The organism is Reyranella sp. (genome assembly GCF_965249915.1).
Lineage (GTDB): Bacteria > Pseudomonadota > Alphaproteobacteria > Reyranellales > Reyranellaceae > Reyranella.
Genome location: NZ_OZ252257.1, coordinates 2955588 through 3009532, shown reverse-complemented (window position 1 = coordinate 3009532; position 53945 = coordinate 2955588). Strand labels below are relative to the sequence as shown.

The 53945-nt window shown below is 66.8% G+C and carries 57 protein-coding genes (2 of these 57 cut by a window edge); 25 read left to right on the top strand and 32 right to left on the bottom strand.

The window, feature by feature from the left end:
- The 4 genes from ACP15H_RS14860 to ACP15H_RS14845 form a co-directional block, all read left to right on the top strand.
- A protein-coding gene (locus tag ACP15H_RS14860) for an ABC transporter ATP-binding protein (RefSeq protein WP_425066955.1) crosses the window boundary here: on the top strand, positions 1 to 830 show its 3' portion. 169 nt of this gene lie to the left of the window's left edge; 830 of the gene's 999 nt are visible here — the last part of the coding sequence; its start codon lies off the left edge, out of view; the stop codon is at positions 828 to 830.
- Positions 827 to 1834, top strand: a complete 1008-nt coding sequence (locus ACP15H_RS14855; protein ID WP_425066954.1) for an ABC transporter ATP-binding protein — start codon at positions 827 to 829, stop codon at positions 1832 to 1834. Before ACP15H_RS14860 ends, ACP15H_RS14855 begins: the two co-directional genes overlap by 4 nt.
- Before the next feature lie 157 nt (positions 1835 to 1991).
- Positions 1992 to 3365 (top strand): aminotransferase, encoded by a 1374-nt coding sequence (locus ACP15H_RS14850; RefSeq protein ID WP_425066953.1) that lies wholly within the window; start codon positions 1992 to 1994, stop codon positions 3363 to 3365.
- Between the two features lie 63 nt (positions 3366 to 3428).
- The gene (locus tag ACP15H_RS14845) at positions 3429 to 3959 is read left to right on the top strand and encodes a cupin domain-containing protein (protein WP_425066952.1); all 531 of its coding nucleotides are present in this window, start codon (positions 3429 to 3431) and stop codon (positions 3957 to 3959) included.
- Here ACP15H_RS14845 and ACP15H_RS14840 read toward each other — a convergent pair whose 3' ends face one another.
- Positions 3960 to 4187, bottom strand: a complete 228-nt coding sequence (locus ACP15H_RS14840; RefSeq protein WP_425066951.1) for a hypothetical protein — start codon at positions 4185 to 4187, stop codon at positions 3960 to 3962.
- 411 nt (positions 4188 to 4598) lie between these two features.
- Here ACP15H_RS14840 and ACP15H_RS14835 point away from each other — a divergent pair, with 411 nt between their 5' ends.
- The 4 genes from ACP15H_RS14835 to ACP15H_RS14820 all read left to right on the top strand — a co-directional run bounded on the left by ACP15H_RS14835 (position 4599) and on the right by ACP15H_RS14820 (position 6172).
- The gene (locus tag ACP15H_RS14835; protein ID WP_425066950.1) at positions 4599 to 4796 is read left to right on the top strand and encodes a hypothetical protein; all 198 of its coding nucleotides are present in this window, start codon (positions 4599 to 4601) and stop codon (positions 4794 to 4796) included.
- A 102-nt stretch (positions 4797 to 4898) separates the two neighbouring features.
- The gene (locus tag ACP15H_RS14830; RefSeq protein ID WP_425066949.1) at positions 4899 to 5270 is read left to right on the top strand and encodes a hypothetical protein; all 372 of its coding nucleotides are present in this window, start codon (positions 4899 to 4901) and stop codon (positions 5268 to 5270) included.
- Positions 5267 to 5737, top strand: coding sequence for a phosphoadenosine phosphosulfate reductase family protein (locus tag ACP15H_RS14825; protein ID WP_425066948.1), 471 nt, complete (start codon positions 5267 to 5269; stop codon positions 5735 to 5737). The genes ACP15H_RS14830 and ACP15H_RS14825 overlap by 4 nt, the downstream gene beginning before the upstream one ends.
- A 153-nt stretch (positions 5738 to 5890) precedes the next feature.
- Positions 5891 to 6172, top strand: coding sequence for a hypothetical protein (locus tag ACP15H_RS14820; protein ID WP_425066947.1), 282 nt, complete (start codon positions 5891 to 5893; stop codon positions 6170 to 6172).
- Positions 6173 to 6183: 11 nt separating this feature from the next.
- Here ACP15H_RS14820 and ACP15H_RS14815 read toward each other — a convergent pair whose 3' ends face one another.
- A complete protein-coding gene (locus ACP15H_RS14815) occupies positions 6184 to 7218 on the bottom strand; it encodes a LysR family transcriptional regulator (RefSeq protein ID WP_425066946.1) in 1035 nt (344 codons plus the stop codon).
- A 113-nt stretch (positions 7219 to 7331) separates the two neighbouring features.
- Between ACP15H_RS14815 and ACP15H_RS14810 the strand changes: the two genes are divergently transcribed.
- Positions 7332 to 7787, top strand: coding sequence for a helix-turn-helix domain-containing protein (locus ACP15H_RS14810; protein WP_425066945.1), 456 nt, complete (start codon positions 7332 to 7334; stop codon positions 7785 to 7787).
- A 53-nt stretch (positions 7788 to 7840) separates the two neighbouring features.
- Here the strand turns inward: ACP15H_RS14810 and ACP15H_RS14805 are convergent, their stop codons facing one another.
- Together ACP15H_RS14805 and ACP15H_RS14800 are read right to left on the bottom strand one after the other, a co-directional pair.
- Complete coding sequence (locus ACP15H_RS14805; RefSeq protein ID WP_425066944.1) at positions 7841 to 8860, bottom strand: aspartate-semialdehyde dehydrogenase; 1020 nt, start codon at positions 8858 to 8860, stop codon at positions 7841 to 7843.
- A gap of 234 nt (positions 8861 to 9094) precedes the next feature.
- Positions 9095 to 9934 (bottom strand): TauD/TfdA dioxygenase family protein, encoded by an 840-nt coding sequence (locus ACP15H_RS14800; protein WP_425066943.1) that lies wholly within the window; start codon positions 9932 to 9934, stop codon positions 9095 to 9097.
- A gap of 66 nt (positions 9935 to 10000) precedes the next feature.
- Here ACP15H_RS14800 and ACP15H_RS14795 point away from each other — a divergent pair, with 66 nt between their 5' ends.
- A complete protein-coding gene (locus ACP15H_RS14795; RefSeq protein WP_425066942.1) occupies positions 10001 to 10876 on the top strand; it encodes a J domain-containing protein in 876 nt (291 codons plus the stop codon).
- A 19-nt stretch (positions 10877 to 10895) separates the two neighbouring features.
- Here the strand turns inward: ACP15H_RS14795 and ACP15H_RS14790 are convergent, their stop codons facing one another.
- From ACP15H_RS14790 to ACP15H_RS14765, 6 genes are read right to left on the bottom strand one after another with little or no spacing between them, the layout of a single operon-like run.
- Positions 10896 to 11702: an enoyl-CoA hydratase/isomerase family protein gene (locus ACP15H_RS14790; RefSeq protein ID WP_425066941.1), complete on the bottom strand. Its 807-nt coding sequence runs from the start codon at positions 11700 to 11702 to the stop codon at positions 10896 to 10898.
- 34 nt (positions 11703 to 11736) lie between these two features.
- Positions 11737 to 12978 (bottom strand): CinA family nicotinamide mononucleotide deamidase-related protein, encoded by a 1242-nt coding sequence (locus tag ACP15H_RS14785; RefSeq protein ID WP_425066940.1) that lies wholly within the window; start codon positions 12976 to 12978, stop codon positions 11737 to 11739.
- Positions 12979 to 13006: 28 nt separating this feature from the next.
- A complete protein-coding gene (locus ACP15H_RS14780) occupies positions 13007 to 13402 on the bottom strand; it encodes an OsmC family protein (RefSeq protein WP_425066939.1) in 396 nt (131 codons plus the stop codon).
- Between the two features lie 56 nt (positions 13403 to 13458).
- On the bottom strand, positions 13459 to 13608 hold the full coding sequence (locus ACP15H_RS14775; RefSeq protein WP_425066938.1) for a hypothetical protein: 150 nt from the start codon (positions 13606 to 13608) through the stop codon (positions 13459 to 13461).
- Positions 13609 to 13665: 57 nt separating this feature from the next.
- Positions 13666 to 15891 (bottom strand): selenide, water dikinase SelD, encoded by a 2226-nt coding sequence (gene selD / locus ACP15H_RS14770; RefSeq protein WP_425066937.1) that lies wholly within the window; start codon positions 15889 to 15891, stop codon positions 13666 to 13668.
- 42 nt (positions 15892 to 15933) lie between these two features.
- Positions 15934 to 16290, bottom strand: coding sequence for a hypothetical protein (locus ACP15H_RS14765; RefSeq protein ID WP_425066936.1), 357 nt, complete (start codon positions 16288 to 16290; stop codon positions 15934 to 15936).
- A gap of 187 nt (positions 16291 to 16477) precedes the next feature.
- On the opposite strand from ACP15H_RS14765, the gene ACP15H_RS14760 reads away from it, so the two are divergent.
- On the top strand, positions 16478 to 18010 hold the full coding sequence (locus ACP15H_RS14760) for a hypothetical protein (protein ID WP_425066935.1): 1533 nt from the start codon (positions 16478 to 16480) through the stop codon (positions 18008 to 18010).
- A gap of 5 nt (positions 18011 to 18015) precedes the next feature.
- On the opposite strand, the gene ACP15H_RS14755 is transcribed toward ACP15H_RS14760, so the two are convergent.
- Positions 18016 to 18390, bottom strand: a complete 375-nt coding sequence (locus tag ACP15H_RS14755) for a hypothetical protein (protein WP_425066934.1) — start codon at positions 18388 to 18390, stop codon at positions 18016 to 18018.
- Between the two features lie 9 nt (positions 18391 to 18399).
- The gene (locus ACP15H_RS14750) at positions 18400 to 19125 is read right to left on the bottom strand and encodes a hypothetical protein (RefSeq protein WP_425066933.1); all 726 of its coding nucleotides are present in this window, start codon (positions 19123 to 19125) and stop codon (positions 18400 to 18402) included.
- 119 nt (positions 19126 to 19244) lie between these two features.
- Between ACP15H_RS14750 and ACP15H_RS14745 the strand changes: the two genes are divergently transcribed.
- Together ACP15H_RS14745 and ACP15H_RS14740 are read left to right on the top strand one after the other, a co-directional pair.
- Entirely contained in the window at positions 19245 to 20456 is a 1212-nt protein-coding gene (locus tag ACP15H_RS14745; RefSeq protein WP_425066932.1) for an MFS transporter, read from the top strand.
- Positions 20457 to 20595: 139 nt separating this feature from the next.
- Positions 20596 to 21159, top strand: coding sequence for an HNH endonuclease (locus ACP15H_RS14740; RefSeq protein WP_425066931.1), 564 nt, complete (start codon positions 20596 to 20598; stop codon positions 21157 to 21159).
- Positions 21160 to 21216: 57 nt separating this feature from the next.
- Here the strand turns inward: ACP15H_RS14740 and ACP15H_RS14735 are convergent, their stop codons facing one another.
- The 5 genes from ACP15H_RS14735 to ACP15H_RS14715 form a co-directional block, all read right to left on the bottom strand.
- Entirely contained in the window at positions 21217 to 21783 is a 567-nt protein-coding gene (locus ACP15H_RS14735; RefSeq protein WP_425066930.1) for a demethoxyubiquinone hydroxylase family protein, read from the bottom strand.
- A gap of 7 nt (positions 21784 to 21790) precedes the next feature.
- Positions 21791 to 22297, bottom strand: coding sequence for a disulfide bond formation protein B (locus ACP15H_RS14730; RefSeq protein ID WP_425066929.1), 507 nt, complete (start codon positions 22295 to 22297; stop codon positions 21791 to 21793).
- A gap of 9 nt (positions 22298 to 22306) precedes the next feature.
- On the bottom strand, positions 22307 to 22888 hold the full coding sequence (locus ACP15H_RS14725) for a YqaA family protein (RefSeq protein WP_425066928.1): 582 nt from the start codon (positions 22886 to 22888) through the stop codon (positions 22307 to 22309).
- A 122-nt stretch (positions 22889 to 23010) separates the two neighbouring features.
- Positions 23011 to 23757, bottom strand: a complete 747-nt coding sequence (locus ACP15H_RS14720; protein ID WP_425066927.1) for a hypothetical protein — start codon at positions 23755 to 23757, stop codon at positions 23011 to 23013.
- An 82-nt stretch (positions 23758 to 23839) separates the two neighbouring features.
- Positions 23840 to 24934 (bottom strand): Crp/Fnr family transcriptional regulator, encoded by a 1095-nt coding sequence (locus ACP15H_RS14715; RefSeq protein ID WP_425066926.1) that lies wholly within the window; start codon positions 24932 to 24934, stop codon positions 23840 to 23842.
- A gap of 231 nt (positions 24935 to 25165) precedes the next feature.
- Between ACP15H_RS14715 and ACP15H_RS14710 the strand changes: the two genes are divergently transcribed.
- Positions 25166 to 25948 carry a sensor histidine kinase gene (locus ACP15H_RS14710; protein WP_425066925.1) on the top strand — a complete coding sequence of 261 codons (783 nt, stop codon included), beginning with the start codon at positions 25166 to 25168 and terminating at the stop codon, positions 25946 to 25948.
- A 178-nt stretch (positions 25949 to 26126) separates the two neighbouring features.
- Positions 26127 to 26828, top strand: a complete 702-nt coding sequence (locus tag ACP15H_RS14705; RefSeq protein WP_425066924.1) for a VIT1/CCC1 transporter family protein — start codon at positions 26127 to 26129, stop codon at positions 26826 to 26828.
- Positions 26829 to 26875: 47 nt separating this feature from the next.
- Here the strand turns inward: ACP15H_RS14705 and ACP15H_RS14700 are convergent, their stop codons facing one another.
- Positions 26876 to 27124, bottom strand: coding sequence for a hypothetical protein (locus ACP15H_RS14700; protein ID WP_425066923.1), 249 nt, complete (start codon positions 27122 to 27124; stop codon positions 26876 to 26878).
- 509 nt (positions 27125 to 27633) lie between these two features.
- Between ACP15H_RS14700 and ACP15H_RS14695 the strand changes: the two genes are divergently transcribed.
- Entirely contained in the window at positions 27634 to 32124 is a 4491-nt protein-coding gene (locus ACP15H_RS14695) for an ATP-binding protein (RefSeq protein WP_425066922.1), read from the top strand.
- A gap of 142 nt (positions 32125 to 32266) precedes the next feature.
- Here ACP15H_RS14695 and ACP15H_RS14690 read toward each other — a convergent pair whose 3' ends face one another.
- The 4 genes from ACP15H_RS14690 to ACP15H_RS14675 form a co-directional block, all read right to left on the bottom strand.
- Positions 32267 to 32536 (bottom strand): hypothetical protein, encoded by a 270-nt coding sequence (locus ACP15H_RS14690; protein ID WP_425066921.1) that lies wholly within the window; start codon positions 32534 to 32536, stop codon positions 32267 to 32269.
- Between the two features lie 15 nt (positions 32537 to 32551).
- Complete coding sequence (locus tag ACP15H_RS14685; RefSeq protein ID WP_425066920.1) at positions 32552 to 33553, bottom strand: NAD(P)H-dependent flavin oxidoreductase; 1002 nt, start codon at positions 33551 to 33553, stop codon at positions 32552 to 32554.
- Positions 33554 to 33634: 81 nt separating this feature from the next.
- The gene (locus ACP15H_RS14680) at positions 33635 to 34300 is read right to left on the bottom strand and encodes a glutathione S-transferase family protein (RefSeq protein ID WP_425066919.1); all 666 of its coding nucleotides are present in this window, start codon (positions 34298 to 34300) and stop codon (positions 33635 to 33637) included.
- A 2-nt stretch (positions 34301 to 34302) separates the two neighbouring features.
- A complete protein-coding gene (locus tag ACP15H_RS14675) occupies positions 34303 to 35736 on the bottom strand; it encodes a carotenoid oxygenase family protein (RefSeq protein WP_425066918.1) in 1434 nt (477 codons plus the stop codon).
- Between the two features lie 85 nt (positions 35737 to 35821).
- Here ACP15H_RS14675 and ACP15H_RS14670 point away from each other — a divergent pair, with 85 nt between their 5' ends.
- The 3 genes from ACP15H_RS14670 to ACP15H_RS14660 all read left to right on the top strand — a co-directional run bounded on the left by ACP15H_RS14670 (position 35822) and on the right by ACP15H_RS14660 (position 37492).
- Positions 35822 to 36142 (top strand): hypothetical protein, encoded by a 321-nt coding sequence (locus tag ACP15H_RS14670; protein WP_425066917.1) that lies wholly within the window; start codon positions 35822 to 35824, stop codon positions 36140 to 36142.
- Positions 36139 to 36795, top strand: a complete 657-nt coding sequence (locus ACP15H_RS14665; protein WP_425066916.1) for a nucleotidyl transferase AbiEii/AbiGii toxin family protein — start codon at positions 36139 to 36141, stop codon at positions 36793 to 36795. The genes ACP15H_RS14670 and ACP15H_RS14665 overlap by 4 nt, the downstream gene beginning before the upstream one ends.
- Positions 36796 to 36880: 85 nt before the next feature.
- Positions 36881 to 37492 (top strand): GNAT family N-acetyltransferase, encoded by a 612-nt coding sequence (locus tag ACP15H_RS14660; protein WP_425066915.1) that lies wholly within the window; start codon positions 36881 to 36883, stop codon positions 37490 to 37492.
- Between the two features lie 12 nt (positions 37493 to 37504).
- Here the strand turns inward: ACP15H_RS14660 and ACP15H_RS14655 are convergent, their stop codons facing one another.
- The 4 genes from ACP15H_RS14655 to ACP15H_RS14640 form a co-directional block, all read right to left on the bottom strand.
- Positions 37505 to 38803 carry an MFS transporter gene (locus ACP15H_RS14655; RefSeq protein ID WP_425066914.1) on the bottom strand — a complete coding sequence of 433 codons (1299 nt, stop codon included), beginning with the start codon at positions 38801 to 38803 and terminating at the stop codon, positions 37505 to 37507.
- Between the two features lie 155 nt (positions 38804 to 38958).
- Positions 38959 to 40179 carry a serine hydrolase domain-containing protein gene (locus tag ACP15H_RS14650; protein ID WP_425066913.1) on the bottom strand — a complete coding sequence of 407 codons (1221 nt, stop codon included), beginning with the start codon at positions 40177 to 40179 and terminating at the stop codon, positions 38959 to 38961.
- A gap of 8 nt (positions 40180 to 40187) precedes the next feature.
- Positions 40188 to 40862, bottom strand: a complete 675-nt coding sequence (locus tag ACP15H_RS14645) for an alpha/beta hydrolase (RefSeq protein ID WP_425066912.1) — start codon at positions 40860 to 40862, stop codon at positions 40188 to 40190.
- Positions 40859 to 41578, bottom strand: a complete 720-nt coding sequence (locus tag ACP15H_RS14640; RefSeq protein ID WP_425066911.1) for a DNA-3-methyladenine glycosylase family protein — start codon at positions 41576 to 41578, stop codon at positions 40859 to 40861. Before ACP15H_RS14640 ends, ACP15H_RS14645 begins: the two co-directional genes overlap by 4 nt.
- Before the next feature lie 48 nt (positions 41579 to 41626).
- On the opposite strand from ACP15H_RS14640, the gene gluQRS reads away from it, so the two are divergent.
- From gluQRS to ACP15H_RS14625, 3 genes are read left to right on the top strand one after another with little or no spacing between them, the layout of a single operon-like run.
- The gene (gene gluQRS / locus ACP15H_RS14635; RefSeq protein WP_425066910.1) at positions 41627 to 42490 is read left to right on the top strand and encodes a tRNA glutamyl-Q(34) synthetase GluQRS; all 864 of its coding nucleotides are present in this window, start codon (positions 41627 to 41629) and stop codon (positions 42488 to 42490) included.
- 10 nt (positions 42491 to 42500) lie between these two features.
- A complete protein-coding gene (locus tag ACP15H_RS14630) occupies positions 42501 to 43658 on the top strand; it encodes an aromatic ring-hydroxylating oxygenase subunit alpha (RefSeq protein ID WP_425066909.1) in 1158 nt (385 codons plus the stop codon).
- A 58-nt stretch (positions 43659 to 43716) separates the two neighbouring features.
- The gene (locus tag ACP15H_RS14625; protein WP_425066908.1) at positions 43717 to 44124 is read left to right on the top strand and encodes a hypothetical protein; all 408 of its coding nucleotides are present in this window, start codon (positions 43717 to 43719) and stop codon (positions 44122 to 44124) included.
- A 110-nt stretch (positions 44125 to 44234) separates the two neighbouring features.
- On the opposite strand, the gene ACP15H_RS14620 is transcribed toward ACP15H_RS14625, so the two are convergent.
- Positions 44235 to 44408, bottom strand: coding sequence for a hypothetical protein (locus tag ACP15H_RS14620; RefSeq protein ID WP_425066907.1), 174 nt, complete (start codon positions 44406 to 44408; stop codon positions 44235 to 44237).
- Positions 44409 to 44516: 108 nt separating this feature from the next.
- On the opposite strand from ACP15H_RS14620, the gene ACP15H_RS14615 reads away from it, so the two are divergent.
- Entirely contained in the window at positions 44517 to 45215 is a 699-nt protein-coding gene (locus ACP15H_RS14615) for a YfdX family protein (RefSeq protein ID WP_425066906.1), read from the top strand.
- A gap of 61 nt (positions 45216 to 45276) precedes the next feature.
- Here the strand turns inward: ACP15H_RS14615 and ACP15H_RS14610 are convergent, their stop codons facing one another.
- From ACP15H_RS14610 to ACP15H_RS14600, 3 genes are read right to left on the bottom strand one after another with little or no spacing between them, the layout of a single operon-like run.
- Positions 45277 to 46698, bottom strand: coding sequence for an amidase (locus ACP15H_RS14610; protein WP_425066905.1), 1422 nt, complete (start codon positions 46696 to 46698; stop codon positions 45277 to 45279).
- The gene (locus tag ACP15H_RS14605; protein WP_425066904.1) at positions 46699 to 48108 is read right to left on the bottom strand and encodes an amidase; all 1410 of its coding nucleotides are present in this window, start codon (positions 48106 to 48108) and stop codon (positions 46699 to 46701) included. It abuts the gene before it with no gap.
- On the bottom strand, positions 48105 to 49511 hold the full coding sequence (locus ACP15H_RS14600; RefSeq protein WP_425066903.1) for a tetratricopeptide repeat protein: 1407 nt from the start codon (positions 49509 to 49511) through the stop codon (positions 48105 to 48107). Before ACP15H_RS14600 ends, ACP15H_RS14605 begins: the two co-directional genes overlap by 4 nt.
- Before the next feature lie 129 nt (positions 49512 to 49640).
- On the opposite strand from ACP15H_RS14600, the gene ACP15H_RS14595 reads away from it, so the two are divergent.
- Positions 49641 to 50624: a Bug family tripartite tricarboxylate transporter substrate binding protein gene (locus ACP15H_RS14595; protein WP_425066902.1), complete on the top strand. Its 984-nt coding sequence runs from the start codon at positions 49641 to 49643 to the stop codon at positions 50622 to 50624.
- Between the two features lie 34 nt (positions 50625 to 50658).
- Here the strand turns inward: ACP15H_RS14595 and ACP15H_RS14590 are convergent, their stop codons facing one another.
- Positions 50659 to 51546, bottom strand: a complete 888-nt coding sequence (locus tag ACP15H_RS14590) for a DUF4743 domain-containing protein (RefSeq protein ID WP_425066901.1) — start codon at positions 51544 to 51546, stop codon at positions 50659 to 50661.
- Between the two features lie 30 nt (positions 51547 to 51576).
- Between ACP15H_RS14590 and ACP15H_RS14585 the strand changes: the two genes are divergently transcribed.
- Positions 51577 to 51957, top strand: coding sequence for a hypothetical protein (locus tag ACP15H_RS14585; protein ID WP_425066900.1), 381 nt, complete (start codon positions 51577 to 51579; stop codon positions 51955 to 51957).
- Here the strand turns inward: ACP15H_RS14585 and ACP15H_RS14580 are convergent.
- Positions 51935 to 53945, bottom strand: partial view of a TonB-dependent receptor gene (locus ACP15H_RS14580; RefSeq protein ID WP_425066899.1) — the 3' portion only. The gene runs 125 nt beyond the window's last position; only the last 2011 of its 2136 coding nucleotides appear in the window; its start codon lies beyond the right edge, outside the window; the stop codon is at positions 51935 to 51937. The two genes, ACP15H_RS14585 and ACP15H_RS14580, sit on opposite strands and share 23 nt — an antisense overlap.

Genomic DNA, 53945 nt, shown 5'->3' with positions numbered 1-53945 from the left:
CCATCCTGCGCCTCGTGCCCTCGCCGCCGGGCCGCATCACTGGCGGCCGGATCGTGTTCGAGGGCGAGGATCTGCTGCAGGCGCCGGAGCAGCGCCTGCGCGACGTGCGCGGCCATCGCATCGGCATGATCTTCCAGGAGCCGATGACCTCGCTTAATCCGGTGCTGACGATCGGCGACCAACTTTCCGAGACCCTGATCAAGCACCTGAAGCTCGACGCGCGCGCGGCGCGCGCCCGGTCGATCGAACTACTGAAGGCGGTCGGCATTCCCGCCCCGGAGCGCCGGGTCGACGAGTATCCGCATCAGCTGTCGGGTGGGATGCGCCAGCGGGTCATGATCGCCATGGCGATCGGCTGTGAGCCGCGGCTGCTGATTGCCGACGAGCCGACCACTGCCCTCGACGTCACGGTGCAGGCGCAGATCTTCGAGCTGTTGCGCGAGTTGCGGGCGCGCAGCGGCATGGGATTGATCCTCATCACCCATGACATGGGGGTGATCGCGGAGATGACCGATCGGGTGGCGGTCATGTATGGCGGCCGGGTGGTCGAGGAAGCGCCGACCGCGGAGATTCTGTCGGCTCCGGCCCACCCCTACACGCGCGGCCTGATAGCCTGTGTTCCGGATCTCGATGCGGAGGAAGCTCAGGGGGCCGACCTTGTGGAGATCGCGGGCATGGTGCCGTCGGTCTGGGATCTGCCGAAAGGCTGTCCCTTCGCCGACCGCTGCGCCGAGGCCCGGCCGCACTGCGCCGCCGAGATGCCGCCCACCACCGTGCTGGCTACGGGGCACAAGGTGGCCTGCTGGCTGCACGAGGGGACGGCGTCGTGAGCGCGCCCCTGGTATCGGTACAGGACCTCGAGGTCCATTTCGCACGGCCGCACTTCAATCCCCTGAAGCCTCGGGAGACGGTGCGCGCCGTGGACGGTGTCTCGTTCGATATTGGGAAGGGCACGACTCTGGGCGTCGTGGGCGAATCGGGATCGGGCAAGACGACAGTGGCGCGCGGCCTGCTTCGGCTGGTGCCCGTCACATCGGGCCGCATCGTCCTCAACGGGACGGACATTACAGCGCTGGGTGGCGAAGCGATGCGCCACATGCGTCGTCACATGCAATACGTTTTTCAGGATCCCTACTCCTCGCTCAATCCGCGGGTGCGCGCGGGCGCTATCGTACGCTCGCCACTCGATGTGCTCGGAATCGGAACGCCGGCCGAGCGCGAGGTACGGGTGGCTGAGCTGTTCGCGGCGGTGGGGCTGAGGCCCGAGAGCCGGAACCTGTTCCCGCATCAGTTCTCCGGCGGCCAGCGCCAGCGCATCAACATTGCCCGCGCCCTGGCGCCGGCGCCCGACCTGCTGGTCTGCGACGAGCCGGTGTCGGCGCTCGACGTGGCGATTCGCGCCCAGATCCTGAATCTGCTGCAGCAGCTCAAACGCCGGCTTGGCATTACCTATCTCTTCATTTCGCATGACATGGCGGTGGTGAAGCATGTCGCCGACGAGGTAGCGGTCATGTATCTCGGACAAATCGTCGAGCGCGCGCCGCGCACAGCCTTCTTCGCGCGGCCGCTTCACCCTTATAGCGTGGCGCTCATGTCGGCGGTGCCGACCGTGCGCGGCGGCCGCCAGCGCGCGGCCCGACGCATTCGCCTGACCGGCGATCCGCCCAGTCCGATCGATCCGCCGCCCGGCTGTCGCTTCGCGCCGCGCTGCCCGGCAGCGACGCCAGCTTGCCGCGGGACCAAGCCCGAGCTGCGCGAGATGGCGCCGGGCCATTGGGTGCGCTGTCACAGGGTCGAAGCCGTCGGCGGCACGATCCGGCGGCCGCTCGATTGACGGGCGCGGGAGGGGCGCGGCGATGAGCCGCGTGATGTTGAGGATTGGCCGCCTTCTTGCAGAAGGCAGGCCGGCCGGAGGACTTCTCTTCGCCCGTCCTGCATGCCAAGGACGGACCGTAGGGTTTCCCGACAGACTTTGAACCGAGAGGATGATCATGGACGGACTGCACGCCAACTCGCCGCATGCGCGCGACCAGCGCTATCTGGTGCATCAGCAGACGGAGCTGAAGACCTACCGTGAGCACGGCGGCACGTTGATGGCACGCGGCAGCGGCATCCATGTCATCGACGAGTCGGGCAAGGAGTATATCGAGGCGATGGCGGGCCTGTGGTGCGCGTCGCTGGGCTTCTCGGAGAAGCGGCTGGCCGAGGCAGGCTACAAGCAACTGCTCGACCTGCCCTACTACCATACGTTCTTCGACAAGGGGCATCTGGCCAGCGTCGATCTCGCCGAGAAGCTGCTGTCGATCGCGCCCAAGCCCATGAGCCGCGTGCTCTTCCAGTGCTCGGGCTCGGAGGCCAACGACGCTGCCATCAAGCTCGTCTGGTACTATCACAATGCGATCGGCAAGCCGGAGAAGAAGAAGATCATCGGCCGTGAGCGCGGCTATCACGGCAACACCGTCGCCTCGGTCAGCGTTTCGGGCCAGCCGCACATGCGGGCGGGCTTCGACATCCCGCTGCCGATGTTCCGCCACACCGACAATCCGCACTATTACCGCTTCCATGAAGAGGGCGAGACCGAGGAGCAGTTCTCCGACCGCATGGCCGCCAATCTCGAGGCGCTGATCCTCGCCGAGGGGCCGGATACGGTCGGCGCCTTCTTCGGCGAGCCGGTGCAGGGCGGCGGCGGCGCCATCACCCCGCCGCGCACCTACTGGGAGAAGATCCAGAAGGTGCTGAAGAAGTACGACGTGCTGTTCGTGGCCGACGAGGTCATCGCGGGTTTCGGCCGCACCGGCAACATGTGGGGCACCGAGACCTACCAGCTGCAGCCCGACATGATCTCCTGCGCCAAGGCGCTGTCCGCCGCCTACCAGCCGATCTCGGCGCTGATGATCTCCGACAAGGTCTACGACGCGGTCGAGAGCCTCAGCGCCACCAACGGCACCTTCGGCCACGGCTTCACCTATGGCGCCCATCCGGTCGCCTGCGCCGTCGCACTGGAGACGCTGAAGATCTACGAGGAGCGCGACATCGTGGGCCAGGTGCGCCGCGTCGGTCCCGTCATGCTGGCCGGGCTGGAGACGTTCCGCGACCATCCGCTGGTCGGCGACGTACGCGGGATCGGCCTGTTCGCCGGCGTCGAACTGATGAAGGACGCCAAGGCGCGCACGCCGTGGGCGCCGGAACAGAAGGTCGGCACGATGGTGCAGGACCATGCGCTGCGTCACGGACTGATCGTACGTGCTATCGGCGACCGCATCGCCTTTACGCCGCCGCTCATCATCACCGAGGAGCAGATCGGCGAGATGTGCAAGCGCTTCAAGCTCGCGCTCGACGACGCGAAGAAGGACCTCGGCCTGTAAGGACGGGTGGTTTTCGCCCGAGCGAACCGGGCATAGTGCCTCCTGGTCTCGGGAGGAAGAAACATGGTGAAGCCGGTTCGCAGGATCGTGACGGGCCACGACGAGGAGGGGCGCTCGGTGTTTCTCGAGGATGCGCCGGCGCCCCACCCTTTCTCGCCGTCGCACTCGCCCAATGTTGGGCTGACCAATCTCTGGCTGCTCGACGCGGTCCCCGCGTCGAACCGGGAAGGGGCGCCGGATCCGACGGCGAGGCCGTTCAGGCTGGAGCCTCCGGCCGCCGGTAATGTCGTGCGCATCGTCGAGTTCCCACCCGACAGGGAGCGCAACTACGGCAACCAGGCAGAGGTGTTCAGCCAGTACGGCGCGGCGCAGGCTCACGACAAGGCCGCCCGCCATCCGGGATTCCACAAGACCCACAGCCTCGACTACGCGGTCGTGATCGAGGGCGAGATCTGGGCGCTGATGGATGTCGGCGAGACGCTGATGACGGCCGGCGACGTGCTGATCCAGCGCGGTACCAACCACGCGTGGGCCAACCGCAGCGACCATATCGCCCGCGTCCTCTTCGTGTTGAACGGCGCCGTACCGGCCTGATCAGGCCGCCTTACGCCCTAGCGCGCGGCGCATCTTCATGGCGATCGGTGAGATCGGCGGATCGAACCCGCCCGACTGCAGCGCCACGATCTTCTCGGCGATCTCCAGCATCCGCGCGTTGGGCTTGGGCAGATTGGGGTGACCGATCTCGTCGAGCTGGCGCATTTCCTCGGTGGTGCGCAAGGTCGTGAGCACCAGGCCGTCCTCTGCGACCTCGATGACGCACATCCGTTGGGTTCCGATTTCGATGTCACCAGAGTTTGGGGGCGCCACCGAGGGGCAAGGAATTCTTTCGCGCACGCCTCTCCCGGCGCGGGCGGTTCCCGCCGGGTTCGAACTTTGGAAATCCCGATCATTGTCTCCTCGTGCGATCGGGCGCATTTCTGGGGCGTCGAAAGACCGCGGGATTTGAGGAGCAGCTTGCGCCGCGTCACCAAGTGCTAAAGCGTCACGATGCGTTCGTGGGCTCCGCTACGAGGGACGAGACAGCGATGACCCAGCCCCTTCTGCCGATCCTCCTCACGACCTGTCGACGCGGCATGTGCCGCGAGATCTGCCGGCTCGCCTGAGCCCGGCCCAAGTCCAAGACAGTTAATCGTGAGACCAGACCGGCTCCTCGAGGGCCGGAGGAGCGGAGCCATGTCCGAACCCTTCATCGTCGAAATCCGGGGCGAGCCTGCGGGCATCGTTTTGCGCGAAGGCAATGCCTTTCGCTTCCACGCGACCGCCCGTCCGTTCTTCGAGCTCGACGGCACGCAGTTCACCACCCCCGGCCACGCCCGCCTCGCCGCCGCCCGGTTGCAAGGCGGTCCGCGCCGCGCGTCCCTTCGCCGCTGACCCAGGAGGCAGAATCGTCATGACGACCCGACAGAGCTTCTTCCTGGCCTTGGCTATCGCCGTCACCCTCATGTCCACCATCGTCGCCGTGCGGGTGGCGCCATGAGCGTCTCGGTTGGGCGCCCCAAGGCTTCGCTGCCGTCAAAACTGGGAGATCATCTCATGAGGATGCTGCCGCTTCTGACGGCCGTGCCGGCCTCGCATCTGCCGCTGCTGGGGGAGTGGGCGAGGCAGGTCTCGAGCGAGCGGGAATCGGGCAATCGGCTCGATGCGTTGCGCCGCGCACAGCGCCGGGCCGAGACCGACATCCGGATGGCACTCGATCGGCTGGCCGATGAGTTCGATGTCCTGAGCCACGACGTGGACGATGCCATGTCGCGTGTCGGCGATTCTATACGGGACCTGACATGGGGGGTGGAGCGCGAGCTGATCCATGAACTCGACCAGCCGGCCGTATATGAGGAGCGCCCATGACGAGGCTCGCGGTGGCGACGTCACGCGCCGGCGATACCGCTCTCGGGGACACCGGAGACGCTGTCTTGCCATCGGCCGACCCTTTCGGCGATCTGCAGCGCTGCCTCGACGGCGCCGGGCCTTCCCGTATCCTGCAGACCGTTATTGGCGAGGTTTTCGCCGGTCGCATTACCGTCGTTTCCTCGTTCGCAGCGGACTCCGCGGTGCTGCTGCATTGGTGGCCGAAATCGACCGATCGACGCCGGTGCTGTTCGTCGACACAGGGCGACTTCCCGGAGGCAATCGAGCATCGAGATCGTCTCGTGCGGCATCTCGGGCTGCGTGATTTTCGCAGCGTTCGCCCGTCGCCTGAAGAGGCCTCACGCCTCGATGCCGGCCTGAGGCGGGCGGCCTTGGATTCGAACGGCTGCTGCGCTTTCCGCAAGGTTGCGCCGCTTGAACGGGCGCTGGCAGGCTTCGCTGCGTAGATCACCGTGCGCAAGTGGTTCCGGGCGACGGTTCGACATGCTCTGCCCGTGCCTTCTGCCCTCGGTCTGAAGGTCTCCGCGGCAGCGGGAAGGGGAACCAGAGCGCCCGGATTGCATTGCATGGTTTCTGCAATGCAATCGGAGGAGTCCCAGATGCGCTCGATCTTCACCGTCTCCGCCGTGTTGCTCGTGGCGGCCGTCCTCGCCCTGCCGGCCGTGGCCAAAGATCGCCCCGTCACCGATCAGGAACGGACAAAGCTCGAGGAGGCCGTAAAGGCAGCCGGCTGCACCGGCGGAAAGATGGAGTTCGACGACGACAAGGCGACGGCGCACCCGGCCGGCAAATTCGAGGTGGATGACGCCATGTGCGGCAACCAGAAGCACGATCTCGTCTTCGATACGGACTTCAAGATGCTGTCGAAGAAGGTCGACTGACGTCGTGTGCTTCAGGCTGGCAGGTCCTGCGGCCGCCAGCCTGAAGCAGCCTCGCGGGCGATTCGGGTGAAGTTGCGCACCAGGACAGAGCCATTGCCGGTGCGCCACACGGCCACCACCGGCAGCGGCGCGGGCTTCTCGGCGATCGCCAGGCAACGCAGGCCCGGCATGTTGAAGCTCGTGACCGTGGAGGGCGCCAGGGCGACGCCGAGACCCGCGCCCACGAAGCTCGCGACGGTATGGATTTGGTCGGCATATTGCGCGATGCGCGGCTCGAATCCCGCGCGGCGGCACATTTCCATCACGCGAGCGTGAATGAGAGGCGAGCCTGCGCGGGAATACATGACGAAAGGTTCGGCGATGAGTTGCTGGATGCTGGTCGCCCGGCGATGCGCGAGCGGGTGGTGCGCGGGGACTAGGGCCAGGAACGGCTCGCGAATCAGCGTTACCATCTGGAGGGCGCGACTGCTGATTGGCGGACGCAGCAGCCCGATATCGATGACGCCGTTCTCGAGACACTTCACCTGGTCCGGGTTGCGCATCTCGCGCAGTTCGAGTTCGACGTCGGGATAGGCGGCACGAAACCGGACCACGATCCCAGGGAGGATCGTGAAGGGTGTGGAGCGCACAAAGCCGATCACGAGTCGTCCGGTCTCGCCGGTCCCGAGGCGCCGCACGTCGGCCTCGGCTTGCTCGACGCCGTCCAGAAGCCGCCTGGCCCGCTCGTAGAGCAGCAGGCCGGCCTGCGTGACCTCGAATTTCTTCTGGCTGCGATGGAGAAGGACGACTCCCAGTTCGCGTTCCAGTTTCTGGATTTGGCGGGTGAGGGGAGGTTGGGCGATGCCCAGTGAAGCCGCGGCGCGACCGAAGTGTCCCTCGCGGACGACGGCACTGAAGTAGCGAAGCGTTCTCAGGTCCATGATCGATACCATAATGGTATCAAGAGCATCCGCCAACTGTATTGGACGTATTCTCTGGAAGGGAGCAACGTCGGGTTGCAGTTCGGACTGTTCGCCCGGTGCGCCGGTGTCCTGGTGAAAGGACATGGGGTGCGGCGGTCGCCCTTCGTGGTCCGGCAGGAGTCGCGAAGCGTATAGAACCGGGTTCGTCCTGGTGGCCGACCCCGCCGGGCTCCTGTGAATAGTGGAAGAGAAGATAGATGGCCAAATCACATCCCGTGGACGCGCATGTCGGAGTGCGCATGCGCCAGCGGCGCACCTTGATGGGCATGAGTCAGACCAAGCTGGGCGACGCCGTCGGTCTCACCTTCCAGCAGGTCCAGAAATACGAGCGGGGCGCAAACCGCGTGGGCTCAAGCCGGCTCTATGAATTCGCCAAGGCGCTGGACGTGCCGGTCTCCTACTTCTTCGACGAGATGCCCGGCAACGCACTGTCCGGCCGTCCGATGGCGGCCAAGGTGAAGAAGGGGACCGGCTTCGGCGAGGCAGGTACCCCGTTCGCCACCGAGAAGGATCCGCTGATCAAGCGCGAGACGCTGCAGCTGGTGCGCGGTTACTACAAGATCCGGGACGAGGCGGTGCGCAGGCGCATCTACGAGTTGGTCAAGAGCATGGGGGAGGCCAGCCACGCTGGCCGCCCGGCGAAGAAGAAGTAGCCGCTCAGCCTCACCCTCCTCTCCTCTGGCCGAGAAGAGGAGGGCGACTTCCATCATGCCGCCAGCAGATGCTCTGCAATCTGGACGGCGTTGAGCGCAGCACCCTTCAGGAGCTGGTCGCCCGCGACGAACAGTGAGATCGAATGGCCGGTCGGGTCGCCGAGATCCTGGCGAATGCGTCCGACCAGAATGTCGTCCTGCTGGGTGGCATCGCGCGGCATCGGGAAGAGATTGCGCTCGCGGTCGTCGACGATGCGCACGCCCGGGGCGCTGGCAAGCAGCGCCCGGACCCGGGCCTCGTCGATCGGCCGTTCGCATTCGAAGGTCACGGCGGCGGCATGGGCGCGCAGCACCGGCACACGCACGCAGGTCGCCGATAGCCGCAGCTCCTCGTCGCCGTAGATCTTGCGGGTCTCGCGCATGACCTTGGTCTCTTCGTCGTTGTAGCCGGTCGCGGGATCGATCGCGGTATTGTGGCTGAACAGGTTGAAGGCGTAGGGATGCGGGAGCACCCTTGGCTTGAAGGCGCGGCCCTCCAGATAGGCGCGCGTCGAATCGGAAAGCTCGTCCATCGCCGCCGCGCCGGCGCCCGAGGCGGCCTGGTAGGTGGCGATGCTCATCCGCCGGATGCGATTGTGCTGATGGATCGGCCAGAGCGGCGTGATGGCAATGATCGCCGCGCAATTGGGATTGGCGACGATACCCTTGTGGCTGGCGATTGCGCCGGCATTGATCTCGGGAATCACCAGCGGCACCTCGGGATCCATGCGGAAGGCGGAGGAATTGTCGACCACGATGGCACCGGCCGCGACGGCGATCGGGGCGTAGCGCTTCGAGATGGCGCCCCCTGCAGAGAATAGGGCGATGTCGACGCCCTCGAAGCTGTGCTCGGTCAGCTCCTGGACGACGAGGGCCTTTCCGTCGAACGACAGTTCGCGGCCCACCGAGCGGGCCGAGGCCAGCAGGCGCAGTTCCTTCACCGGGAAGCGGCGCTCGGCCAGGCAGCGCAGGAACTCCACGCCGACGGCGCCGGTCGCACCGACGATGGCTACGGTAAGGGGGCTCGAATTCATGTCTGTCTCCTTCGTTGAGGCCGGGAAACGGACGCCTGGAAAGACAAAGGCCCCGTCCGAACCGGCGGGGCCTTGAGAGGTTGTCCTATGTCACGTTCGACTTTACGCGCACGTCCTCGCCGGCCCACCGAAGGTGGTCGTTTTGGTGGTCGCGGTCGCTTTGGTCGCGGAACGCTTCATCGTAACAGGGATATACGGCGAAGGCCTGGCGCCTGTAAAGGCGTCACCGGCTGTCTAGCTCGGTCGCAGGAACGGCTTGTCGCCGCAGACCGTGACCCTGTGGCCGTACCGGCGGTGCGGGAAGTAGTCGAACATGGCGTGGTGCTGGACGCAGCGATTATCCCAGAAGGCGACGGAGTCGGGCTGCCACTTGAAGCGGCACTGGAACTCCGGCGTCTCGATGTGGCGATAGAGCATCTCGAGCAGGGCGTCGCTCTCGTGTCGCTTGAGCTGCGGGATGCGCAGGGTGAAGCCGCGATTGACGTAGAGGCTCTGCCGGCCGGTTACCGGGTGGGTTCTCACGACCGGATGCTCGGCATTGGGGAACTTGATGTCGCCGCGGTCCGTGGCCTTCACCCGGTAGTAATGCGCCTTGGAGCTGTCGTGGAGGGCGGTCAGGCCTTGCAGCATCTGCTTGATCGGCTGGGAGAGCGTGTCGTAGGCGCGGTACATGTTGGCGAACAGCGTGTCGCCGCCACCCTCGGGCGGGACCTCGGTGAGATGCAGGATCGAGCCCATCGGCGGCTCGAGATCGCACGACACGTCGCTATGCCATTCCTCGCCCGCCACGTGCTTCGAATTCTCGTCGGCTTTGATCACCAGGATTTCGGGATGCTCGGGGAAGGCGATCGGCGCATTGGGATGGACGTGCAGCGGTCCGAACCGTCGGCCGAACTCCTTGTGCTGCTCGATCGACATCTTCTGGTCGCGGAAGAAAATCACCAGGTTCTCCATCAGTGCATCGTGCACTTCCTGAAACTGCTGGTTGCCGAGCGGCTTGCCGAGGTCGACACCGAATATCTCCGCCCCGATGGAAGGCGTCAGCTTGCGGACTTCGATCGACTGATAGGCCATTGGGGTTTCCTCCAGGATTATGGCTTCGTTGAGAGGCAGGATACGCCGGTCTAGACTGCGGATGCGATGAGGATCGATGTCGATCACTATCTGGTGCTGGGCGTCCCTCGGACAGCGGACGCGGCGACGATCCGTGCTGCCTATGTGGCACTGGCCAAGCGCTATCATCCGGACGTCGCGGCGGGAAATCCAGAGCTCGCGGCCTACAATTTTCGGCAGATTGCCGCCGCCTACAAGACACTCTCCGATCCGGAGAGCCGCGCCCACTACGACGCCAGGGTGCAGGCGGCCCTCGACACGGTACGGGCCTCGATGTCTGCCCGGCCGCCGCGAGCCGCCCTGTCGCCCGCCTACCTGCCGCATGCCCACGCGGCGGCGCGACGTCGCTCGATCACGGTCGTTGCAGTCGTGGTGCTGGTCTTCCTCGGACTCGGCAGCTATCTCGCCACCCGTGCCGTGAAGGAGGCGGCATCCGGCGCGATGCTGGCCAGGACCGAGACGCCGGGCGAGGCGAGGGCGCCATTCAGGCCGCAACCCAACCCGCTTCCGCCGATCGACCAACCGAGCCAGTTCGGCCCCTCGTCCCGGCCTACTTCCACGCCGATCGGCGGTGTGGCGGCCGGTCGCTCCCTCACGCCCAGGCTTTCGCCGGCCGAGGTCACGGACGGCCAGTCGGTTTGCGTCGCCGCCGACGGCGCGAGGTTCACCCTGGTCAATCGCGGCGGCGAGCCCATGGTAACCTACAACGGCGTGCAATCGGTGCAGGCCTCGGTGCAGTTCTTCGAGCGGCATCTGGTGGTGCTGACCGACATCGTGCCGAGCGACTCGATCATGATCGTGATAAGGCGCGGTCGGGAGCGCGGCACCCTTGTGTATTATGTCGACCCCGCCGGCGCGATCGTCCAGACGATCGCGGCGAAGTGCGTGGGACAGGCTTACTGATCGACGAAGGCCGGTCGTTTTACTTCTTATTCAGGCTTTCGAGCGTCGGCAGGCGGTAGCGGTCCTCCGGGTCGTTCCAACCCTTGAAGTTGGGCTTGCGCTTCTCGGCGAAGGCCGCGCGAGATTCCATCAGGTCGCTCTTGGCGCCGTGATCGTGCAGGGCATCGGCGAGGCGCTGCATGTCGGGGCCGGGTGCGGGACGCATCTGCCGCATCATGTGCACGGTGTTGACGCGAGAGGCTGGCGGCAAGGTGAGCAGGTGCTCGGCCATCGACATCGCCGTCGGCATGAGCTCGGCGGCCTCGACGAGGCGGTTGACGAAGCCGATCTCGTAGAAGCGCTGCGCGGTGAAGCGGAAGCCGAGCGCCATCTCCATCGCCACCGGATAAGGCAGGTTGGCGATGTGGCCGTGATTGTAGCCGCCAAGCAGCCAGCGCTTCGCCTCGGAGACCTCGAATACCGCCTCACGCACGGCGACGCGCAGGTCAGTGCGTTCGACCAGCATGAAGCCGCCGCCCATGGCGAAGCCGTTGATCGCGGCGATCACGGGCTTCTCGAGCTTGCCCGACATGAACGGATCCTCGATCTCGGGCCGGCGGCCGCCCGGCGCGCCGTCCTTCAGGGATTCCTTCATGTCCTCGCCGGCGCAGAACCCGCGGCCGGCGCCGGTGAAGATCGCGACTTCCAGCTCCTTGCTGGCGCGGAATTCGTTCCATGCCGCCGACAGGTCCGTTCGCATTTCGTGATTGAGCGCGTTCAGCCGCTCGGGTCGGTTCATCCGCACGACGAAGATCTGCCCGTGCTTCTCGGTTTCGACGACAGCCATGTATTGCTCCTATCCGTTCAAGAAGTTGGCCGGGTCAGCGCCGTTCGAAGTCGATGCGCTCGTCGACCGGCAGGCCGAGCAGGTGACGGCGCAGGCAGTCGAGCCCCAGTTCGGTGGCGCCGACGCGCACCCAGTCGCGACCGCCGACCAGACGCGCCTGGCGCGTCACCGCCCCGTCGCCATCCGCGAGACCGATGCAGATCGTGCCACCCATGTCGGGGCGGTCGGTGCCTTCGTCGAGTTCGAGCAGGACGACCAGCGCGTGACTCGCGCCGCTCGAGGCGCGTAGCGACTTGGCGACGGCAGCGGCCTGGTCGGGCGTGACCGCGGTGGCGCCCAGTTCGGCAAGATCGCGCGCGATGGTGCCGCGGCGGAACGCCCTCTCCGCGCCGGGGAGCGGGGCGATGCGCGCGGCTAGATGGCCTCCGGTCAAGGTTTCGGCAATGGCGAGAGTCGATCCGCTCGCGAGCAACCGGCCCAGGATCACGCCTTCGATGGTCTCATCGTCTTCAGCCACGATGAAATTGCCGAGCCTCCGGCGCACCTCGGCCTCGGCCGGGTCGAGCAGGGCCGCCAATGCCTCCTCGTTGTCGGCGCGCAGGGCGAGCTTGGTCTCCAATTGGGGATAATGCGCCTGGAAGCCGAGCTTGATGCCGCCGTCCTCCTTGAAGACGTCCATGTCGCCAAGCATCTGGTCGGCACGCGACTCGCCGATGCCGAACGTGTGGAAGCGCTTCAGGCGGGTGACGCCCGTGATGCCGCTCATCGCCAGGATGCGCGGCAGGATCTGCTCGTCGAGCATGCGGCGCATCTCGCGCGGCACGCCGGGGGTGAAGAAGAAGCGCGCCTTGCCGATGGTGACGGCGAAGCCGCACGCGGTGCCGATCGGATTGTCGATGAACTCGGCATTGGCCGGCAGCATCGCCTGCTTCCTGTTGTTGGGCGGCATGACACGGCCGCGCCGCGCATAGGACTCTTCCATGCGCGTCATCCAATGGGCACTCAGAACCAGCTCAACACCGCAGGCCTGGGCCGCGACCTCCTGTGAAAGATCGTCGACCGTGGGGCCCAGCCCGCCGTTCACGATCACCGCATCGGCGCGCGCGCCGGCCTCGTGGAAGGCCTTCAGCAGACTCTCGCGGTCGTCGCCGACGGTTGTGCCCCAATGCACGCCCAACCCGAGCTCGACGAGGCGGCGGGCGATGTGGCTGTAGTTGGTGTTGATGGTCTTGCCGGTGAGGATCTCGTCGCCGGTACAGAGGATTTCGACTCGCATTCGCGGGAGTATCGGCGAACGTCGCCTCTCACGCCAGCGACGTTCTGATCTCCAGCCCGTTCTTCAGGGTGAGCGTAACGGGTGTCCGCTCGGCGATGTCGGCCATGCGCTTCTTCTGCTCGTCGTCGACGGCGCCCTCGATCGTGAGGATTCGGTCGATGCGTTGCTTGTCGCCGTCACGGCTGAAATGGATGTCGGCATGAACTGCCGTCACAGGCCACTGCTTGCGCTCGGCATACATGCGAAGCGTGATGACCGTACAGGCGCCCAGCGCCGAAGTAAGCAGATCATAGGGGGCGGGGCCGGCATCCTTGCCGCCCAGTTCCGGCCCTTCGTCGGCCGTGAGCTTGTGATGTCCGCCATGGCCGGTGGCGATGGCCGTCTCGTAGTTGGTCGTGCCGATGCTTGCCTTTGCGTGAGCCATGTCGCTGTCGTCGCCTCCTGATGCTGGAGGGCCCGTTGCCGGGCCCTCGCACCAGTCTAGCGACGCTTGCGGCTGGAAGCTGCCTTCTTCACGGCCTTCTTCGCAGCCTTCTTGGCGGCGGTCTTCGTCTTGGTCACGGCGGTCTTCGCCTTGGACACGGCCTTCTTCGCCGCCTTCTTCTTCGCAACCTTCTTCTTCGCAGCCATCTAACTCTCCCTGTTCAGGTCATGGAACGGCACACGACGCACCGCTCCTGATTGCATCTAGATCACGATTCTTATCTCTGTCACGCATTCTTCGCGTGATTTTATCGTGCCGATGTGAGTCATGTGGTCGCTGAGCGACGCATCGGCCGGGAGTGCCGCGAGCAAACCACCCGCAGTTTGCGGATCGAACAGCACTGGAATCATCGCATGACCGGACGCGCGGTCGAGTCCGTCGATGAGATGGCGCGCGCGCAGATTCGCAGGCTGAAGCGAGCTCGCGAAGCCTTGTGCGAACAGTTCGATCGCGCCTGGAAGCACCGGCAACGAGTCGAGATACAGATCGACGATGACGTTGTCGCTGGCACGAATCATCTCGCTCAGATGACCCGCGAGGCCGAACCCCGTCACGTCGGTGCAGGCATGCGCGCCCGCCGTCACCAGCGCACGTGCAGCATCGCCCGATGGCTTTCGCATCGAAGCAAGCGCACCTTCGATCCAGCTCGCCTTCGCCATGCCGCGCATCGCGGCGGCGAAGATCACGCCGGTGCCGAGCGGCTTCGTCAGCACGAGTTTGTCGCCCGGCTTCAGCCCGCCCTTGCGCAAGGCTTGCGAGGCGACGACGAGACCGTTCACCGAGAAGCCCAGGGCCGCCTCGGGTCCCTCGCCGGAATGGCCGCCGATCAGCGCGCAGCCCGCGCCGTCGAGGATGCGCCGCGCCCCGGACAGCATCTGGAAGAGCTCTTCCTCCATCAGTCGTTCGGCCGCCGCCGGCACGACCGCCAGCGCGAGCGCGCTGTGCGGCTTCGCACCCATCGCCCAGACGTCGCCCAGCGCATGAACGGCGGCGATTTCGCCGAAGACGAAGGGATCGTCGACGAAGGTGCGGAAGAAATCGACCGATTGCACCAGCGCCTGGCCCGAAGGCACCTCGATCATCGCCGCATCGTCGGGGACGTCGAGGCCGATCGCGACATTCGCGCCAGGCGAAGGACCGAGCCGTGCCAGCACGCGATCGAGCACGCCGGCGCCGACCTTGGCGCCGCAGCCGCCGCAGCGCATGCCGATATCGGCCAGCAGGCGCGTCCCCTCGGCATCGGCCAGTCGCGGATCGGGCGGGGCAAGGCGTGCGGCGCTGTCCATCGGCGTCGCTGGCGGCTCGCGATACATGCGCATCCACTTGCGGTCGATATGGTCCTTCCAGCGCCACACCCACGAGCCTTCGACGGCCCACGAGCCCCGCGTCGCCACCGCGTTGCCGTCGCCGGTGCCGAGGATCGAGAGGTAGCGTCGTTGCGGCGTGAAGGGCTCCAGCGTCTGTCCTACCAAGGCGCGGCGCAGGTTGGCGGCCAGCGGCGGCCCGTGACGTACCGCGAAGACGCCGGCCTTGGGACGCGGATGGGCCGTCACGCTGGCGCAGTCGCCAGCGGCGAACACGCGCGGATCGCCCCTCGAGGCGAGGGTCGGTTCGACCGAGAAGAAGCCGCGCTCGTCGAGCGGCAGGCCGGTGCCGCCGAACCAGGCCGCGGCGCTGGCCTGCGTCACCACGAACACGTCGTCGACCGGCAGGCGCTCTCCGGTTTCGAGATGGACCGCCTCGGCATCGATGCGCGTGGTCGCGGCGTTTTCGATCAACCGCACACCGCGGCGTGCGAAGACGGCGCGCATGCGCCGGCGCGCCCCGACTGCCTGACCCGACAGGATTTCGCCCTTGGTGGCCAGCGTGACCGAGACCTGCGCATTGCGGGCGACGGTACGCAGTCGATGGTCGATGGCCAGCGCCAGCTCGACACCGCCCGCGCCGCCGCCGATCACGGCGATGCGCAGCGCGCCCTGCCAGTCCTTGACCCGTTCGAGGAAGCCCAGCCAGCGGCGGCCGAGTTCGGCGATGGGCTTCACGGGCGTCGCATGCTCGGTCGCACCGGCAATCGCGCCCATGCTGGGCGAAGAGCCGACGTCGAGCGACACGAGATCGTAGGAGATGGGCGGACGGTCTTTCAGCAGCACCTGCCGGTTCATGCGATCTAGCCCGATCGCTTCGGCATGGATGAGGCGCGCGCCGGTCCAGGCGCAGAGCCGCGCGAGGTCGATGTGGCACTCGTCGAACGAATAGGCGCCGGCCACGAAGCCTGGGATCATGCCGGAATAGGGCGTCTCGATGTCCCGCCCGATCAGGGTGACCCGTACCCCGGGCATCGGCTTCATGCCGAAGCTCTTCACGACATGGACGTGCGAGTGGCCGCCGCCCACGAGCACGAGATCCTTGAGGAGAGGAGCAGCCTGCATCCCACTCCTATAGACTATGGGCCGGGAGGCGAAAGACCCCGGCTACTGACCGAGGAACGTCGGGAGTGCCGAGCCATAGGCGGTGGCGCCGCCGCTGTTGCGGTCGATCTTCAATATGCCTGGCGGTCCATACAGCGTCCCCTGTCCGTCGCCGTTGAGCACGTATGTGCCCTGCGGCGTGTAGAGGGTGCCGCCCCGCAGGTCCCCGACATACGTGGTCGTGCCCGATGGTCCGTAGAACGTGCCGCCACCCCTTCCGTCGCCCAGGAACACGGTGCTGCCCGTGGGGCCGCTGAACGTACCGCCCGACCGGTCGCCGGAATAGAGCGCGGTTTGTGCAGACGCGGTGGCCGGGCACATGCCGAGAGCGAGCAAGCTGGCGATCAAGAGACGGCGCATGGGCTGTTTCCTCCGAGGATGTCGCGCCGCTCAGAATAGATTGCATTGGTTGTTTTAAAACAAACCTTGGGTTGTTTTCTCCATTTCCGTGGCAAGTCCCTGCGATCAACAGGTGGCGTGTGCGAGAATTATAATGTATATCAATTGATTAGGGGTGCTTGTTCCCCTGGTTTCGGAGCACCTCTGCATGGCCGTCACTTCCGGCCTCTCGGTTTCCCCAGATTTTCCCGAAGACGAGTCCTCGTTCGCCGCGCACCCTCGTTCGGCGTGGTCGCTGTCCTGGCCGCTGGTGGTGGGGCTGCTCCTCTTCATCTGTCTCGCCAACGGCAGCGGTCTACCGCTGCTGGCCGATCCAGACACACACTGGCACATCGCGGTCGGGAACTGGATGTTGGCCAAGGGCGCGGTGCCGACGGTCGATCCATTCTCCTTCTCCTTCGCGGGACAGCCGTGGATCGCCAAGGAGTGGCTGTCGCAGCTCCTGATGTCGGTCGCGTTCAAGCTTGGCGGCTGGGGTGGCGTCACCGTGCTGGCTGCAGCCGCGCTTGCCGTGTCCTTCGCAATGATGCTGCGGCTCCTGCTGCGGGACCTGCGCCCCTTGCCGGCGGCGGTGTTCGTGCTGGCCGCCATTGCGATGACCTTGCCGCACTTCCTCGCGCGGCCGGCGGTGCTTGCCTTCCCGTTCATGCTGATCTGGATGGCGGGTCTCGTGCGTGCCGTCGAGGAACGCCGCGCGCCGCAGCCACTGCTGCTGCTCGTGATGCTGCTCTGGGCCAACCTGCACGGCAGCTTCATCATGGGCCTGCTGCTGAGCGTCGCCTTCGCGGTCGAGGCGGTGGTCGGCGCGCGTAGTGCGGAAGAGCGCAAGGTCCTTCTTTCGGGCTGGGCGAAGTTTGGCATCGCCTCGTTCCTCGCGGCCTGCATCACGCCCTACGGACCCGAATCGATCTGGGTGACGCTGCGCATCTTCGCCCTCGACGACACGCTGGCCTTCATCACGGAATGGAAGTCGCCCGACTTTCAGAAGGCGCCGCTGCAGGAGTTGGTGCTTCTGATTGCCCTCTATGCCGCCCTGTCGCGTGGCCTCAAGCTGCCGCTGCTGCGCCTGCTGATCGTGCTCGGCCTGCTGCATCTCTATCTCCGCTACGCCTTCAATGCCGAGCTGCTGGCCATGCTCGCGCCGCTGGCGTTGGCACCGCTGCTGGCGCGTCAGTGGCCGGCGCTGCGGCCCGATCCCGCTGCCGGTCACGACGGTTCGCTCCCCGGGCAGGCTGCCGCACTGGCATTGCCGGCCGGCCGCGCCGCCGTCGTCGTGGGTGTCGCCTGCTGTGCGCTGATCTCGCTCGGCCTCGTGCGCTACGGCGGCATCGTGCCGCCGCTCTCGACCATGCCCTCGACCGCGATGGCCTATGTGAAGCAGGCGGGGATCGGCGGTCGTGTACTCAACCACTATGTCTTCGGCGGCTATCTCATCCATGCCGGCGTGCCGACCTTCATCGACGGCCGCGGCGAACTCTACGGCCGCGACTTCATCCGGCGCTACGCCGACACGATCGGCCTGCGCGGCGGCGAGCCGTTGGAACAGCTGCTCGAGCGCAATCGCATCGACTGGACCTTCATGCCCCCCGACCAGCCGGTCAACCGCCTGCTGGCCCGCCTGCCGGGCTGGCGGCAGGCCTATGCCGACGAGGCAGCGGTGATCTTCGTGCGCGAGCGCTGAGCGCCTCAGCGCCAGTCGATCGGATTGGCATCGAGATAGACCAGAAACCCGTAGACGAAGATCGTCGGCAGGGCCGTGACCCCCGACAGGATGATCGCCGTCTTCTTCGCTCCACGATGCTTGAGCGCGAGGGCGCTGGCAGTGGCCCCGGCCAGGAGCAACATCGCAACGACACAGCTCAGGATCTCGAGGGCCATCACGCCGTCATGGATGAGCATCTCGAGCACGAACCATCCGAGGCCGAGAATCCCCGCGATGTTCACCGCGGCAAACCCGGCAACGAAGATGTCGGTCGCGTTCCGTCGTGGGTCTGGACTGAAGTTCAGCAGCAGGACGAGGGCCATGACGGCGGCGATCAGAAGGGTGAGGAGCGGGGACATTTCCCCACGCTATTCCTTCAACACGATCCAGGTGCAGTGTCCGATCGCACAGAGGCGGCCGGACTCGGTGTAGAGCGCCGTGCCGGAATAGAGCTTGCGGCCCTCGGCGCCGATGCGCCAGCCGACGACGGCGCAGCGTTCGCTGACCTTGGGGCGCTCCAACACTTTCGCGGTCATGCGGCCGGTGAGGGCGGGGCGAATGTCCTCGGGATCCTGGGCGGCCCAGGCGCCGGGGCAGTCGAGCGTGCCCCACAGGAACTCCGGCCGGATGCGGCCGTCGCCGTCGGCGTGATTGGCGTGCGGCACGTAGCAGGAGAGGGACGTCCCGCTGCCCGAATGGCTGCCGAACACTCGCAATCCGTCGCCCACGCCGCGACTGCGGCCACAGACGAGGCACCACTGGAAGTCGCTGCCCTCGCCGCAGCCGCCGACCGCGTCCTGGTGCATCACCGTATCCCAATCGGACGGCGGCTTCGGCGGATCGAGATGATCGACCCTCCCGGCGCGCGCCTCGCAGATCAGCGTGTCGCCGTCGCGCATCGTCATCACCGCATCCTCGCGCACGAGGTTCATCGGGGTCTCGATGGGAATCGGTGCGCGCAGGGTGATCTCGACGGCGCCGTCGCCGCCGAAGGCCCTGGTGTAGCGTTCGGCCAGCAGGCCGGAGACATAGCCGCCATTGCCGGAGAGGCGCGGGCCGTTGAAGCCGGCCGGGATGATGAGAGTGTCGTCCACCGTGGCCCTCGCAGCGTGGAAATCGGCCGCCGAAGCTGCCGTGCGCATGCGGAGAATGCAAGCCTGCCGGGCCGCCAACCGGCTTGCATCGCCGCTCGTGCTCGTCGAGGGTGGAAACGATGGGATCGGCTTTGCCGTGGGCGCTCGTGGCGCTGTGTTTTGCGCTCGGCGTGGCCAGTCGCTCGATCAGCGACACCTTCCTCGTCTTCGTGCCGGCGCTCCAGCACGCCTTCGACGCCAATCGCGGCTCGGTCACGCTGATCTATAGTTTCGCCCTGCTGGTCGGCGGCACCGCCGCGCCGATCACCGGGTGGATCCTCGACCGTTTCGGCCTGCGCACACTCACCGTGGTCGGCGTGATTGCGGCCGCCTCCAGCACCGCCGTCGCCTCGCAGGCCAGCCACCTCTGGCACCTCTATCTGTCGCTCGGACTCATGATGGGATTCGGTGCGGCGTCGCTGTCGGGGATCCTGTCCTCGTCGCTGATCGGCCGCTGGTTCCCGGCCAATCGCCTGGGTGTGCCACTCGCCGTCTCGTGGTCGGCGTCGGGCGTCGGCGCGATGGCGACCTTTCCGGCGGCGCAATATCTCATCGAGACCGACGGCTGGCGCCACGCCTACCTCGTCTTCTCTTGCGTAAGCGCGGTCTTCATTCCGCTGCTGCTGGTCTTGCCCTGGAAGAAGATCGAGCGCGGGGCGCCCGGCCTTGCCAAACTGCGCGAGACGGCGGCGCCCGGCCTCACGGTGCGCGAGGCGTTGCGCGACTGGCCGTTCTGGGCGCTCACATCGTCGTTCGCCCTGACCTCGATCGGCATCTTCGCGCTGATGCCGCAGACCATGGTCTATCTGCTCGAGCGCGGCATGGACGGATCGTACGCGGCGCGCGCCATGGCGGTCGCGGGCTTCCTGACGCCACTCGGCATGATCGGCTTCTCGTGGCTGGCCGATCGCGGCGGCCGCCGGCTGGCGGCGATCCTGGCCTATGCCTGCTCGATCGCCGGCGTCGGCGCCCTCGCAATGGTACGGGGACCCGGCGACGATCTCTGGCTGTGGACCTTCGTCCTGCTGTTCGGCGGCAGCATGGGGTCGCGCGGGCCGATGATCTCGACGCTCGCCACCCTGCGCTATCGCGGGGCCCATTTTGGCCGAATCTACGGGCTGATCGCCATCGGCATGGGGCTGGGCGGTTTTCTGGGCGCCTGGATCGGGGGCGTGCTGCACGACCTGACCGGCGGCTATGCCGCCGTCATGCTGCTTTCCGTGGTGGCGCTGGCCACCGCCGCCGCAACCCTGGGATCGGAGGCCGGCGCCCGGGAGCGCCTCAGCCGCTAGGACCCAGACTCCCATGACATGTTGGTGACGACGACTCCCGGATATTGTGTTTCGCCGGGAGTCCGGCCACTATGGCCGGCATGTTGGACCGCATCGATTTTCCGAGTAGTCCCATCCTGCGGCGGCGGCGGGCCTAACCGTGGCGCCCGGCCTTGAGTCCTGCCACGCGCTGGTGCTCAACGCCGATTTTCGGCCTCTGTCGTATTTTCCCCTGTCCGTCTGGTCCTGGCAGGATGCCGTCAAGGCGGTGTTCCTGGACCGTGTCAGCGTCGTTTCTGAATACGACCGCACGATCCACAGTCCGACCTTCGAGATGCGGCTGCCCAGCGTCATCGCGCTCAAGGAGTACGTCCCGGCGGCGCGCCGGCCGGCCTTCACGCGCTTCAACGTCTTCCTGCGAGACCGCTTCACCTGCCAGTATTGCAACGGTGACTTCGCGACCAACGAGCTCACCTTCGACCACGTGATCCCGAAGTCGCGTGGTGGCCGCACGAGCTGGCAGAACGTCGTGACCGCCTGCAGTCCGTGCAATCTCCTGAAGGGTAACCGGCTGCTGCACGAGAGCGGCCTGCTCCTGCGCTGTGCGCCCGCCGAGCCCTCGACGCAGCTGCTGCAGGAACACGGGCGCGCCTTCCCGCCGGGCTACCTGCACGAGAGCTGGCGCGACTTCCTGTACTGGGATTCGGAGCTGGACCAGGGCTAGGGCTTTCGTGTGCGAAAGCCCTGCTGCGTGAGCCTCAGATCGCGATGACGAGGTGAATCAAATCCGCGTCGACAGCCAGATCGCGAGCCGGGAGCCGGTTTTGATCACCGCCGACAGCGCCTCGTAGGCGGGTGCCTGTTCGGCGCCGGCGGCCAGCGCCGTGTCGCGATGCTCGATCTCCTCGGCACGGAACTTCTCGACGGTCGTGCGCAGCTCCGCCTCGTCGTCGCCGAGCTTCGCGGCCTGATGGGCGTAGTGTTCCTCGATCGTCTCCTCGACGGCGACGGTGCAGGCCATGGCGGCCTTGTCGCCCATCAGCGCCGTGGCGGCGCCCAGGGCGAAGCCCGCCACGTTCCACAGCGGCGACAGGACGGTCGGCCGCACGCGGCGCTCGACCAGCAGGCGGTCGAACACCTTGTTGTGCTCGCGCTCCTGGGCCGCCATGTGCTGGATGCGGCGGCCGGTCTCGCTGTTGGAGCGGCCGGTCCAGCGAAGCGCCGCCAGCTGGCCCTCGTAGATGCGCACGGCGCCGAACTCGCCCGCCTGGTCGACGCGGATCGTGCGTTCGACCACCTCGCGGGGCTCGGGATCGCCGGGATTGCGGTTGGCGCCGGTCTTCATCATGGGAACCTCAGCTTGTCCTGGCCGTGCGCGACAGGCCGGAGGCCAGGCCGACGGCGAGGATGGCCGAAAGGATCGCGTTCCAGCCGGCCATCGAGATGCCAAACAGCGACCACACGATCGCATCGCAGCGAACCATCTTGGCACCGAACAGGTGCTTCTTCAGCTCCTCCGGCGACAGGCCGGTCGGTATCGTACCCGTGCAGGATTGTGGCCCCGCCCACCAGCGATACTCGACGCCGGCGTGGAAGATGCCGATGGCAGAGCTGACCGCGATGGCGGCGATCGCGAGCACCATGAACCAGGTGGCCGTGCGCGGCCGGCTCGACGAGGCGAAGGCCGCGAGGCCCGCCACCATGGCCACGATATGCGGCCAGCGCTGCCAGTGGCACATCTCGCACGGCGGGAAGCCCATAACGTACTGGAAGAACAGGGCGGCCCCCAGCATCAGGCCGCTGCCGAGGAGGGCGACGAGGCCGAGCTGGCTGGGGAGGGGGAGGCGCTGCGTGGTAGCCATGGGGCAGTCCTAGAAGAGAAAGCGAACGACGACGAAGCCCCCGATCAGGGCGAACAGGAATATCCAGGTGAGCAGGGTAAGGCGCTTCTCGATGAAGGCACGGATCGGCTCCCCGAACTTCCAGAGCAAGGCTGCCACGAGGAAGAAGCGCAGGCCACGCGTCACGATGGACGCCCACACGAACGTGAACAGGTCGAAATGCGCGGCGCCGGAGGCGATGGTCACCAGCTTGTAGGGGATCGGCGTCAGGCCCTTGATGAGGATGATCCAGGTGCCGTACTGCTCGAACCCTGCACGAAAGGTCGCGAGGCCCTGCTGCAGCCCATATGTCTTCACCACCCAGGCACCCAGCGTCTCGAAGAAGTAGTAGCCGATCGCATAGCCGAGAAGGCCGCCCAGCACCGAGCAGACGGTGCACACCAGGGCGATGCGGAACGCCTTTTCCCGGTTGGCCAGGATCATCGGTACCAGCATGACGTCCGGCGGGATGGGGAAGAACGAACTCTCCATGAAGGAGACCACGCCCATCGCGGGAATTGCGTTCTTGTGCTGGGCGAGGCGAATCACCCAATCGTACAGACGGCGGATCATGCGCCCGCTCTTAGCGTGTCGCTACGGGCGAAGCGAGGGACCTTTCCCGCGTTGGACGCCGGGCGCTACCGGGCTTCTGGTCGCGCCCCATCCAGCTGGTGCAAAGGCTACTGCCGTTCCGACTACCCCGCTGGAATGAAGTCGGTTTTCCAGTATGGCTCCAGACCCGGTGCGCCCACACCGAGAGTCACGGCCAGACCGAGCGCTTCATCCTTCACTGTGGCCACAATCGAACACCCGGAATGAGCGCTGGTGGGAATCGAAATGGTATCGCCCGGCAAGGCCAGCACGGCGGGAGCGCTCACCTCGACGCCCGGAGGGAGGGTCTCTGCGGTCGCCGTCGAATCGACCATAACCCGTCTGGCCTTCCCGTCGAAGCGAGCCAACACAAGGGTCGGTTTGGTGAATCGGACCTCCACGCCGTCGGGTGTTCGGTTGGCCGACCGGACACCACAAAGATGGCCGGTCTCGCTGACCGTGTTTTGCGATGTAGCAGGATTGCTTCGAGGGAGCGGCTGTTTCGGCCCATCCGCACAGGCCGTAGCGGAGAGGCTGGCAAGAAGCGCGAGAAGGTACCTCGCACTGTGGCTCAAAGTCGGTAAGGAAATCATCTGGTCGGCGTTCCGCTGCATCGAGATATTCGATTCTTCTCGCATCGTCGCGACAAGTCGTTGCCAGGGCACGGTCGACTGCGCGGCGCTCGCTGGTCGTAAGCTGGGGCGAATCGGTCGATCCGAGACGGCAGGACCGCCGGAGTCTTTCCGATTTGGATTGAACCGCCAGAGTTCGGGCTCAATCGCGCGCGCATTCAAATGGGGAAGTGCCCCGTCATACGGGGCGATGGGGGCATGCCCATCGTCACCGCGCATCCTGCCCCCTCCGTCGTCGTGAGACGATGACACCTCCCCATTTGAACGGGAGGAAGGTCATTCTACTTCGGCCGGAAAGACTCTAGGAGGCGGCAAGTCTCTTGGGAATGCGCCTCTTGCGGGACGGGACCTCGCTCGCCTGGGCCGCGTGAGCCGGTGGATCGCCGAGCAGGCGATCGAACTCGCGCTTTGAGACTTCATAGCATTCGCACGACCGCTCGCGCAGGCCGCGCCGGTCGAGAATGTTGACGGTGCCGCGGCTATAACGGATCAGGCCAGCCTGCTGCAGTTTTCCCGCGGCCGCCGAAACGCCGGTGCGCTGGACACCCAGCATCATGGCCAGGAACTCCTGGGTCAGCAGAAACTGATCGGTCTTCATGCGATCGTGCGTCATGAGCATCCAGCGACAGCAGCGCTGCTCGAGGGAGTGGAAATGATTGCAGGCCGCCGACTGCGCGACCTGGTTGAACAGCGCATGCGCGTAACGCAGCATCACCATCCGCATCGAAGCGCTGCGCGCCAGTTCGGCACTGAACAGGGCGGCTGACATGCGTAGCCCCTCGCCAGGAACCTGGACGTAAACGCTGGTCGGTGCGCGGTCGTCGCCCAGCAAGAGTGGCAAGCCGACAATGCCCTCGTTTCCAATCGTGCCGACCTCGGCCGCCGCGCCGTTGGACATGGTGTTGACCAGAGATCCGACGCCAGTTTCGATGAAGTAGACAAAATCGAGCGGTTGGCGTGCGCGGTAGAGCGACTGGCGGTAGGTGAGGGGAATGCGCTCGAGGTGCTTCTCGAGGCGCCTGCGATCCCTTGCCGGCAGCAATGCCAGCAACCTGTTGGCAGCCGTCTTGCCCGATGGGCGCCCTGTCATCTTGTCACCTCTTGAAGCGCCTTCTCGTGGACGCAAGTGCTGGCCGCAGTTTCCGTCAATCGGCGTCCTGCGAATTCCGCTCGGCTCTTTCGCGTGTTCGGGGACAGCGACATGTCCGGCCCGACACGTGCGCGTGATCGTTCGCTTTGCTGTATCGCACTCGATCGTCTCGGGGATTTCCGCGGTGAATGAACGATTGCATTGCACCACCCAATGGCACCACGGCCACGATTCAACTTGCGCTTGCCGCCTGGCAATGTCGAGTCGTCCTGGCGGAAGCGGGCTGCAAAAGGGAATGCGTCGCATGCCGCATTCTCCCGTTTGTCCGCCGTCCGACATTGTATCTCGACTCTGCATTGCAAGAGGCGCAAGCATCGTATTGCCCATGAGCGGGATGCGCTGCCTCGCTATGGGGCCGCCGCAACAGCCAATGGCTGAATGCCGGCCTGGTTGAGGGGGATCAATCGGCACTTTGCGCAGCCCTGCTAGGTCACTTGGCTCCGGGATGTCCGGAGCACATCGGGGGAGGTCGGCCTCATGGCATTCGAACAGTCCCTGTTCTCAAAAGTCTTCACGACCAGCGTAGGTTTGGGCAAGGAAGCGCCTCGCTCAGCGGCCAGCTACGAGCGAGAACTCGCGGAACATCGGGGCACGGAAATCCGCTTGCGCGAGGAGCTTGCCAGCGAGGAGGCGCTGCTGCGCCAGAAGGATCAACTCATCCACGCCCGCGAGGTCTTGAGCATGGAAGCCGATCACCGGCTGCTGAACGGGCTGCAGATGATCGTGAGCCTGCTGTCGCTGCAGAGCCGGGCGATGCCGAATGCAGATGCCGCCGAGCATCTTTCTGCGGCGGCCAACCGCGTCGCCACCCTCGCTCGCGTCCATCGGCGCCTGCATGCGCTCGACAGCGAGAAGACCGTGGCCTTCAAGCAGTTCCTTCGCGAGCTGTGCGGTGAATACGGATCGATGCTCGCATCGGAAGACCGCTGCAAGCAGACGATCGTCGTCGAGGGCTGCGAAGCGAACTTGCCGGCCTCGATCGCCGTGCCGCTCAGCCTGATCGTAAACGAATTGATCACCAACGCCGCGAAGCATGGCGTGGGCGTGATCACCGTCCGACTGGAAGGGCTGCCGGAAGGCGGACATCTCCTGTCGGTTTGCAACGCGGGGCCGTCGCTGCCCGAGGGCTTCGATCCGGCCGCGTCGAAGGGACTCGGCATGAAGATCGTGCAGGCGCTGGTGGAACAGATCGGTGGAGCGCTTCGGGTCGGCCACTGTGCCCACTGCGGCGGACCGGAATTCGCCGTGGGCTTCGCCTAGACACGTCGCGGGCAACGCCCGGTTTGCGGGGAGCCAGCAGCATGTCGGTCAGCGCCGTTCCTGTCGTGGTGGCGATCATGTTCCCCTTGGGCCGGTTCAGCCGCCTCGGCCGCCGTGCTGATCATCGTCGGCGTCCACATGTTGACGAGCCTGCGGCGGGCGGCCGACAGTCCGGCGCATGACCAGACTGCGCCTTCATCGGGAGAACCATCTCGTCCAACGAATCGGCTGGCTGCGCGCCGCCGTTCTGGGCGCCAACGATGGCATCGTCTCGACGGCGAGCCTCATCGTTGGCGTCGCGGCGGCCGCCACCGCGCCGGGCGAGGTGTTGATTGCGGGCGTGGCAGGCCTCGTGGCGGGCGCGATGTCGATGGCGGCCGGCGAATATGTGTCGGTGAGTTCCCAAGCCGACACCGAGCATGCCGATCTGGCACGCGAGGGCGCGGAGCTGGCTGCCAACCCCGATTTCGAACGCGACGAGCTTGCGGAAATCTACATTGGCCGTGGGGTCGAACCGGTCCTGGCGCGGCAGGTGGCCGAGCAGTTGATGGCCAAGGGCGCTCTGGCGGCCCATGCGCAGGACGAACTCGGGATCTCCGCCGCTACCACGGCCCGTCCGCTCCAGGCTGCTTTGACCTCGGCCGCTACATTTTCGGTTGGTGCTGCCATGCCGCTGCTCATGGTCGTCGTGGCACCGGCCGCTTGGCTGGTGGTTGTGGTGAGCGTGGCGTCGCTGGTCTTCCTCGCCCTTCTCGGCGCCATTGGCGCGCGGGCGGGTGGCGCTGACGTCTGGCGCGCCACGGTCAGAGTGACCTTCTGGGGCGCGCTCGCCATGGCGCTGACTGCCGGCATCGGGCGCCTGTTCGGGACGGTCGTCTGAGGGTTCGATCTCGCTGCCCTGGAGGCGGCTACCCGCCGTCGGCGTGGTCAGTGAACGGCCCGGCGTTCGGTTTCGAGCGCTTCCTTCAGATCCTCCACCTCGGCCACCAGCCACTCGTGCTGACGGGCCTGTGCCACGGACACGATGGACAGATGAAGGACCGTGGCCTGGAGATAGTCGATGAGCGCGGCCTGATAGGCCGTGGAGTGGGCGGGCGTTCCATCGACGCGCGCCCGCGCCTCGATAGCCTGCCGGGCAGCAACTTCGAGTTCCTGGCTGAGCTGGACGTCATTCATGGGATTCTTGCTCCTTTCAGGTGCTCGCGCCGCGAGGCCCTTTCTGCGGGCGCGCTTTGACGTCCTCGTTCTGGCTGCCGGGGATGGCGGCACCGCCGTCGTCGCGCGTGGTCCGAGGATTGTCCTTTTGACCCCGCTCCTGTTGCTGGCCGGGAGGGCCGCCGGCGCCCGGATTGAGGCGCTCGTACTCGCGCTCCGGGGAGAGCTCGGACGGGGGTGGGGCGGGAGGTGACGCGGGACGGGCCGCCGCGGACGGGTTTGATTTTTCGACCATATCGACTCAACTCCCGCAGAGCCCGCTTCGTTGCCGAGGGGAGGGCACACTCCCAAGATTCGTTGGCGGGTCCCGCTCGCGTCGCGGCCTCCCCACGTCTCGACGCACTTCCTGACGATGCTGCCCGGCAACCAGCCGTGCGGTACGGTGTTTCTGCACGGGCTTCACATTTGTTGCAGCAAACCTCATTATCCGCCGCCTCTCACGACCCTCTCAGTCAGCACACCGCAGGACCATGCCGGATTCCGACGATCGCCCGACGACCGACGATTCCTCTCTCCTGTTTCTTGCCGGCGGCGGCGAGCTCGGAGCACTGATCCGGGGGTATGACTGGACGAACAATCCGCTCGGACCGCCGGCAAACTGGCCCCAGAGCCTGAAGACGTCCGTCCGAATCATGCTCACCTCGCGCCAGCCGATCTGGATCGGCTGGGGACCCGAGCTGATCTATCTCTACAACGACGCCTACAAGTCGATCATCGGTGGCAAGCACCCGGACGCCGTGGGCAAGCCGACGAAAGAGGTCTGGAGCGAGATCTGGACGGATATCGGCCCGCTTCTCGACACCGCGATGGGCGGCATCGAAGGGACCTATGTCGAGGAGCAGCTCCTGCTGATGGAGCGTAACGGCTATCCGGAAGAGACCTACTATACCTTCTCCTACAGTCCGATTCCTGACGATGACGGCAAGCCGGGCGGCATCATCTGCGCCAATACCGCCGATACGGCGAGGGTGATCGGTGACCGGCAGGTGGCCACGCTCCGGGAGCTCGCCGCGCGCACCGTCGATGCGCGGACCTGGGAGGATGCCAGCCGTCAGAGCGTCGCGGCGCTCTCGATCAACCCGCGCGACATCACTTTCGCGCTTCTCTATGTCGTCCAGCCCGGCGGCGAGGAGGCCGTCCTGGCCGCGCGCCACGGCCTGCCGCCCGGCCATCCCGCCGCCGTCGAAACTCTCCATCCCGCGAATGGCTCGGCCTCCTGGCCGATCGAGGGCCTGACGAAGGAAGAGCCGCCGCGGCTGGTCGATCTTGCCCGGACGTTCGGCGCCGCCGCGCCGGGCGCGGCCTGGGACCGCGCGACCCAATGGGCGGCGGTCGTGGCCGTGCCGCCGTCCCGCGAGACCGGACGCGCCGGCTTTCTCGTGGTCGGCCTCAGCCCGTACCGGCTGTTCGACGACGTCTATGCCGAGTTCGTGAACCTGATCGCGGGACAGATCGCAACGGGTATCGCCAGCGCCGATGCCTACCAGGAGGAGCGCCGCCGGGTCGAGGCGCTGGCGGAACTCGACCGTGCCAAGACCACCTTCTTCTCCAACGTGAGTCACGAATTCCGCACCCCGCTCACGCTGATGCTGGGGCCGCTGGAGGAGGTGCTCGCCGGCGGGCTGTCCGTCGAAGAGGCACTCCGGCATGTCGCGCTGGCGCATCGCAACGGCAATCGATTGTTGCGCCTCGTCAACTCGCTGCTCGACTTCTCGCGTATCGAGGCGGGACGCATGCAGGCCACCTACCGGCCGACCGACCTTGCCCGCTTCACCACCGGCATCGCCTCGAGCTTCCGCCCGACGGTCGAGAAGGCGAACCTCGCGCTGGTCATCCAGTGCCAGACGCTGCCTCAGCCGGTCTATGTAGATCGCGAGATGTGGGAGAAGGTCCTGCTGAACCTTCTTTCCAACGCCTTCAAGTTCACCTTCGCGGGCGAGATCCGGGTATCGGTCGCCGCCAGTGCCGACGGCCGGGGCGCTACAATCGAGGTCTGCGACTCCGGCATCGGCATCGCTGAAACCGAGTTGCCGCGCCTGTTCGAGCGCTTCCATCGCGTTCAGGGCGCGAAGAGCCGCAGCTTCGAGGGCAGCGGCATCGGCCTGGCGCTGGTGCAGGAGCTGGTCCGGCTGCATGGCGGAGAGATTCACGCCGACAGCGTCGTCGGCCAGGGCACGAGCTTCACGATCACCGTGCCGTTCGGCCATGCCCACCTTCCGGCCGCGCAGGTCCTCGACGAGGTCGACCTGTCGACCGATGTGGTGCGCGCCCAGGAATATGTCGAGGAGGCGATGGGCTGGCTGCCGGACGCGCGGCAGGCGGACGCCACGGGCGAACTTTCCTCTTCGATGTCGGGCATAGTTCCGGTCGGAACGGGAAAACGCATCGTGCTTGCCGACGACAATGCCGACATGCGTTCCTATGTCGGCCGGCTGCTGATTGCCCAGGGCTATCATGTCGAGCCGGTCGCCGATGGAGAGGCCGCCGTGGCTGCGGTGCGGCGGGAAGCGCCCGACCTCGTCCTTACGGACGTGATGATGCCCGGTCTCGATGGCTTCGGCGTCCTGCGCGCGCTTCGCATGGATCCGGCGACGGCAAGCATCCCGATCGTGCTCCTCTCGGCGCGCGCCGGCGAGGAGGCGAAGGTCGAGGGCCTCGAAGCCGGCGCCGATGACTATCTGGTGAAGCCGTTCGCCGCGCGCGAGCTGCTGGCGCGGGTCAATGCCAACATCCAGATGGCGGAGCTGCGCCGCGAGGCCAGCCGCGCCATCTTCGAGAGCGAGCAGCGCTTCCTGATGACGAAGGATCGCCTCGCGCTCGCGCTGTCGACAGGACGCGTGGCCGTCTTCGAGTGGACGATCGACAGCGACAAGCTGGCGATCTCGGGGCCGCTCGCGGAGGTGTTCGGCATCGCCCAGAAGGACGCGGAAAAGGGCCTGCCGCTCGGCGACTTCGTGGCCGGCATCGCACCGGAGGATCGTGACCGGGTGACGAAGGCCATCGGCCGCTCGATCGCGACAGGCGAGCCCTACCAGGAGGAATACCGCGTTATCGGCTCGGGCACCGCGCATGTGGTCGTGGCGCGCGGCCGCATCGAGACCGGCAGCGACGGCGCCCGGCGCATGGTGGGCGTCGTCATCGACATCACCGAAGCCAAGGCGGCGGAGAACGAGATCCGCGAAAGCCGTGCGGCTCTCGAGGTGATCAGCCAGGCTTCGGCCGCCGTCTCGGGCGATCTCGATCACGAACGCCTTGTCCAGACGATCACCGACGCCTGCGTGGCCGTGACGGGCGCCCAGTTCGGCGCGTTCTTCTACAACGTCGTCGACGATGCGGGTGAGGGCTACATGCTCTATTCGCTGTCCGGCGCGCCTCGCGAGGCCTTCGACAGGTTCCCGATGCCGCGCAACACCGCGATCTTCGAGCCGACCTTCACGGGCACCGCGGTCGTGCTCTCCGACGACATCACGCAGGACCCGCGCTTCGGCCGCTCGGCCCCCTATCACGGGATGCCGCCGGGACATCTGCCAGTGCGCAGCTACCTCGCGGTGCCGGTGCGGTTGCGCACCGGGAAGGTGCTGGGCGGGCTCCTGCTTGGCCATCCCGATGCCGGTGTGTTCGGGGAACTGGCGAAGGACCGCGTCGTCGGTCTCGCCAGCCAGGCGGCCGTCGCCATGGACAATGCGCGGCTGTTTCAGGAGAACGCGCGCGAGCTGGAGCAGCGGCGCCGGACGGAGGCCCTGCTCAAGACGCTGAACGAGACGCTGGAACAGCGGGTCGCCAGCGAGGTCGAGGAGCGCAGCAAGGCCGAGGCGGCGCTGCGCCAGGCGCAGAAGATGGAAGCCGTCGGCCAGCTCACCGGCGGCGTCGCGCACGACTTCAACAATCTGCTGACCGTCATCATCGGCGGCCTCGAGACGGTGCGGCGGGCCAAGCCGGGCGACACGGCGCGGGTGCAACGCGCCGTCGACATCGCCCTGCAGGGTGCCCAGCGCGCGGCCAGCCTGACGGCGCGGCTGCTGGCCTTCTCGCGCCGGCAGCCCCTGGCGCCCAAGCCGGTCGACCTCAACGTGCTGGTCCGTGACATGACCGAGCTGCTGCACCGGACGCTGGGTGAGCAGATCGAGCTCGAAGGGGTGCTGGCGCCGCGCCTCTGGACGATCGAGGTCGATCAGAACCAGCTCGAGAGTGCGCTGCTCAATCTCGCGGTGAATGCGCGCGACGCCATGCCCGCGGGCGGCAAGCTCACCATCGAGACGGTGAACACCGCGCTCGACGAATCCTATGCTGCGGTCGATTCGGAAGTGAAGCCCGGCCAGTACGTCGCCATCTGCGTCAGCGATTCAGGCCACGGCATGTCGCCGGAAACGCTCGTGCGCGTCTTCGAGCCGTTCTTCACCACCAAGGAGGTCGGCCGCGGCACCGGCCTGGGCCTCAGCATGGTGTACGGATTCGTGAAGCAGTCCGGCGGGCACGTCACGATCTATAGCGAGGAGGGCCACGGGACGTCGGTCAAGATGTACTTCCCGAGGTTCCTCGGGGCGACGGTGCTGGCCGACGAAGGCAACGCTCTCGCCGTGCCGACGAGCAGCGAAGGCGAGGTCGTGCTGGTCGTCGAGGACAACGAGGACGTGCGGACCTACAGCTCGATGGTGCTGAAGGAACTCGGCTATCGCGTCCTCGAATCGTCCGAAGCGGAATCGGCTCTGGCGATCCTGCGCGGTCCGACCCGCATCGACCTGCTGTTCACCGATGTGGTGCTCCCCGGCAAGAGCGGCCGCGTGCTGGCCGACATGGCCTCCGACCTGCGGCCGGGCCTGAAAATCCTGTTCACGACCGGCTATTCGCGCAACGCCATCGTCCACCAGGGCCGCCTCGACGCCGGCGTCCAGCTCATCACCAAGCCCTTCACCTTCGAGCAGCTGGCCGCTCGTATCCGCGACGTCCTCGACATGAAGTGACGCGTTAAGCGTCGGAGGTCTGTCAGGGAATGGCGATGCAGGCGTAGGCGCGCAACATTGTTGCGTCGGCGCCTGGATTGCGGGGGTGCGACTCCCGCTTCGTTTGTTTCGTTTATCCGCCAGGACCCGCCTTCGACGGCTGTTAGTGCCGGGAGCGGCCCGTCCTCGGCGTGGGCTTGGCGGCTGGAGTTTTCTCCAGCCGCTCGATGCGTTGCTCGAAGCTCGTCTGCATCTTCGTGAGCTGCTGCTCGAGCTGGCGGTCCTGGGCCTTGAGCTGCTCGACCTGGCTCGCGATCGCGGAGATCGATCGCTGCAGGTCGTTCAGGCGCCCGTCCATGCCGGATTGCGCCGCGGCGGCGCCAGGGGCAACCAGCAGCGCCACGATGGCGAGGCGGAGGAGGCGCGCGCTCATCCAGCGCCGGCCGGCCTACTCGGCGGCCTGCTGGAGGCGGGTTGGCACGGTCTCGCCGGCGAAGAGGGCGGCGCGGGCGGCGTCGTACTCGGCCTTGAGGCGGGCCACGATCTCGGCGGCCGGCGGCGCGTCATGGATCTGGCCCACGCCCTGTCCGGCGCCCCAGATGTCGCGCCAGGCCTTGACCTTCATGTTGCCGCCCGAGCCGAAGTTCATCTTGCTCTTGTCGGCTTCCGGCAGCGCGTCGGGATCGAGGCCGGCGGCCGCGATGCTGCGCTTCATATAGTTGCCGTGCACGCCGGTGAAGAGATTGGTGTAGACGATCTCCTCGCCGGTCGAATCGATGATGCACTGCTTGTTGGCGTCGGTGGCGTTGCCTTCCTTGCTCGCGGTGAAGCGCGTGCCGAGATAGGCGAGGTCGGCGCCCAGCGCCTGGGCGGCCAGCACCGAGGCGCCGTTGGAGATCGAGCCCGAGAGCAGGATCGTGCCATCGTAGAACTGGCGCACTTCCGGCACCAGCGCGAAGGGCGAGAGGCGGCCGGCATGGCCGCCGGCGCCGGCGCAGACCAGGATGAGACCGTCGACGCCGGCCTTCAGCGCGCGCTTGGCATGGGTCACGTTGGTCACGTCATGGAACACCAGGCAGCCGTAGCGATGCGCCGAGACGACGACCTCGTCGGGCGCGCGCAGCGAGGTGATCTGGATCGGCACCTTGTACTTCTCGCACATGTCGATGTCGTGCTGCAGGCGGTCGTTCGACGAGTGCACGATCTGGTTGACCGCGAAGGGCGCCACCTTCTTCTCGGGATGCTTGGCCTTGTATTCGGCCAGCTCGCCGGTGATGCGCTTCAGCCACTCCTCGAGCATCTCCTTCGGCCGCGCGTTCAGCGCCGGGAAGGAGCCGACGACACCGGCCTTGCACTGCTCGATGACGAGGTCCGGGTTGGACACGATGAACAGCGGCGCGCCGACCACCGGGATCGAGAGGTTGTCGCGCAGCAGGGCGGGAAGGGCCATCGTTTCGCTCCTTGAATTCGTTCGTTATCGTCCGGACCACGGGCCTAGCACGGCCCCGGCCCCCCTTGCCAGCCGGCGAAGCTACTTCGCCAGCTCGTAGGCGCCGCCCTTTTCCAGCGCTCGTTTGTAGGCGGGGCGGGCGTGGATGCGGTCGAGGAAGGCCTTGATCTTCGGCATCTTGTTGATCATCGGCGAACGCGCCGTGGCGGCCTCCAGCGGGAAGCTCATCTGGATGTCGGCGGCCGTGAAGTCCGGGCCGGCGAACCACTCGCGGCGCATCAGTTCGCCTTCGAGGAACATGAAGTGATTGCCGAGCTGCGGCATCAGCAGCGTTTTGTCGGCGCCGCCCGCAATGGCGCGCGCCACCGGCCGCATCAGGAAGGGCACGCGCGCGGGCAGCATGCCGAACACCAGCTTCATGAACAGCAGCGGCATCAGCGAGCCCTCCGCGTAGTGCATGAAATAGGTGTAGTTCAGCCGCTCCGGCGTACCGAGGGCCGGGGTGAACCGTCCGCCGCCATAGGTCTCCGACAGGTATTCGAGGATGGCGCCCGATTCGGCCAAGACCTTGTCGCCGTCGGTGATCACCGGCGACTTGCCCAGCGGATGCACGTTGCGCAGCTCGTCGGGTGCCTGCATCGAGGGTTTGCGCTGGTAGCGCTTCACCTCGTAGGGCAGGCCGAGTTCCTCGAGCATCCAGAGGATGCGCTGCGAACGGGAATTGTTCAGGTGATGGACGGTGATCATCGTCACAGCGTACCGGGCCGCCAGTTGCCATGGAAGCCCGCCGGAACCCGGCTGCTGAGATGGGCCAGGGCCACGGGGCCCTTGGCGATGTCGGTCGCCTCGAACACCGCGAGGTCGCTGCGGCCCTCGGCCGAGCGGAAGATGGTCGCCAGCACCCAGCCGTCCCCTTCGGCCGCCTTATCGTGGCGCGGCACGAACACCGGCTCGCCGAACCGGTCGTCGTCGCCCGCCGTCCAGGTGGCGTTGGTGCCGCTCTTCAGATCGTAGTGCGTGATGCCCTCGCTGCGGCGGACGCCGGCATGGGCGATGTTGCCCGACACGATCCAGCCGTGGCGGTAGTCGCTCATGCAGAAGCGCTCGTCGAAGCGCGGGAATTCGCCGGCGCGATCGTCGAGCTGCTCCTCGCGGAAGGTGTTGCCTTGGCCGCCGAGGTCGAAGGTCCAGCGGAACAATCGCGCCGCCGGCGGCTCCTTGCTCGAGGGCGAGCCGTCGGGCAGCGGGAAGAGCGGCGCCACATCGTACTTCATGACGTCGATCACGACCTTGCCGTCGGCCGTCTCGAAATGGTTCATCGGATGGAAGACGTAGGAGGGCGGCGCCGTCACCCACTTCACGTCGGCCACGGTGCCCTTGCGCGGGATGAAGGCGATGTGCGTTCCCTTGTCCGGCTCCCAGGCGAAGGGCGGCAGCCCGCCCATGGCGCGTTCCATCGACGAGGTGAGCGGGAAGACCGGCACGACGATCCAGTTCTTCGTGACCGCGAAGTCGTGGATCATCGACGGGAAGGGCCCCTCGAGGATCTCCGCCCGCGTGACGGTGCCGTCCTCGGTCACGGTCTGGAGGCTGATCTCCTTGGTGAAGCGGCCGGTGGCCGAATAACCGAAGAAGATCATCTCCCCGGTCTCGGGGTCGAACTTGGGATGCGCCGTGAACGGCCCGACCAGCTTGTCGCCGAACGTCTCGTAGCCGCCGTCCTTGGGGCCGACCGGCATCAGGCTCTTGGGGTCGAGCGAGAAGGGCGCATGCGCCTCCTCCAGCGCCAGCAGCTTGCCGCCGTGCCAGACGATGTTGGTGTTGGCGATGGTCGAGTTCAGCGCAAAGACGCGCGGGTCGGTGTAGCGCGGATTGCCGAACGTGCCGGAGAGGCCTTCGCCCTCCTCGTTCTCGATCTTCCATTTGGGCGTGCGCACCCAGCGGTTTTTGTACGAGACGTTGCCGTTCTCGATGTGGAAGGCGTGGATCATGCCGTCGCCGCCGAACCAGTGATAGGGCCCTCGCGGCGCGAACTGCGGGTTGGGTCCGTTGCGATAGAGCGTGCCGCAGAGTTCCTTCGGCATCTCGCCGGTGATGTGGAGGTGCCCGGCATCGGCCTCGGTGTTGACGGGCGCGTAATAGCCGCGAAGGAACGGATTGTCGGTGGGGAATGCCTTGGCCACGGGAAGTCTCCTTCTGGGTAACGCCGTGTATCTATGCGAGGTTATCGATACACGGCGTTATCCGCAAGAGCAGAATCGGATTTGGATGTTCGTGCTCATTGTCGAGCGCGCTTGTGTGCCTTATTTTAAGAACTTGAGTAACGCCATGTCACCGATCGTGATCATCCTGACGACTATCAATGCACCGTACAGGACGAAGCTGGACGCGCAGGCGCTCGTTCATTGCCTGACTCATCCAGAGGCCGCGCGGGCAGCGTCAGGTCATATGTCGGCATTTTTTGGTGAAGTCTCTCCCGATTTGCAGAAGGCCTTTGCCAGCGAATTTCATATCAGCGAAGCGGCATTGATTTCTGCCGCGAAGACCTTCGGGAAGTACTCGGGTGAGACGTACCCCCTCGCTGCGTGACGACGACCCAGCCCAACTGGACGAGGCTATTTCGTGTTGCTTGCTCTTTGATTCGCCAAGTCAACGCCGAGCACCTGATCATAGATAGATGGTCATTCGGCGGCGGCACCGCGATGATGCTCCAGATCGGTCATCGCCAGAGCGAAGACATCGACATTTTTCTCCCCGACCCTCAACTTCTGTCCTATCTCGATCCGAAACTCCACGACTTCGAGTTCGAGATCGTGCCGTCTGATTATCACGGTGATGGAGCGCACTTTCTCAAACTGGCATTTGATCGAGTAGGTGAGGTTGACTTTATCGTCAGCGCTCCACTGACCGACGCACCTTCCGTGCGACGAAAGGTTGAGAGCGAAGACGTCGATGTCGAAACTGTCGCTGAAATCATCGCGAAGAAAGTCCATTATCGTGGAGCGCATATCAAGCCACGAGACATTTTCGATATAGCTGCAGCGGGTCGATTCGACAGGAGCGGGATTGTCTCTGCGTTGCGCAGGTACAGGAACGACGTGGAGGCGACGCTGGCTGCGATCGATCGACTGAATCCTGATTTCGTCAAGGCAGCGATCGAGGCCCTAGCGATAAACGACGGCTTTCAGGCGGTGACCGGGACGGCCCTACGTGAGGCCACGGAAATTCTTCGCGCCGTTTGACGACGGTGGTTGTCGCCTTTCATTGAGCGGCGATTGCGAACATCGACTTCCCCATCTCGGGCAATCTCCGCTATTCAAATATCCCATGAACATTACTGGCCCCGTCCTTCCACCCGGCTATTCCGCGGTTCCGCCGGGGCATGTCGCCGCCGTCGTGACGAGCCTCGAAATGTTGAGCCGTCCGCCTCAGAGACCGGCGCAGGCGTTTCCGGCCGGTGTCACGCTGGAGCCGCTGGAGCGCACGATCGAGGCCTATCGTAGGCTCTATCGCGCGGTGGGAACGGACTGGCTGTGGTTCTCGCGGCTGGTGATGGCGGACGAGAAGCTGCAGGCGATCCTCGACAATCCGCAGGTGGAGTTCCTCGCGCTGCGCCAGGACGGGCGGGATGCGGGAATCCTCGAACTGGACTTCAGCCAGGCGGAGGAGTGCGAACTGGCCTTCTTCGGTGTCGCGCCGGGGCTGGTGGGGACGGGTATCGGTCGCGCGCTGATGAACGAGGCGATCGCGCGGGCCTGGTCGCGCCCCATCAAGCGGTTCTGGGTGCATACCTGCACGCTCGATCATCCCGCGGCGCTGGATTTCTACCGGCGCTCGGGCTTCGTGCCCTTTGCCTTCCAGGTCGAGGTGTTCCCCGACCCGCGTCTCACCGGCGCCCTGCCGCGCGACTGCTCACGGCACGTGCCGTTGCTGGGCTGAGGCTGGCGGATTTCACTCGTCCGGATGAGGCGCCGCAAGACCGGCGGCCTCGCGGTTCTCGGCGCGCCGGTAATAGATGTGGCCGGTGATACCGACGGCCAGGATCACCAGGCCACAGCCGAGCTGGGTCGCGACCGAGCCGAGCCGGTCGAAGAACCAGGTGGCGATCAGGCTCGAGACCAGCATGGCGCCGGCCATGATCACGAGGCGCAGGCGGAAGACGCGGGCGATGTCGTGGCCGTGGAACACGGTCTGCATGCGGGTGATCATCGGCACGAAGAAGAACGGGCCGCCCAGCCCCGCCATCAGCGCCCCGACCATCATGGCCGGCAGCAGCACTTCCGGCGGCAGCGCCCACACGGCGATGGCCAGCAGCGAGAAGCCGGTGCCCATCGCCACATAGCCCAGGAACATCGTCGAGTAAGGCCGGCCAAAGCGCACCGAGCCCGCGACGATGTTGCCGCTGACGTCGCCCACGCCGTAGGCACCCATCACCAGCGCGTAGGCGGCGAGGTCGCCGAAACCCATGAAGGTCGGGCGGTACTCGGTGATGATCAGCGCGATCGCGAGGCTCAGCGCCACCATCCACGGCCCGTTCAGGAGAGCGTTGGTCACGAGGACCGTGCCGATCCGCTTTTCGCGCAGCATCAGCTTGAATCCGGCGGTCAGCGCCTCCCAGGCGCCGCGCCAGCCCGGCGCCATGCGCACCGGATCGCCCAGCCCGCCACCGGTGAGGCGGTCGCGTGCGACGTAGAGGGCGTAGCCCGAGATGATGAAGCCGATCGCCGTGGCCGTCAGGAAATGGATCACCGGCAGGAAAAGGTGCAGCAGCGCCGCCACCATGGGCCCGACGAGGCGCGCGATGCGGTAGGTCGCGTCGAACAGGCCGTTGATCGCCTGCTGCTCGCCGCGATTGGGCACGAGGGTCGGGATCGTCGATTGCAGCGCCGGCGAGAAGACCATGCGCAAGGCCGCGAGCCCGACCGAGGAGAGGATGAGCAGGGTGATCGACAGGCCGGAGATATAGAAGCCGACGACCGGCAGGAGCGCGAAGGCCGCGCTCCAGGCGCGCGAGCCGATCATCGCGCGGTCGGGCCGCCAGCGGTCGAACAGCACGCCGCCGAACAGCCCGGCGACCAGCATCGCCACGTACTGCACGCCGGTCACGAGGCCCGCCATGTTGCCCGCCACCTCGACCGCCAGCCACACGCTCGCGACCCGGAACAGGTCTTCGCCGATCGTCGAGGTGCACAGCCCGGACCAGACGATCTGGACGGCGCGATCCTTCAGGGGGCGGAAGACGGCAAGCATGTGGCGCTAGCCTCCCCGCACATCCTCATCCTGAGGAGCCGCGCGTCGCGCGGCGTCTCGAAGGATGGGCCTCAGGCGTGGTGCGTGTTGCCGACCCTTCGAGACGCGCCGCTGCGCGACGCTCCTCAGGGTGAGGTGGGTGCGTGGCGCGATGCCTATTGAACCCAAACCCCGCCGTCCTTGTTCTTGTATCCGAGCGACAGATAGGCCGCATCGACCAGCGACTGGCCGCGTTCGTTCATCAGCAGGCCGGGGCCCATGCGGTTCATCGTGTAGCCGAAGGACAGGCCCGCGACCGGATCGGCGAAACCCAGCGAGCCGCCGGCGCCGACATGGCCGAAGGCGGCGCTGCCCAGGATCACGCTGTCGCAATCCTCGCCCCACAGCTTGGCAGCCAGGCTGCGCCTGCGATTGTCCATCGACTTCATGAAACCCAGCGCGAAGCGCGTCGGGATGCGCAGGGTGGCGTCGTCGTGCGTCGCCATCGAAACCTCGCCCATGCGGGCGAGCGTCGTGGCGTCGACCAGGTCGCCGCCGCCGTTGGCCAGCGGCGCATACATGCCGGCCAGGCCGCGCGCGTTGGTGATCCCGTTGGCGGCGCCGATCTCGGCGGCGTGGCCCGCTCGGGTGTTGGCGCCGCCCGAGCGCCAGGCGCCGTTGTTGAAGTAGAACAGCGCCGCCACCGATTCCTTGTTGGTGGCGAGGTCGCGCATGAAGGGCGTCACCGCGTCGGCCGCCTTGTAGACATGGGCCACGATCGGCGCGACCCGCGGCTCGATCTCCTCGGGCAGGCCGATCCAGAAATCGAGGCCCAGCGGCCCCGCGATCTCCTCGCGGAAGAAGGTGCCGAGCGATTTGCCGCTGGCGCGCCGCACCATCTCGCCCACGGTCCAGCCGAAGGTGAAGCCGTGATAGCCGTTGCGCGTGCCGGGCTCCCAGAACGGGACCTCGGCCGCCAGCCGCTCCGTCATGTAGGCCCAGTCGTAGGGCCCGTCGTCCTTCACCTTGGCGCGCACGGCGGGCACCGCCGAGGAATGGTCGAGCATCATGCGCGTGGTCACGCGCTCCTTGCCGGCTTGAGCGAACTCCGGCCACAACTCGGCGACCGGGGCGTCGAGGTCGAGCGCGCCACGGCTTGCCAGCACGTGCGCACACAATGCCGTGGCGCCCTTGGTGCAGGAGAAGACGATGCTCACCGTGTCGCGCGTCCACGCAGCCTGGGTCTTGGGATCGGCGACACCGCCCCACAGGTCGACGACCGTCTCGCCGCCCACCGTCAGGCAGACCGAGGCGCCGATCTCGCCCTTCTCTTTGAGGTTCTTCTCGAAGGCCTCGGCGACCCTCTCGAAGCCCGGCCGGCAGGTACCCTGGGTCATGCTCGAGCTCATTGCTTCGGCACCGGCAGCTTGAACGCCTCGAGCACGAAGCGCGCGCAGTGGGACAGGCCGCTCTGGTCGATCCCGTGGCCGACGCCCTTGGCGATGTGCACGCCGACCTCCACCCCGTTCTCCTGCAGCGTCTGCGCGGCGCGCTGGGTCAGCACGGCCGGCAGCATCTCGTCGCTGTCGCCATGGACCAGCAGAACCGGCGGCTTCGACTTGATCTCGTCCTTGAGCGAATCGGGGGCGGCCAGCATGCCGGAGAAGCCAACGATGCCCGCCAGCGGCGTGGGACGGCGCAGGCCGACATGCAGCGCCATCATTGTGCCCTGGCTGAAGCCGATCAGGACGGTCTTCGATTCGTCGAGCCCGTACTTGGCCATCGTGTCGTCGAGGAACTGCTCGACGAAGGGCGCGGCCGAGCGGACGCCCGCCGCCGCGACCGTGGGATCGAGGCGCGAGATGCCGAACCACTGGAAGCCCATCGGATTGCCCTCGCACGGATAGGGCGCGTTGGGTGCGTGGAACACCGCATCGGGCATCAGGGGCGCCAGCACCGGCGCGAGGCCGATCAGGTCGTTGCCGTCGGCGCCATAGCCGTGCAGCAGGATCACGAGATGGCCGGGCTTGCCGCCGGCGTGCGGGCCGTGGCTGGGGCCGTCGATCTTCTTCGTGGTCATTTGGCTTTCTTCTCCTTGACGGCTGCGGAGCGGGGGGTGCTCCAGTCCGGCATGTTGCGCCGATAGTGCCAGAGCACGAGCGCGGCCGCGCTGCGCCAGGGCCGCCAGGCCTCGGCGATTTTGAGAAGCCGCTTTGCGTCGGGGCGGGTGCGCAATTTCTTGAGATGCTGGGCGGCCACGACGAGGCCGAGATCGAGCCCGGGCATGATGTCGGGCCGGCCGTGCGCGAACATAAGGTAGATCTCCGCCGTCCACGGTCCGATGCCCTTGGCCTGGGTCAGCATGGCGATGGCCGCCGCATCGTCCAGCTCGTGCAAGGCATCGAACGAAATCCGGCCCTCGACGATGTCGGTCGCGAGGCTTCGGCCGTATTTCATCTTGGCACCCGAGAGGCCAACGGCGCGCAGCTGGTCGTCGCTCATCGCTAAAAAATCCGCCGGCAGCATCGACGGCACGGCCGCTTCGAGCCGCAGCCAGATGCTGCGCGCGGCATGGACCGAGACCTGCTGGCCCACGATCGAACGCATCAGCCCACCAAAGCCCGTCGGCATGTCGCGCAGCTCGGGGTGACCCGCCTCGTCGAGAGCGCGCGCAATGTCGGGGTCGACCGCCGCCAGCTCGGCCAGCGCCTGCTTCAGCGTGGTCTTGTCGAGGATGACGCCGGAGGCCGGAGAGACTGCCGTCTTGGGTTTTGTCTTGGATGCCGTTTTGGCCATGTTGCTCTCGCCATAGCACGCGACGAGGGGGCGCTGTAACGTCGGATCATGACCGTCGTCACGCGTTTTGCCCCCAGTCCGACGGGCGAACTTCATCTCGGCAGTGCCTATTCGGCTCGCATCGCCTGGCGGCGCGCGCGCGACGTGGGCGGCACCTTCCTGGTGCGCATCGAGGATATCGACATCCGCCGCTGCCGCCGCGAGTACGAAACCGCGATGCTGGCGGACCTGCAGTGGCTCGGTCTCGCCTGGGACGGCGCGGTGCGACGCCAGTCCGACCATTTCGCGGATTACGGCGGCGTGATGGACGAGCTCGACGCGCGCGGCCTGGTCTATCCCTGCTTCTGCACCCGGGCCGATATCGCTGCGTCCACCAGTGCGCCGCACCCGACCGCGATGGGCCCCGACGGGCCACTCTATCCCGGGACCTGCCGTCACCTCTCGAACGACGAGCGCCGCCGCCGCATCGCGGCCGGCGTGGAGCACTGCATGCGCTTCGATTGCGCCCGCGCGGCGGAGCAGGCGGGGCCTTATTCCTTCTTCGACGAGACGCTGGGCCGGATCGAGGGCCAGCCGCTGCTGATGGGCGACTTCGTGATCGCGCGCAAGGACACGCCGACCAGCTATCATCTGTCGGTGACGGTCGACGATCATCTGCAGGGCGTCACCCTGGTGACGCGCGGGATCGACCTGCTGCCGTCGACTCACGTCCACGCGCTGCTGCAGAAGCTGCTGGGCTATGCTGCGCCGCAATATGCGCATCATCCGCTGCTGACCGATGCCACGGGCCGCCGCTTCGCCAAGCGCGACCGCGACCTCACCATCCGGGCGTTGCGCGAGAGCGGTAGGACGCCGGCCGACGTTTTCGAAATGATCGACGGTTGGAGTTGCGCGACCCCCGTGAAGGGCTGACACTTCGGCCATGGACCGAAACGAACAACTGGCCGTCGGGAGGCGGCTGCTCGGCCATATCGACGGCCGAACGACCGATCTCGCCGATGCGCTGTTCCGCAATCGTGTCGACGCCTATTCCTGCCGCGAGCGCGCCGCCCGCGAGCGCGACGCGCTGTTCCGCCGCCAGCCGCTGTTCATGGGCCTGTCGTCCCGGCTCACCAAACCCGGCGACTACATCACCGAAGACGTGGCCGGGATGCCGGTGCTGCTGGTGCGTGGGGGCGACGGCGAGGTGCGTGCCTTCGCCAACATCTGCCGCCATCGCGGTGCGCCCGTGGCCGAGGGGTGCGGCAGCGCCCGCGCTTTCGCCTGCCCCTATCACGCCTGGACCTATGACCTGCAGGGCAGGCTGCTGGGCGTCACCGACAAAGCGGGCTTCGCCGGCCTCGATCTCAGTGCGCACGGGCTGGTGAGGCTCCCGGCCGGCGAGAAGCACGGCATGATCTTCGTGCGCGCGACGCCGGTGGGCGAGGGCGAGAGTGCCGGGATCGACGTCGATGCGGTGCTGGGCTCGTTCGTGGGCGACTTCGCGGCGCTGCAGCCCGAGACCTACCCGCTCTATTCGGTCGACCGCATCACGCCGCGCATCAACTGGAAGTTCGCCATCGATACGTTCCTCGAGGGCTATCACATCCCGCACCTGCACCGGAAAACCATCGCGCCGTATTTCATCGGCAACTGCGGCACCTTCGACGGTGCCGGCCGCCACGGCCGCATGTGCGTGCCACGCACCTCGATCGAGGCGCTGCGGGCGCAGCCCGACGCCGAACGCAACCTGCGCCCGCACATCATCGCGATCTACCAGCTCTTCCCCAACACCATCGTCATCTGGCAGGTCGACCATATCGAGATCTGGCGCGCCTTCCCCGATCGCAACGATCCCGGAAGCTGCTCCGTCGAATTTTCGCTCTATCGTCCGGCCCACAGCGACCGCCCGGAGAAGCACTGGGCCAAGAACCGCGACATCGCCATCCGCACCGTGTTGGACGAGGACTTCCCGCTGGGCGAGCGCATGCAGATCGGCTTCGAATCCGGCGCAACGGAAGAGGTGATCTACGGCCGCAACGAGCCCTCTCTCGTCCATTTCCACCGCTCGATCCGCAGCGCGCTGGGTGTTGTGGCTTGATCTTCTCCGTCGTCCAGTGCGAAGTGCAGCGCAGTCGAAGGACGACGGGATTTTCCAGATGACGGTCAGCCGAACCACGCGCGTCGCGCTGGTGCTCAGCGTCGTCCTGTTCGCCGCGAGCCTCAGGCAGGACGCGTTCTGCGTCTCTGGCATCTGCTCGGACTGGCAGGGCTGGAACATCCTTCTGTTCGGCGCGCTGGGCCATACGAGCTGGTTCGCCAACCCGCTGTTGCTGGCGTCCTGGATCGCTGCGCTGTTCGCCCGTCGCCTCCCGGCGCTGGTTCTCTCACTCGCCGCGCTCGGCCTCGCAGCCTCGTTCATGTTCGAGACGAGCGTGATCACCAACGAGGCCGGCATGGCCAACCCCATCACCGGCCTGCGCGAAGGCTACTGGCTGTGGCTGGCGAGCATGGTCTGTGCCGTTATCGCGGCGTTCTTTGCGCGCAAGGTGCCGGTGGAACTTTAAGACAGTTCCGCCGCCTCGACCGGAGCGCCGAAGGCGCGAAGTGGAGAGAGAAGCTCTCTCCACTTCACCTCGCTACGCGAGGCTTCGGTCGAGACGACGGGTATCTCATTTTAACGTTCTTTCAGCTGCCTGTTGGTCCAGACTTGCACGGTGTTCGATTCCAGGAACTCATGCGCAATCCTGCGCTTCGCCGGATCGCGCGCGTCGCGGTCGACGATCGCGGCGAGGACGTCGCCTTTACCGGGGAGGGCCACCGCCCGGGGCGGTGCATTGAAAATCGTCAATGCGGCGGCAAGATTGGCAGAAGGACGTGGCTGCTACCTTTTTCTCGCGAGGCCGACGCGACCCTGCGGTTCCTGCCGGGACGGCGGTGCTCGAAGAGGAGAGTAGCCATGAACATTTCCAAAGGAATCGTTGCGGCCCTGCTGGCCACCACCATGCTGGCCGGCACCGTCGCCGCCCAGCAGACTCCGGCGGCCCCCGCGCCCACGACCCAGCAGAAGACCGAGGCCGCGCGCGATCTGATGAAGCTGTCGGCCGACGGCGCCGTCGCCTTCCGCGCCCTGCATCTGGCCCGCATCGCCATCTTCGAGGCCGATCCGGTGGCGGCGAAGAAGCTGGTCGCCGACACCCGCGCGGCGCTGGCCAAGGCGAAGGTCGACTCGACATCGTTCCAGAAGGCCGAGTCCGAGCTCAAGGCGCCGAAGGGCATGTCCGACGCCCCGGCCGCCGCGTCCGGCCCCGCCGTCGCCTGGCTGCCGATCGACGGCCAGCTCACCCTGGGCGAGGACTTCGTGGCGACGCCCGCCAAGGCCGCGGCGGTCGCCGAGGCCAACAAGCACCTCGAGAAGGGCGAACGCAAGCAGGCGCTCGAGAAGCTGCGGCTGGCCGATGTCAGCGTGAACTTCACCATGGCGCTGGCGCCGCTCGACCGGACCATCGCCGACGTCGACATGGCGGCGAAGCTCCTGGACGAGGGCAAGTACTACGAGGCCAACGCCGTCATGAAGAAGGCCGAGGATGGCGTCCGCTACGACTCCGTCGCAGCCCTCGCCGTGCCGCAGAAGGCGGAAGAAAAGAAGTCGCAGTAACGGCTGCGACCCGGGATGTGGAATCGCCGGCCTGCCCAGGCCGGCGATTTTCTTTGTGCCCTCAGATCTGGTGCGCCATCGGCGGTGCCGGGATCGGGCGGACGCGCTCGTAGGCGGCGGCGGCGCGCAGCACCAGGGCGTCCATGGCATGGCCGCCGACGATCTGCAGGCCGATCGGCAGGCCCTCGCGGTCGAGGCCGCAGGGGATGGTGGCGGCCGGCTGGCGCGTCAGGTTGAAGGTCAGCGTGAAGGGCGTCCAGCCGATGTCGACGCCGTCGCCGCCCCAGGCCGCATTCTCGTTCACCGCGAAGGCGGTCATCGGCATGGTGGGCGTCAGCAGCAGGTCGTACTTGGCCATGAACTGATTCATGATCGCCGAGATCGCCTGGCGCTGGTGGATCGCGGTCACGACCGCTTCCTGGCCGAGCTCGGCGCCATATTCGGCGGCCTTCACGAGGCCCGGATCCATCAGCTCGCGCTTCTCGGGGCTGAAGCTCTTGAGCAGCAGGGCGACGTTCGACTGCCAGTGGGCGTTCAGCACCTTGCGCGGGTCCATGCCCATGAAGTCGGGCGAGTCCTCGACGATCTTGGCGCCCAGGGTCTTGAACACCTTGACCGCCTGTTCGACCGCCACCGCCACGTCGCGATCGATCTTCTCGCGCTCGACGAAGCCCAGGTTCGGCGAATAGGCGATGCGCAGGCCCTTCACGCCCTTGTCGAAGCCCTTGAGATAGTCCTCGGCATCGTCGGGACGACCATAGGGATCGCGCGGGTCGGGGCGGGCAATGACGTTCATCATCATCGCCGCGTCGCGCACGGTGCGCGTCATGGGGCCGATGTGCGAGAGCGTGCCCTGCGCGGAGACCGGCCACAGCGGCACGCGCGCCTGCGTGGGCTTCAGGCCGAAGATGCCGGAGAAGGAGCAGGGGATACGGACCGAGCCCGCGCCGTCGGTGCCGATGGCGAGGTTGCCCATGCCGACCGCCTCGGCCGCCGTGCCGCCGCCCGACGAACCGCCCGGCGTGCGGCCGATCTTCCAGGGATTGTGCGTGGCGCCGTAGAGGCCCGAATCGGTGACGCCCTTCCAGCCGTATTCCGGCGAGGTCGTCTTGCCGAGCAGAACGGTGCCGGCCTCGCGCAGCCGCTGCGCCACCGGCGCGTCGACGTTGAAGGGCCCGTCGGGATCGGTGGCGAGGCTGCCCATGCGGGTCGGCATGCCCTTGGTGAGCACCATGTCCTTGATGGTGATCGGTACGCCGTCGATGTCGGACAGCCGCTTGCCGCCCTTCTTCCAGCGCTTCTCGGAGGCGCGCGCCTGGCGCATCGCGGTGTCGGGATCGAGATGCTGGAAGGCGTTGAGCTGGCCGTTGAAGGCATCGATGCGGGCGAGTGCGGCCTTGGTCGCTTCGACCGGCGAGGCCTTGCGGCTCTTGAAGAGTTTCACCAGCTCGTGGGCCGGCATCATGGCAAGGTCGGCAGTCATCTACTTGGTCTCCGGAAGGACAGGGAATTTCAGGGGATGGGTTTCGGCAAAGGCGGCGGCGGCGCGCAGGACCAGCGCGTCCTTGTAGTGCGCCGAAGCAATCTGCAGGCCGACCGGCAGTCCGAGCCGCGACAGGCCGCACGGCACCGTCGCCGCGGGATGGCGCGTCAGGTTGAACTGCGGCGTGTAGGGCGACCACATGAAGTTCGGCTTGCCGTCGGGACCTGGAGGCAGATTGGTCCCGGCCTCGAAAGGCTGCACCGCGACGGTGGGTGTGAGCAGCAGATCGTACTTGGTGAAGAACAGGTTCCAGGCAATCGTGAGGTCGCGCCGCGTCACCTGCGCGTTCACCACGTCCTGCAGGCTGTAGCGCAGGCCCGCTTTCGCGCCGGCCATCAGGCTGGGATCGAACTCGCCGTGGCGCGCCTCGGGGAAGAGTTGCAGCAGGCGCTGCAGCGCCGAGAGCCAGTGGATCACGAAGGCGCGGCCCGCCTCGCCGAAGGAGAAGGGCGCTTCGACCTCCTCGACCGTGCAGCCCAGCGCCTCGAAGTCGCGGGCGGCCTTGGTCACCATCGCGGCGACCTCGATGTCGAGCGGATGGTCGCCGAAACGCAGCGCGAAGCCGATCTTCAGCTTCTTCGGCAGGTTCGTGAGCTTCTTCGTGTAGTCGGTGTCGTCCGGGGGCAGGGCGTAGCCGTCGCGCGGATCGGGCTGGGCGAGGACGTTCATCATCAGCGCGGCGTCGAGCGCGGTCCGTGCCATAGGGCCGGTGTTCGACAGGTCGCCGGTCATCGACGGCGGCCAGGCCGGCACGCGGCCGAAGGTGGCCTTGAGGCCGATCAGCCCGCTGAAGCTCGCGGGGATACGCACCGAGCCGCCGCCGTCGGTGCCGATGGCGATCGGACCCAGGCCCGCCGCGACCGCAGCACCGGCGCCGCCCGACGAGCCGCCCGGCGTCATGCCGGTGTTCCAGGGATTGCGCGTGATGCCGTGCAGGGGCGAATCGGTCACGCCCTTGTGGCCGTATTCCGAGCTGGTGCTCTGGGCGAAGACGATCGCGCCGGCCTCGCGCAGCCGCGCCACCGCCGGTGCATCGGCATCGACCGGTGACTTGTCGGTGAGCTTGCTGCCCATCGAGGCGGGCCAGCCCTTGACCCGCACCAGCTCCTTGATCGAGACGGGCACGCCGTCGAGGGCTGAGAGCGGCTCGCCCTTCTTCCAGCGCTTCTCCGAAGCGCGCGCCGCGCTCAAGGCCGCTTTCGCGTCGACATGGCAGAGCGCGTTGATCGTCGTCGCGAGCCGGTCGGCGCGCGCCAGCACGGCCTTCATCGTCTCGACGGGGGAGGCCTTGCCCTTGCGGTAGAGCCTGCCGAGCTGGGCGGCGCTCGCCTGCGTGAGATCCGTCGTCATGCCGCTTCTCCCGTTCGGGTCGCCGCTTCGCGATACTGGCGGGCGAGTTGTTCGGCCTGGTATTCGGCGGCGAGCGCCTGTTCGGTGCGGCCGACCTGGTGATAGAGCGCGGCCAGGGCGCGCTTGGTCGCGGCCACGCCGGGCCGCTCGCGATCGTCGGCCTGCACGATCGCGAGTGCGGCGTCGTTCCAGCCGGCGCGGCTCAGCGCATCGAGATGGAGGGCGCCGAACAGAGCGCGTTGCGCGATCGAGCCGCCGAGGCCGCGCAAGTACGGCATCGCCTGCCCCATCAGCCGCGCCGCAGCCGGCATGTCGCCCGCGGCGTGGGCGGCCAGACCATGCGCCAGCGGCACCACGCAATCGGCCCAGAGCTCACGCTCGAAGGGCTTCGCGCGCGCGGCGCGATCTTCGAGGCTCGCCAGCATCTCGGTGACGGCGCTGCGCTCGCCGGCCCGCGCCAGCCCGTAGAGATAGTGGACGTCGTGGAAGGCGGAGAGGTGTTCGCGCAGCCGCGGCTTCAGATAGGTCGCGAGGTCGGCCCAGCGTCCACCGACATCGACGCCACGCAGTTCGAGCCGTGCCAGCAGAGACACGGCATTGGCCTGGTCCTCGCAGAACTCCTTCCAGACGCCCCACACGCGCTCGTCGTGGAGCGCCAGCGCCTCGTCGGTGCGGTCGAGGTCGATCAGGAAAAGTGCCAGGTGCCACCAGTTGTGCGTCTGCATGAAGGAGTTGCAGTCGCTCCAGGTGTCGGACACGGAATTCAGGAAGGCGACGCCCTCCAGCATGCGGCCGCGCGCCTCCAGGCAGTGGGCGATGGCGTGATGCGCCCATGGGTCGTTGCGGTCGAGCGCCAGTCCCTTGCGTGCCGCGGCCTCGGCCTCGTCGAGGCGATTGCACTCTTCGAGTCCGAACGCATACATGCCCCAGACGAAGCGATTGTCCGGGTTGGCGGCAAGGAGCTTCTCGCCGACCTCGAGCAGCGTCTCGGCCTCGCCGCGGTTGAAGGCCAGCAGCTGCGCCAGCTTGCCGGCCAGCAGGTCGCGCGGCCATTCGGCCACGATCCGGCGGAACTGTTGCAGGCTGCGGTCGGTGTCTCCTCCAACCCAGAATTCGATGGCGCCGAGCCAGGCGAATTCGCGGGGGCTCGCGCCCGCCGTCATCTTCTGCGCGCGGGCGAGGTGGCGCGTCGCGGCAGCATGACCGTCGGGCGAGTACATCGAGAGGAAGAGGCTCGCCGCGACCAGCGGCAGCATCGGGCATTTTTCTTCGGCGTCCGCGGCGGCGATGAAGTCGGCGAAGCGCTTGCCGAAGCCCAGCCATTCCTGCCTGACGAAATCCAGTGCGGCCACCGCACCCTCGTCGGCATTGCCCAGCTCCAACCCTTGCCCGTCCCTCGCCACTCGACCCTCTTGAATTTGCGCAGGATCAGCTTCGCATGCCGCACCGCGGCTGGTCGAGGGGCTAGCTCTTCCTCGGGGCGTCGCAGATACTCCGCACCAACAAAGACGAAAATTCCAAGGGAGCAGAAAATGAAACGCCGCCACCTGCTGGGCTCGGCCGCCGCCCTCACGCTCGCATCGGGTCTCGCGCCCTCCATCGCGCGGGCCCAGGCGTATCCCGACAAGCCGATCCGCTTCGTGGTGCCCTACGCGCCGGGCGGCGCGACCGACACGTCCGCGCGCGTGGCGGCGGAGTATCTGACGAACAAGTACGGCCAGCAGGTGCTGGTCGAAAACAAGCCGGGCGGGGGCACGATCATCGCCACCGAGATCGTCGCCAAGGCCAAGCCCGACGGCTACACGCTCCTGCTGGCGGCGGCTCCGGTTGCCACCAACACCTCGTTCGGCCTGAAGCTGCCCTACGATCCGGTGAAGGATCTGGCGCCGGTCTGCAGCTATGTCGACATGCCGCTGCTGCTCGCCTGCAATCCCAACGCACCCTACAAGACGATGGCCGAATTCATCGCCTGGGCGAAAGCGCAGACCGCGCCGATCCCCTACGCCTCGGCCGGCAACGCCAGCATGCCGCACCTGTGGGGCGAGCAGCTCAAGATGGCGACCGGCATCAAGCTCGAGCATATCGGCTACAAGGGCAGTGCCGACGCCCTGAAGGACGTGCTGGGTGGCCACGTCATGCTGTTCTCCGACACGCTGCTGCCGGGCGGCCTCGCGGTGAAGGACGGTAGGCTGCGCGGCCTGGTCGTCGCGGCGGCCAAGCGTGTGCCGATGCTTCCCGACGTGCCGACGGTCGCGGAGGTCGGCCTGCCCGCCGATCTCACGGGCGCGGTGTTCTTCGGGGTGATGGCGCCCGGCGGCACGCCCGAGCCGATCGTCGCGAGGCTCAACGCCGACTTCAACGAAGTGCTGGCCGATCCCGCGACGGCCAAGAAGCTCGTCGAGCTCGGTTTCGTGCTGGTGGGTGGCAGCGCCGCCGACTACGGCAGGCGCCTCGCCGCCGAGACGGTGAAGTGGCGCAAGGTCATCGAAGAGGCAAAGATCGCGCCGCCGGCGTGATCCGTGACGCGCCCGACGGAGCGCAGCCCAGGAACTACGTGTCTCGGACGTCGGCGTCCTTGCAGGGAGCCGACAGTCTCCGCAGGCCGGCGACGATGGGGATGAACGCCGGATCGTCGGCTGATAGCAGGCCGTGGCGCACGAAGAAGTCGATCAGGACGAGATTGCAGTTGTATTTGAATTCGGCGGTGTCGCGCACGGTCTCGAACACCCGCTGCACCGGCCACAGTTCGAACGAGTGGACCTCGCCGTCGTTGGCGCGCGGGGTGAAATCGTGCGGCAGTTCGAGATCGAAGCAGGTCATCACGTCGGGCTTCAACTGCCGGCCCGACTGGTTCCAGTAACCGACGACGCTCACCGCCTTGGCCTGCCGCGCAAGCTCGGGCGGGATCGAGGCTTCCTCGCCGCATTCCTTGACCAGGTTCTCGTGCAGGCCGAGGCCCGCGGGCTGGCCGCCGGCGACCGTGTTGTCGAGCTGGCCGGGGAAGGTGGGCTTGTCGTAGGAGCGGCGTGGCACCCAGATGTGCAGCCCGTCGGTGCGGCGGACATAACCCGTCATGTGCGGGCCGCCGGCGCGCACGCCGAACCACGGCACGGCCGAGCGCTCCATCGCCATCAGGAAGGGCGCGCCTTCCTGCGGCGCCACGGCGTACTCCTCCTCGCGCCACAGGCCCTTGAAGTGGCCTGCCGCGCGCAGGGAGAGAAGGAATGCCCGCACCTCCGCCGTGCGCTTCGCCGGCGTATCGAGGCGAGGATCGAGATGCCAGGCCCCGTCGCGGCGTTCGAACAGGCCGGAGCCCTGCACGACCTCCGAGGCGAAGTCGCGATGGATGAAGCCCGTCCGATGCTCGCCTATGAACCACGGCTCGAACTGGGTGAGGTCGGCGTTGTTGCAGCGGCGGATGTGATCGAGAAAGGACATGGGGCGGGGAGATAGCATAGACTGCGGCCGATGACCGAAGACGAACTTCAGGCGCGGCTCGAAGCCGTGCTGCCCGCCGCCGACCGCCACGACGTGTTCGTCGAAGAATGCCAGGACCAGGACGTGCGGCTGCGCTTTTCGCCAATGGCCGGGGCTGGCTGGACGACGGCTGCGCTGCTGTCGCTGGTCGACACCTCGCTGCGCGCCGCCGCGGGCCTCGACGCGCGCGTGTCGCATCTCAACGTGACGGTGCTGCGGCCCGCCCAGGCCGCCGACGTGATTTCCCTATCGCGGGTGATCCGCCGCGACGGCGATTCGGTCCATGCCGAAACCTGGCTGTTCAGCCACGCCGTCGTCGAGCCCATGCTGCACGCGACGGCGACGCTGGTCAGAACGCCTTGGCCATCGTGAAGCGCACGGCCAGCGGCTCGACCGGGTGGAAGTGGCGGTCGGCCACGCCGTCCGGGCCTTCGTTGGGCAGGCGCGACGTATAGTAGTAGTCGATCTGGCTGGCCTGCGTGTTCAGCAGGTTGAAGGCATCGACCTGGAGCTTGAGTCCGCTCTCGAACACGTAGCCCAGGCGCGCATTGATGATCGAGGTCGGGGCCGACATCACGCTCGCATCCTCGATCAGCGGCCGCGCCCCGAAGTATCGCCAGCGCACCGCGCCGAACCAGCCGGTATCGGCGCCGAGTGTGATGCCGGCCGAGGCGATGAAGGAGGGCGCGCCGGGGATGAAGTCGCCGGCCGGATCGGGGTTGGTGAAGCGCGCCTGGGTATAGGCGAGGTCGAGGTCGAGCAGCGCCCACGGCACCGGCCGGTACTGGTTGGTCCATTCGAAGCCGATGCGGCGGCTCGGACGGCTGGCCTCGGTGGTGCCGGCATCGCCCACGAACAGCAGCTCGGAATTGAAATCGAGCACGAAGACGGCGAGCGCTGAGTCGAGCCCCTTGATCGCCTGGGTGCGCACGCCGACCTCGGCGCCGCGCGAGCGCACCAGCAGCGGCACCGAGGCGACCGGTGTGGTCTTGTCGTTGGGATCGACGGTGATGGTGGCGCCGCGCAGGTCGTTGCTGTGATAGCCGAGGCCCGCATTCACGAAGAACTCGGTCCTGTCGAACGGGCCGAAGATGAGGCTGGCCTTGGGGCTGGCCAGGAAGGCCGAGACGCCGCCGGAGTTCGCCGCGGTGTCGGAGGCGACGGAGCCCATGAACCAGTCGCCGCGGACGCCGAGGATCGAGCGCAGCCAGTCGGTCCATTGCAGCGTGTTCTTGGCGTAGAGGGCGAGGCTGGTTTCGTTCACCTGGTCGTAGCGGATCGTGTTGAACGGCGTGCGCTGCCGGGTGTTGAACAGGCCGACGCCGATATTGTCGTAGCGGATCTGCGTGCCGACCGTGGTCTCCGAGGCGAAGCCCGCCAGCGAATGGCGCATGAGATGGCTGGCGTTGAGGCCCAGGATCATCCGCTTGTCGGTCTGCTGGAACTGGTCGCCGTTCACCGGATCGTCGAGGAAGTAGGTGAAGTTGTTGTAGAGGTTCAGCGTCGAATAGATGCCGTAGGCCTCGACCTTCGACGCGGTGCGCTCGTCGCTGCGGCTCCAGCGCATCGACAGCGAATAGCGCTGGGCGTCGCCGCCGTCGGTCTGGTCGACGGCGCCATAGCGTCCGAGGCTGCCGTCGGCCACCGCCCGCGCCGGGATCTGGTCGGTCGAGTGCCAGGAATTGGTGTAGGCGAGGGCGGTGATGGCCAGCCCGTTGGCCGTGTCGCCTTCGGCGTAGCGCAGGAAGGCGTTGAACTTCTTCAGGTCGTCGCCGACCTGCCACGGGCCGTTATAGGTCACGATCTCGCCGGCCGCCGTCAGCGTGCCGTTGCCGGCTGCCATCGAGCCCGCAGCCAGGGCGCGCCAGTAGCCGAAGCTGCCGCCGGTCGCCAGCACGACGGCATTCTCCAGCCGGTTGGCATAGGACAGGCGCAGCGAGCCTGCCGAGGCGAAGTCGCTCTCCTCGGCATAGTAGGGGCCTTTCTTGATGACCATCTGGTCGACCAGTTCGGGAATCAGGAAATTCAGGTCGGCATAGCCCTGGCCGTGCCCGTGCGTGCGCATGTTGACCGGCATGCCGTCCAGCCAGATGGCGAGATCGGTGCCGTGGTCGAGGTTCATGCCGCGCAGGAAGTACTGGTTGGCTTTGCCCTCGCCGCTGTGTTGGGAAACGATCAGGCCGGGGACCGCTTCCAGCATCTCGCCGGGCCGCGAGATCGGCCGCGTGTTCAGCGTCTCGCCCGAGACGCGCCGTTCGCTGGCCGAATCGGTCGGCTCGGCCTCCAGCGCGCGCGGTGCGGTGACGGTGATGGCGGGGAGGGCGGTCGAGGCGCCGGTATAGCCCTGCGCCGTGGGATCT

Excerpts from the sequence above, each read along its gene's own strand:
- ACP15H_RS14630 (WP_425066909.1), top strand. The coding sequence starts at position 42,501 with ATGGACCGAAACGAACAACTGGCCGTCGGGAGGCGGCTGCTCGGCCAT.
- ACP15H_RS14765 (WP_425066936.1), bottom strand. The coding sequence starts at position 16,290 with ATGCGCCGTCTCTTGATCGCCAGCTTGCTCGCTCTCGGCATGTGCCCG.
- ACP15H_RS14735 (WP_425066930.1), bottom strand. The coding sequence starts at position 21,783 with ATGATGAAGACCGGCGCCAACCGCAATCCCGGCGATCCCGAGCCCCGC.
- ACP15H_RS14785 (WP_425066940.1), bottom strand. The coding sequence starts at position 12,978 with ATGCGAGTCGAAATCCTCTGTACCGGCGACGAGATCCTCACCGGCAAG.
- ACP15H_RS14730 (WP_425066929.1), bottom strand. The coding sequence starts at position 22,297 with ATGGCTACCACGCAGCGCCTCCCCCTCCCCAGCCAGCTCGGCCTCGTC.
- ACP15H_RS14840 (WP_425066951.1), bottom strand. The coding sequence starts at position 4,187 with ATGTGCGTCATCGAGGTCGCAGAGGACGGCCTGGTGCTCACGACCTTG.
- selD (WP_425066937.1), bottom strand. The coding sequence starts at position 15,891 with ATGCAGGCTGCTCCTCTCCTCAAGGATCTCGTGCTCGTGGGCGGCGGC.
- ACP15H_RS14850 (WP_425066953.1), top strand. The coding sequence starts at position 1,992 with ATGGACGGACTGCACGCCAACTCGCCGCATGCGCGCGACCAGCGCTAT.
- ACP15H_RS14825 (WP_425066948.1), top strand. The coding sequence starts at position 5,267 with ATGACGAGGCTCGCGGTGGCGACGTCACGCGCCGGCGATACCGCTCTC.
- gluQRS (WP_425066910.1), top strand. The coding sequence starts at position 41,627 with ATGACCGTCGTCACGCGTTTTGCCCCCAGTCCGACGGGCGAACTTCAT.
- ACP15H_RS14610 (WP_425066905.1), bottom strand. The coding sequence starts at position 46,698 with ATGACTGCCGACCTTGCCATGATGCCGGCCCACGAGCTGGTGAAACTC.
- ACP15H_RS14720 (WP_425066927.1), bottom strand. The coding sequence starts at position 23,757 with ATGCGCGGTGACGATGGGCATGCCCCCATCGCCCCGTATGACGGGGCA.
- ACP15H_RS14835 (WP_425066950.1), top strand. The coding sequence starts at position 4,599 with ATGTCCGAACCCTTCATCGTCGAAATCCGGGGCGAGCCTGCGGGCATC.
- ACP15H_RS14690 (WP_425066921.1), bottom strand. The coding sequence starts at position 32,536 with ATGAGCGCGCGCCTCCTCCGCCTCGCCATCGTGGCGCTGCTGGTTGCC.
- ACP15H_RS14645 (WP_425066912.1), bottom strand. The coding sequence starts at position 40,862 with ATGACCACGAAGAAGATCGACGGCCCCAGCCACGGCCCGCACGCCGGC.
- ACP15H_RS14615 (WP_425066906.1), top strand. The coding sequence starts at position 44,517 with ATGAACATTTCCAAAGGAATCGTTGCGGCCCTGCTGGCCACCACCATG.
- ACP15H_RS14745 (WP_425066932.1), top strand. The coding sequence starts at position 19,245 with ATGGGATCGGCTTTGCCGTGGGCGCTCGTGGCGCTGTGTTTTGCGCTC.
- ACP15H_RS14805 (WP_425066944.1), bottom strand. The coding sequence starts at position 8,860 with ATGAATTCGAGCCCCCTTACCGTAGCCATCGTCGGTGCGACCGGCGCC.
- ACP15H_RS14830 (WP_425066949.1), top strand. The coding sequence starts at position 4,899 with ATGAGCGTCTCGGTTGGGCGCCCCAAGGCTTCGCTGCCGTCAAAACTG.
- ACP15H_RS14625 (WP_425066908.1), top strand. The coding sequence starts at position 43,717 with ATGACGGTCAGCCGAACCACGCGCGTCGCGCTGGTGCTCAGCGTCGTC.
- ACP15H_RS14715 (WP_425066926.1), bottom strand. The coding sequence starts at position 24,934 with ATGCGACGCATTCCCTTTTGCAGCCCGCTTCCGCCAGGACGACTCGAC.
- ACP15H_RS14595 (WP_425066902.1), top strand. The coding sequence starts at position 49,641 with ATGAAACGCCGCCACCTGCTGGGCTCGGCCGCCGCCCTCACGCTCGCA.
- ACP15H_RS14815 (WP_425066946.1), bottom strand. The coding sequence starts at position 7,218 with ATGTCCTTTCACCAGGACACCGGCGCACCGGGCGAACAGTCCGAACTG.
- ACP15H_RS14585 (WP_425066900.1), top strand. The coding sequence starts at position 51,577 with ATGACCGAAGACGAACTTCAGGCGCGGCTCGAAGCCGTGCTGCCCGCC.
- ACP15H_RS14845 (WP_425066952.1), top strand. The coding sequence starts at position 3,429 with ATGGTGAAGCCGGTTCGCAGGATCGTGACGGGCCACGACGAGGAGGGG.
- ACP15H_RS14820 (WP_425066947.1), top strand. The coding sequence starts at position 5,891 with ATGCGCTCGATCTTCACCGTCTCCGCCGTGTTGCTCGTGGCGGCCGTC.
- ACP15H_RS14710 (WP_425066925.1), top strand. The coding sequence starts at position 25,166 with ATGGCATTCGAACAGTCCCTGTTCTCAAAAGTCTTCACGACCAGCGTA.
- ACP15H_RS14590 (WP_425066901.1), bottom strand. The coding sequence starts at position 51,546 with ATGTCCTTTCTCGATCACATCCGCCGCTGCAACAACGCCGACCTCACC.
- ACP15H_RS14685 (WP_425066920.1), bottom strand. The coding sequence starts at position 33,553 with ATGGCCCTTCCCGCCCTGCTGCGCGACAACCTCTCGATCCCGGTGGTC.
- ACP15H_RS14780 (WP_425066939.1), bottom strand. The coding sequence starts at position 13,402 with ATGGCTCACGCAAAGGCAAGCATCGGCACGACCAACTACGAGACGGCC.
- ACP15H_RS14800 (WP_425066943.1), bottom strand. The coding sequence starts at position 9,934 with ATGGCCTATCAGTCGATCGAAGTCCGCAAGCTGACGCCTTCCATCGGG.
- ACP15H_RS14680 (WP_425066919.1), bottom strand. The coding sequence starts at position 34,300 with ATGATCACCGTCCATCACCTGAACAATTCCCGTTCGCAGCGCATCCTC.
- ACP15H_RS14650 (WP_425066913.1), bottom strand. The coding sequence starts at position 40,179 with ATGACCCAGGGTACCTGCCGGCCGGGCTTCGAGAGGGTCGCCGAGGCC.
- ACP15H_RS14670 (WP_425066917.1), top strand. The coding sequence starts at position 35,822 with ATGTTCGTGCTCATTGTCGAGCGCGCTTGTGTGCCTTATTTTAAGAAC.
- ACP15H_RS14755 (WP_425066934.1), bottom strand. The coding sequence starts at position 18,390 with ATGTCCCCGCTCCTCACCCTTCTGATCGCCGCCGTCATGGCCCTCGTC.
- ACP15H_RS14660 (WP_425066915.1), top strand. The coding sequence starts at position 36,881 with ATGAACATTACTGGCCCCGTCCTTCCACCCGGCTATTCCGCGGTTCCG.
- ACP15H_RS14655 (WP_425066914.1), bottom strand. The coding sequence starts at position 38,803 with ATGCTTGCCGTCTTCCGCCCCCTGAAGGATCGCGCCGTCCAGATCGTC.
- ACP15H_RS14605 (WP_425066904.1), bottom strand. The coding sequence starts at position 48,108 with ATGACGACGGATCTCACGCAGGCGAGCGCCGCCCAGCTCGGCAGGCTC.
- ACP15H_RS14760 (WP_425066935.1), top strand. The coding sequence starts at position 16,478 with ATGGCCGTCACTTCCGGCCTCTCGGTTTCCCCAGATTTTCCCGAAGAC.
- ACP15H_RS14700 (WP_425066923.1), bottom strand. The coding sequence starts at position 27,124 with ATGAATGACGTCCAGCTCAGCCAGGAACTCGAAGTTGCTGCCCGGCAG.
- ACP15H_RS14775 (WP_425066938.1), bottom strand. The coding sequence starts at position 13,608 with ATGGCTGCGAAGAAGAAGGTTGCGAAGAAGAAGGCGGCGAAGAAGGCC.
- ACP15H_RS14725 (WP_425066928.1), bottom strand. The coding sequence starts at position 22,888 with ATGATCCGCCGTCTGTACGATTGGGTGATTCGCCTCGCCCAGCACAAG.
- ACP15H_RS14810 (WP_425066945.1), top strand. The coding sequence starts at position 7,332 with ATGGCCAAATCACATCCCGTGGACGCGCATGTCGGAGTGCGCATGCGC.
- ACP15H_RS14795 (WP_425066942.1), top strand. The coding sequence starts at position 10,001 with ATGAGGATCGATGTCGATCACTATCTGGTGCTGGGCGTCCCTCGGACA.
- ACP15H_RS14640 (WP_425066911.1), bottom strand. The coding sequence starts at position 41,578 with ATGGCCAAAACGGCATCCAAGACAAAACCCAAGACGGCAGTCTCTCCG.
- ACP15H_RS14695 (WP_425066922.1), top strand. The coding sequence starts at position 27,634 with ATGCCGGATTCCGACGATCGCCCGACGACCGACGATTCCTCTCTCCTG.
- ACP15H_RS14790 (WP_425066941.1), bottom strand. The coding sequence starts at position 11,702 with ATGGCTGTCGTCGAAACCGAGAAGCACGGGCAGATCTTCGTCGTGCGG.
- ACP15H_RS14705 (WP_425066924.1), top strand. The coding sequence starts at position 26,127 with ATGACCAGACTGCGCCTTCATCGGGAGAACCATCTCGTCCAACGAATC.